This window comes from Pseudoduganella sp. R-32 (assembly GCF_049913245.1).
GTDB lineage: Bacteria > Pseudomonadota > Gammaproteobacteria > Burkholderiales > Burkholderiaceae_D > Rugamonas.
On record NZ_CP183987.1, the window covers coordinates 2147627 to 2203118 of the forward strand.

Annotated in this window: 56 protein-coding genes (2 of these 56 cut by a window edge); 37 read left to right on the plus strand and 19 right to left on the minus strand. The window is 61.0% G+C overall.

Translation table 11 applies throughout. The features are described 5' to 3' along the window. Positions 1-149 carry the 3' portion of a hypothetical protein gene (locus ACN9MU_RS09795; RefSeq protein ID WP_130315086.1) on the plus strand. It extends 94 nt beyond the left edge of the window, so 149 of the gene's 243 nt are visible here — the last part of the coding sequence; its start codon lies beyond the left edge, outside the window; it ends in the stop codon at positions 147-149. A gap of 79 nt (positions 150-228) precedes the next feature. Here ACN9MU_RS09795 and ACN9MU_RS09800 read toward each other — a convergent pair whose 3' ends face one another. The 3 genes from ACN9MU_RS09800 to ACN9MU_RS09810 all read right to left on the minus strand — a co-directional run bounded on the left by ACN9MU_RS09800 (position 229) and on the right by ACN9MU_RS09810 (position 5390). Continuing rightward, the gene (locus ACN9MU_RS09800; RefSeq protein WP_426322019.1) at positions 229-1398 is read right to left on the minus strand and encodes a glycine-rich domain-containing protein-like; all 1170 of its coding nucleotides are present in this window, start codon (positions 1396-1398) and stop codon (positions 229-231) included. A gap of 335 nt (positions 1399-1733) precedes the next feature. Continuing rightward, positions 1734-3518: a CHASE domain-containing protein gene (locus tag ACN9MU_RS09805; protein ID WP_426344501.1), complete on the minus strand. Its 1785-nt coding sequence runs from the start codon at positions 3516-3518 to the stop codon at positions 1734-1736. A 120-nt stretch (positions 3519-3638) separates the two neighbouring features. Then, entirely contained in the window at positions 3639-5390 is a 1752-nt protein-coding gene (locus ACN9MU_RS09810) for a glutamine--tRNA ligase/YqeY domain fusion protein (RefSeq protein ID WP_426170183.1), read from the minus strand. Positions 5391-5624: 234 nt separating this feature from the next. On the opposite strand from ACN9MU_RS09810, the gene ACN9MU_RS09815 reads away from it, so the two are divergent. From ACN9MU_RS09815 to ACN9MU_RS09830, 4 genes are read left to right on the plus strand one after another with little or no spacing between them, the layout of a single operon-like run. Beyond that, positions 5625-5918 carry a DnaJ domain-containing protein gene (locus ACN9MU_RS09815; RefSeq protein ID WP_426170185.1) on the plus strand — a complete coding sequence of 98 codons (294 nt, stop codon included), beginning with the start codon at positions 5625-5627 and terminating at the stop codon, positions 5916-5918. Between the two features lie 22 nt (positions 5919-5940). Next, positions 5941-6441, plus strand: a complete 501-nt coding sequence (locus tag ACN9MU_RS09820; protein WP_426170186.1) for a hypothetical protein — start codon at positions 5941-5943, stop codon at positions 6439-6441. A 2-nt stretch (positions 6442-6443) separates the two neighbouring features. Next, on the plus strand, positions 6444-7220 hold the full coding sequence (locus tag ACN9MU_RS09825) for a hypothetical protein (protein WP_426170189.1): 777 nt from the start codon (positions 6444-6446) through the stop codon (positions 7218-7220). Continuing rightward, positions 7220-8092, plus strand: a complete 873-nt coding sequence (locus tag ACN9MU_RS09830; protein WP_426344502.1) for a hypothetical protein — start codon at positions 7220-7222, stop codon at positions 8090-8092. The genes ACN9MU_RS09825 and ACN9MU_RS09830 overlap by 1 nt, the downstream gene beginning before the upstream one ends. 58 nt (positions 8093-8150) lie before the next feature. Here the strand turns inward: ACN9MU_RS09830 and ACN9MU_RS09835 are convergent, their stop codons facing one another. Then, positions 8151-9041 carry a LysR family transcriptional regulator gene (locus tag ACN9MU_RS09835; RefSeq protein ID WP_426344503.1) on the minus strand — a complete coding sequence of 297 codons (891 nt, stop codon included), beginning with the start codon at positions 9039-9041 and terminating at the stop codon, positions 8151-8153. A 76-nt stretch (positions 9042-9117) separates the two neighbouring features. Between ACN9MU_RS09835 and ACN9MU_RS09840 the strand changes: the two genes are divergently transcribed. Both ACN9MU_RS09840 and ACN9MU_RS09845 read left to right on the plus strand, forming a co-directional pair. Beyond that, on the plus strand, positions 9118-10317 hold the full coding sequence (locus ACN9MU_RS09840; protein ID WP_426344504.1) for an MFS transporter: 1200 nt from the start codon (positions 9118-9120) through the stop codon (positions 10315-10317). Positions 10318-10390: 73 nt separating this feature from the next. Next, complete coding sequence (locus ACN9MU_RS09845) at positions 10391-10720, plus strand: hypothetical protein (RefSeq protein ID WP_130315077.1); 330 nt, start codon at positions 10391-10393, stop codon at positions 10718-10720. Positions 10721-10856: 136 nt separating this feature from the next. Here ACN9MU_RS09845 and ACN9MU_RS09850 read toward each other — a convergent pair whose 3' ends face one another. After that, positions 10857-12083: a CaiB/BaiF CoA transferase family protein gene (locus tag ACN9MU_RS09850; protein ID WP_426170199.1), complete on the minus strand. Its 1227-nt coding sequence runs from the start codon at positions 12081-12083 to the stop codon at positions 10857-10859. 70 nt (positions 12084-12153) lie between these two features. On the opposite strand from ACN9MU_RS09850, the gene ugpQ reads away from it, so the two are divergent. The 6 genes from ugpQ (at position 12154) to ACN9MU_RS09880 (ending at position 19886) form a co-directional block, all read left to right on the plus strand. Continuing rightward, complete coding sequence (gene ugpQ / locus ACN9MU_RS09855; RefSeq protein WP_426170202.1) at positions 12154-12906, plus strand: glycerophosphodiester phosphodiesterase; 753 nt, start codon at positions 12154-12156, stop codon at positions 12904-12906. Positions 12907-13029: 123 nt separating this feature from the next. Next, on the plus strand, positions 13030-15642 hold the full coding sequence (gene alaS, locus ACN9MU_RS09860) for an alanine--tRNA ligase (RefSeq protein WP_426344505.1): 2613 nt from the start codon (positions 13030-13032) through the stop codon (positions 15640-15642). A 189-nt stretch (positions 15643-15831) separates the two neighbouring features. Next, entirely contained in the window at positions 15832-16059 is a 228-nt protein-coding gene (locus ACN9MU_RS09865) for a sulfurtransferase TusA family protein (RefSeq protein WP_426172164.1), read from the plus strand. 147 nt (positions 16060-16206) lie between these two features. After that, positions 16207-16956, plus strand: coding sequence for an electron transfer flavoprotein subunit beta/FixA family protein (locus tag ACN9MU_RS09870; protein ID WP_057261578.1), 750 nt, complete (start codon positions 16207-16209; stop codon positions 16954-16956). Between the two features lie 84 nt (positions 16957-17040). Next, positions 17041-17973 (plus strand): electron transfer flavoprotein subunit alpha/FixB family protein, encoded by a 933-nt coding sequence (locus ACN9MU_RS09875; RefSeq protein ID WP_426322032.1) that lies wholly within the window; start codon positions 17041-17043, stop codon positions 17971-17973. Between the two features lie 122 nt (positions 17974-18095). Then, entirely contained in the window at positions 18096-19886 is a 1791-nt protein-coding gene (locus tag ACN9MU_RS09880) for an acyl-CoA dehydrogenase (RefSeq protein ID WP_426322034.1), read from the plus strand. Positions 19887-19915: 29 nt separating this feature from the next. On the opposite strand, the gene ACN9MU_RS09885 is transcribed toward ACN9MU_RS09880, so the two are convergent. From ACN9MU_RS09885 to ACN9MU_RS09900, 4 genes are all read right to left on the minus strand, one after another. Beyond that, positions 19916-20974 carry a bifunctional transcriptional activator/DNA repair enzyme AdaA gene (locus ACN9MU_RS09885; RefSeq protein ID WP_426322036.1) on the minus strand — a complete coding sequence of 353 codons (1059 nt, stop codon included), beginning with the start codon at positions 20972-20974 and terminating at the stop codon, positions 19916-19918. Then, the gene (locus ACN9MU_RS09890; RefSeq protein ID WP_426170216.1) at positions 20961-21155 is read right to left on the minus strand and encodes a hypothetical protein; all 195 of its coding nucleotides are present in this window, start codon (positions 21153-21155) and stop codon (positions 20961-20963) included. The genes ACN9MU_RS09885 and ACN9MU_RS09890 overlap by 14 nt, the downstream gene beginning before the upstream one ends. A 93-nt stretch (positions 21156-21248) precedes the next feature. Continuing rightward, on the minus strand, positions 21249-22157 hold the full coding sequence (locus ACN9MU_RS09895) for a polysaccharide deacetylase family protein (protein ID WP_426170219.1): 909 nt from the start codon (positions 22155-22157) through the stop codon (positions 21249-21251). Continuing rightward, positions 22154-23143 carry a proline dehydrogenase family protein gene (locus tag ACN9MU_RS09900; protein ID WP_426322039.1) on the minus strand — a complete coding sequence of 330 codons (990 nt, stop codon included), beginning with the start codon at positions 23141-23143 and terminating at the stop codon, positions 22154-22156. Before ACN9MU_RS09900 ends, ACN9MU_RS09895 begins: the two co-directional genes overlap by 4 nt. Before the next feature lie 60 nt (positions 23144-23203). Between ACN9MU_RS09900 and ACN9MU_RS09905 the strand changes: the two genes are divergently transcribed. Next, positions 23204-23824: a LysE family translocator gene (locus tag ACN9MU_RS09905; protein ID WP_426170224.1), complete on the plus strand. Its 621-nt coding sequence runs from the start codon at positions 23204-23206 to the stop codon at positions 23822-23824. Here ACN9MU_RS09905 and ACN9MU_RS09910 read toward each other — a convergent pair. Continuing rightward, positions 23821-24234, minus strand: coding sequence for a glycine zipper 2TM domain-containing protein (locus tag ACN9MU_RS09910; protein WP_426322041.1), 414 nt, complete (start codon positions 24232-24234; stop codon positions 23821-23823). The genes ACN9MU_RS09905 and ACN9MU_RS09910 overlap by 4 nt on opposite strands. A 147-nt stretch (positions 24235-24381) precedes the next feature. Between ACN9MU_RS09910 and ACN9MU_RS09915 the strand changes: the two genes are divergently transcribed. Genes ACN9MU_RS09915 through ACN9MU_RS09925 form a run of 3 tightly spaced genes read left to right on the plus strand, consistent with a single transcriptional unit; the run spans position 24382 to position 27497 of the window. After that, the gene (locus ACN9MU_RS09915; protein ID WP_426322043.1) at positions 24382-25317 is read left to right on the plus strand and encodes a glycosyltransferase; all 936 of its coding nucleotides are present in this window, start codon (positions 24382-24384) and stop codon (positions 25315-25317) included. A 4-nt stretch (positions 25318-25321) separates the two neighbouring features. Beyond that, a complete protein-coding gene (locus ACN9MU_RS09920) occupies positions 25322-25705 on the plus strand; it encodes a GtrA family protein (RefSeq protein ID WP_426344506.1) in 384 nt (127 codons plus the stop codon). Then, on the plus strand, positions 25698-27497 hold the full coding sequence (locus tag ACN9MU_RS09925; RefSeq protein ID WP_426337228.1) for an ArnT family glycosyltransferase: 1800 nt from the start codon (positions 25698-25700) through the stop codon (positions 27495-27497). Before ACN9MU_RS09920 ends, ACN9MU_RS09925 begins: the two co-directional genes overlap by 8 nt. On the opposite strand, the gene ACN9MU_RS09930 is transcribed toward ACN9MU_RS09925, so the two are convergent. Further along, positions 27494-27910, minus strand: coding sequence for a hypothetical protein (locus ACN9MU_RS09930; RefSeq protein WP_426344507.1), 417 nt, complete (start codon positions 27908-27910; stop codon positions 27494-27496). The two genes, ACN9MU_RS09925 and ACN9MU_RS09930, sit on opposite strands and share 4 nt — an antisense overlap. 186 nt (positions 27911-28096) lie before the next feature. Here ACN9MU_RS09930 and rpsP point away from each other — a divergent pair, with 186 nt between their 5' ends. From rpsP to ACN9MU_RS09975, 9 genes are all read left to right on the plus strand, one after another. After that, positions 28097-28342 carry a 30S ribosomal protein S16 gene (gene rpsP / locus ACN9MU_RS09935; RefSeq protein WP_057261569.1) on the plus strand — a complete coding sequence of 82 codons (246 nt, stop codon included), beginning with the start codon at positions 28097-28099 and terminating at the stop codon, positions 28340-28342. Between the two features lie 15 nt (positions 28343-28357). Continuing rightward, on the plus strand, positions 28358-28900 hold the full coding sequence (gene rimM / locus ACN9MU_RS09940) for a ribosome maturation factor RimM (protein ID WP_426170238.1): 543 nt from the start codon (positions 28358-28360) through the stop codon (positions 28898-28900). Between the two features lie 14 nt (positions 28901-28914). Next, on the plus strand, positions 28915-29661 hold the full coding sequence (gene trmD / locus ACN9MU_RS09945) for a tRNA (guanosine(37)-N1)-methyltransferase TrmD (RefSeq protein ID WP_426322051.1): 747 nt from the start codon (positions 28915-28917) through the stop codon (positions 29659-29661). Positions 29662-29766: 105 nt separating this feature from the next. Beyond that, entirely contained in the window at positions 29767-30147 is a 381-nt protein-coding gene (gene rplS / locus ACN9MU_RS09950) for a 50S ribosomal protein L19 (protein WP_426170243.1), read from the plus strand. A gap of 74 nt (positions 30148-30221) precedes the next feature. Further along, positions 30222-30884: a CoA pyrophosphatase gene (locus ACN9MU_RS09955; protein ID WP_426322054.1), complete on the plus strand. Its 663-nt coding sequence runs from the start codon at positions 30222-30224 to the stop codon at positions 30882-30884. A gap of 44 nt (positions 30885-30928) precedes the next feature. Continuing rightward, entirely contained in the window at positions 30929-31888 is a 960-nt protein-coding gene (locus ACN9MU_RS09960; RefSeq protein WP_426322056.1) for a CobD/CbiB family protein, read from the plus strand. Positions 31889-31970: 82 nt separating this feature from the next. Next, complete coding sequence (locus tag ACN9MU_RS09965) at positions 31971-32276, plus strand: DUF3579 domain-containing protein (RefSeq protein ID WP_055936782.1); 306 nt, start codon at positions 31971-31973, stop codon at positions 32274-32276. 40 nt (positions 32277-32316) lie between these two features. Further along, positions 32317-35010, plus strand: a complete 2694-nt coding sequence (locus ACN9MU_RS09970) for a M16 family metallopeptidase (protein WP_426344508.1) — start codon at positions 32317-32319, stop codon at positions 35008-35010. Continuing rightward, positions 35007-35801: a hypothetical protein gene (locus ACN9MU_RS09975; protein ID WP_426344509.1), complete on the plus strand. Its 795-nt coding sequence runs from the start codon at positions 35007-35009 to the stop codon at positions 35799-35801. Before ACN9MU_RS09970 ends, ACN9MU_RS09975 begins: the two co-directional genes overlap by 4 nt. Positions 35802-35804: 3 nt before the next feature. On the opposite strand, the gene ACN9MU_RS09980 is transcribed toward ACN9MU_RS09975, so the two are convergent. Next, a complete protein-coding gene (locus tag ACN9MU_RS09980; protein ID WP_426322060.1) occupies positions 35805-36545 on the minus strand; it encodes a GntR family transcriptional regulator in 741 nt (246 codons plus the stop codon). A 280-nt stretch (positions 36546-36825) separates the two neighbouring features. Here ACN9MU_RS09980 and ACN9MU_RS09985 point away from each other — a divergent pair, with 280 nt between their 5' ends. The 3 genes from ACN9MU_RS09985 to ACN9MU_RS09995 all read left to right on the plus strand — a co-directional run bounded on the left by ACN9MU_RS09985 (position 36826) and on the right by ACN9MU_RS09995 (position 41547). Further along, on the plus strand, positions 36826-39474 hold the full coding sequence (locus tag ACN9MU_RS09985; RefSeq protein ID WP_426170258.1) for a TonB-dependent receptor: 2649 nt from the start codon (positions 36826-36828) through the stop codon (positions 39472-39474). A 70-nt stretch (positions 39475-39544) separates the two neighbouring features. After that, positions 39545-40483: a glycosyl hydrolase gene (locus tag ACN9MU_RS09990; RefSeq protein WP_426322062.1), complete on the plus strand. Its 939-nt coding sequence runs from the start codon at positions 39545-39547 to the stop codon at positions 40481-40483. Continuing rightward, on the plus strand, positions 40480-41547 hold the full coding sequence (locus ACN9MU_RS09995) for an acyltransferase family protein (protein ID WP_426322064.1): 1068 nt from the start codon (positions 40480-40482) through the stop codon (positions 41545-41547). Before ACN9MU_RS09990 ends, ACN9MU_RS09995 begins: the two co-directional genes overlap by 4 nt. Here the strand turns inward: ACN9MU_RS09995 and ACN9MU_RS10000 are convergent. The 7 genes from ACN9MU_RS10000 to tssK are packed head-to-tail and all read right to left on the minus strand — an operon-like array spanning position 41537 to position 47324. Further along, entirely contained in the window at positions 41537-42601 is a 1065-nt protein-coding gene (locus ACN9MU_RS10000) for a M949_RS01915 family surface polysaccharide biosynthesis protein (RefSeq protein WP_426344510.1), read from the minus strand. The genes ACN9MU_RS09995 and ACN9MU_RS10000 overlap by 11 nt on opposite strands. Beyond that, complete coding sequence (locus ACN9MU_RS10005) at positions 42594-43085, minus strand: hypothetical protein (RefSeq protein ID WP_426344511.1); 492 nt, start codon at positions 43083-43085, stop codon at positions 42594-42596. Before ACN9MU_RS10005 ends, ACN9MU_RS10000 begins: the two co-directional genes overlap by 8 nt. Before the next feature lie 18 nt (positions 43086-43103). Continuing rightward, positions 43104-43790 carry a hypothetical protein gene (locus tag ACN9MU_RS10010; protein WP_426344512.1) on the minus strand — a complete coding sequence of 229 codons (687 nt, stop codon included), beginning with the start codon at positions 43788-43790 and terminating at the stop codon, positions 43104-43106. Beyond that, positions 43787-44401, minus strand: coding sequence for a hypothetical protein (locus tag ACN9MU_RS10015; RefSeq protein ID WP_426344513.1), 615 nt, complete (start codon positions 44399-44401; stop codon positions 43787-43789). The genes ACN9MU_RS10010 and ACN9MU_RS10015 overlap by 4 nt, the downstream gene beginning before the upstream one ends. Before the next feature lie 16 nt (positions 44402-44417). Then, entirely contained in the window at positions 44418-45164 is a 747-nt protein-coding gene (locus ACN9MU_RS10020) for a hypothetical protein (RefSeq protein WP_426344514.1), read from the minus strand. Between the two features lie 47 nt (positions 45165-45211). Next, positions 45212-45970, minus strand: a complete 759-nt coding sequence (icmH, locus tag ACN9MU_RS10025; protein ID WP_426344515.1) for a type IVB secretion system protein IcmH/DotU — start codon at positions 45968-45970, stop codon at positions 45212-45214. A 13-nt stretch (positions 45971-45983) separates the two neighbouring features. Continuing rightward, the gene (gene tssK, locus ACN9MU_RS10030) at positions 45984-47324 is read right to left on the minus strand and encodes a type VI secretion system baseplate subunit TssK (protein ID WP_426344516.1); all 1341 of its coding nucleotides are present in this window, start codon (positions 47322-47324) and stop codon (positions 45984-45986) included. 204 nt (positions 47325-47528) lie between these two features. Between tssK and ACN9MU_RS10035 the strand changes: the two genes are divergently transcribed. The 8 genes in view from ACN9MU_RS10035 to tssH are tightly spaced (at most 41 nt apart) and all read left to right on the plus strand, a layout consistent with a single transcriptional unit that may run on beyond the window. After that, positions 47529-48143: a tetratricopeptide repeat protein gene (locus ACN9MU_RS10035; RefSeq protein ID WP_426170275.1), complete on the plus strand. Its 615-nt coding sequence runs from the start codon at positions 47529-47531 to the stop codon at positions 48141-48143. A 26-nt stretch (positions 48144-48169) separates the two neighbouring features. Beyond that, positions 48170-48673, plus strand: coding sequence for a type VI secretion system contractile sheath small subunit (gene tssB / locus ACN9MU_RS10040; RefSeq protein WP_426170277.1), 504 nt, complete (start codon positions 48170-48172; stop codon positions 48671-48673). Between the two features lies 1 nt (position 48674). Continuing rightward, positions 48675-50156, plus strand: a complete 1482-nt coding sequence (gene tssC, locus ACN9MU_RS10045) for a type VI secretion system contractile sheath large subunit (protein WP_426170279.1) — start codon at positions 48675-48677, stop codon at positions 50154-50156. Positions 50157-50186: 30 nt separating this feature from the next. Next, positions 50187-50678, plus strand: coding sequence for an Hcp family type VI secretion system effector (locus tag ACN9MU_RS10050; protein WP_426170281.1), 492 nt, complete (start codon positions 50187-50189; stop codon positions 50676-50678). 41 nt (positions 50679-50719) lie between these two features. Further along, a complete protein-coding gene (gene tssE, locus ACN9MU_RS10055; protein WP_426170283.1) occupies positions 50720-51181 on the plus strand; it encodes a type VI secretion system baseplate subunit TssE in 462 nt (153 codons plus the stop codon). A gap of 1 nt (position 51182) precedes the next feature. Beyond that, entirely contained in the window at positions 51183-53027 is a 1845-nt protein-coding gene (gene tssF, locus ACN9MU_RS10060; RefSeq protein ID WP_426322081.1) for a type VI secretion system baseplate subunit TssF, read from the plus strand. After that, on the plus strand, positions 52991-54082 hold the full coding sequence (tssG, locus tag ACN9MU_RS10065; RefSeq protein WP_426322083.1) for a type VI secretion system baseplate subunit TssG: 1092 nt from the start codon (positions 52991-52993) through the stop codon (positions 54080-54082). Before tssF ends, tssG begins: the two co-directional genes overlap by 37 nt. A gap of 10 nt (positions 54083-54092) precedes the next feature. Beyond that, positions 54093-55492, plus strand: the 5' portion of a protein-coding gene (gene tssH / locus ACN9MU_RS10070; RefSeq protein WP_426170289.1) for a type VI secretion system ATPase TssH. Its footprint extends 1285 nt past the window's final position; only the first 1400 of its 2685 coding nucleotides appear in the window; the start codon lies at positions 54093-54095; its stop codon lies beyond the right edge, outside the window.

Sequence of the window (55492 nt, forward strand, 5' to 3'; positions counted from 1 at the left end):
CAGCCCTGTCCCGCGCGCTGGAAGTTGCTCCACCAGTGATCAGCAAGATCCGCCACAACACGCTGCCAATCGGCGCGACGATCCTGATCCGCATGCATGAAATCAGCGATTTCAGCATTCGCGAACTGCGCGAACTGATGGCGCACTGAGCTTTCGCCAGGATGTAAAAAAAACGGCCGCACCTGCTTGGCAGGTGGCGGCCGTTTTCATTTGCGCGCTCGATCGGGCTCAGGCAGCTGCCAGGCGAGGACGGGCGGTGTAGAACAGCGATTGCGATGCGGCCTGGGCTTCGGCGCTGACGCGGCCGGAATAGGCGGTTTTCGCTTCGGCGGCGACACGGCCGGAGTAAGCGGTTTGCGCTTCAGCCGCCACGCGGCCTGAGTAGGCCGTCTTCGCTTCGGCTGCCACGCGGCCTGAGTAAGCGACTTGCGGCGCTGTCCCCGATGCGACGCGTCCGGAGTATGCCACTTGAGGCGCGGCTTCAGCTGCCACGCGGCCCGAGTAGGCCACCGCGACACGGCCGGAGTAGGCGACCTTCGGTGCAGCTTCGGCAGCGACACGGCCCGAGTAAGCCACTTGCGGCGCGGTTTCAGCAGCGACGCGGCCGGAGTAAGCGACCTTTGGCGCCGCTTCGGCGGCGATGCGTCCCGAATAGGCGACTTGCGGCGCGGCATTCGCGGCGACACGGCCCGAGTAAGCCACTTGCGGCGCGGTTTCAGCAGCGACGCGGCCGGAGTAAGCGACCTGCGGCGAAGCCTCGGCAGCGACACGGCCAGAATAGGCTACCTGCGGCGCGGCTTCAGCAGCCACACGGCCCGAATAGGCAACTTGCGGCGAAGCCTCGGCAGCGACGCGACCCGAGTAAGCGACTTGCGCGCCCGCTTCTTCGGCAGCCACGCGGCCGGAGTAGGCCACCTGCTGGCCAGCTTCATCTGCCACGCGGCCCGAGTACGCAAGCTGGGCGCCATCCGCTGCAGCCTCGGTTGCGACACGGCCCGAATAAGCAACCGCGCTGCGGAAATAGTCTTCGCCGAAGGTTTCTTCATACAGCTCCTTCATGCGGTTGCCCACGCGTTCATGCGCCTCTTCATCGTCTTCGCCGCGCAGGCCGATGTACGGGAAGTGGTGCAGGTAGTAGCCGAACACATTTTCGCAGTCGATGAAATACTTCATCGTGTCGAGGATGTGGTAGTGCCAGAAGATGTCCACGTCCATCAGCGGAGCGGTCTGCTCGTTGGGGAACATTTTCATCAGGTACAGGAAGCGACGGTATTCGAATTCGATTGCGTTAACCTTTTCCAGCGACCAGCCTTCGCCAGATTCCACATGCATCAGTTTCACCTTGATAGGTTCGAGGTCCAGGTCGGCAATAGCCTTGAAGCTTTCAGCAGAAATCATGAGTGACATCCCTTTATGGTGAGCGAATTTAAGACTGACTGAAGAGAGAGAAGACGCCGTTCTAGGGGGCTGGTGTTGTACTGCCTGGCATCTGAGGCGTTCGGAGTTGGGAACGCGTGTTGATGTAGATCAACTAGCTCAAGTATAGACATGGCCCCCGCTAATGCAAGTAACAATTCAAGCGTGCGCGGATTAAACAACACAGGAATGCTCCTTTCAAATCAATAGCTTGTCGCATCGCCAAATGTTACAAATGCATTTTTGCTGAGCTAGGGAAAGGGAGTTTGATTTGGATCAACGACGTCAGGCAAAATCCTACCGAGTGGTAAAAATGCCTAAGCGCTGAGGCGCATATCGTCGGCCGGCGCCACGCGGTAGCCGACGGGGACAGCAATGCTGACCGTGGTGCCGCCGTGTGCAAGGCTGGTGATCGAGCAGTTCCCGCCAAGCAGGCTGATGCGCTCCTCGATGCCGACCAGGCCGAACGAGCCGGCCTTGTGCCGGCTGGCCGTATTGATGCCGATGCCGTTGTCGCTGATGGTCATGCGCAGCATGCCATGCGACTGGTGCAGTTCAACGCGCACCATCGTGGCCGATGCATGCTGGTGGATATTGCTGAGCGATTCCTGCAGCACGCGGAAGAAGGCGGTTGCGCAATGATCGTCGACGCCATGATCGGCCACCGCGTCTTCAGTGAATTCGCACTTGATGCCGGAGCGCAGGCGGAACTGCGCGATCTGCCATTCCACGGCAGCCGACAGTCCGAGGTCCAGCACGTTTGGCCGCAAATCGTTGATGATCTGGCGCACGCTGCGGATGGTATTGTCGATCTGGTGCAGCGTGGCGCGCGCCCGCGCATGCAATCGCGGATGGGTTTTTTCAGTGCGCGTGGCGAGGATATCGGCTTCAATGCGCAGGGCCAGCAGGTTCTGGCCCAGGTCATCGTGGATCTCGCGCGCGATACGCTTGCGCTCTTCTTCCTTGATGTGGTCCGCGTGCGCGGCCAGGCGGCGCAGGCGATGGTGCGACAGCTGCAGGCGCGCCTGGCTGTCGCGCAACTCGCGCGTCATGGCGCGCGCCAGCTTGACGGCGCGGCGGCGCGAAGAGGCCAGCGTGACAAACAATGCATAAATCAACACGCTTGCACCGAAACCCATGCTGCCTGCCAGCGCGGGCAGGTATTGATCGAAAGTCGAATACAGTGCGCGCTTCGGCACGCTGAACTGGGCATGCCAGGTGCGGCCATGGAACTGTATCGGCAGCTCGGTGATGAAATGGCTGCTGTCCGCGCCAGGCATATTAGGCTGGCTGTCGAACAGCAGGGTGGCTGGCCTGCCGATGCTGCTGCTATCGCGCAAGACAACGCGCACGGTGCGCACCGGCATTTCACCGAGCGCCACATCGACCAGGCGCGGCACGCTGAAGCCCAGGCCTACCGACCCGATGCAGGCAAGGCGCCGTTCTGCGACCGTGGTGACCGGCATGCCGTTGCGGTAGATCGGGATGCGCATGGCCATGCCAACATGGCTTGGCGCGCTGCGCAAGGGGATGGGCTGGCCGGAGCTGCTCAAGGCGCCCTGGTCGCGCGCCGAGAACAGGGCGCCCGCGACGCCTGGCCGGGCCGCAATATCAAGCCCATAACGGTCGCCGAAGCCTTCGAGCGGTTCGATCAGCGTCAGCACCGCGTATTCGGGACGTTTTCCTTCAGGGTGGAGGCGGTAGGCGGGGTAGAGCTTGTCTGTGAGCTGGCGCTGGCGGGCTTCCGCTGCCGGACGATGCTCATCCGTGTAGTACTCGGCGAAGTTGATGTTGTCCATCGCCGGATAGTTGTGCTCCAGGTCCAGGCCCTGCACGTAGCGGTGGAAGGTCTCCCGCGTGACTTCGCCGCCGGCCTGGAAGTAGCTGGCCGCGGCACGCAAGACATCGGTATAGGCCTTGATGCTGGCGTTGATATTGAATTGCGTATTGCGGGCCTGGTTATGAAAGCGGGCACGCGCTTCGCTTTCGACGGAGCGGGTGGCAACCGTATTCAGCCCGAGGCCGACGCCCAGCGATAAAGCAACGCCCAGCCACCACAGGGGTTTGGACGGAGAAAACAGGCTGAGCTGTAGGCGGGTCATTGCGCGACTATAAGAATTCCCACCATTCAAGGTCAAGTTGCAAAAACGCCACTTTGATTGAAATCAAACTAACAATAAAAAACCGCCCGAAGGCGGCTTTTTTGTCACAGTTCGGGTCAGTTATTTTGCCCAGCTATCTTTCAGTGTGACGATGCGGTTGAACACCGGCTTGCCTGGCTGCGACAGCACGCGGTCGGCCACGAAATAGCCGTGGCGCTCGAACTGGAAACGCTGCTCGGCGGTGGCGTCCTTCAGGCCCGGCTCCAGGTAGGCTCTGACGATTTCCAGCGCTTTCGGGTTCAGGAACTCCTTGAAGTCCTTGCCGCCGGCGTCCGGTTTCTCTTCTGTGAACAGGCGGTCGTACAGGCGCACTTCCGCTTCCAGGGCCGCTTCGGCGCTGACCCAGGTGATATTGCCCTTCACCTTGTAGGTGTCGGCGCCCGGGGTGCCGGACTTGGAGTCTTCGAAGTACTTCACGCGCACGGCGGTGACCTTGCCGCTTTCATCCTTGTCGTAGCCTGTGCATTCGGCCACGAAGCCGTACTTCAGGCGCACGCGGGCGCCTGGCTGGTCGCCGACCGGAGGGGTGAAGCGGAAGTAGCCCTTGGTCGGCACTTCCATGAAGTCTTCTTCTTCGATCCACAGTTCGCGGGTGAACGGGAAGGTGCGGTGACCCAGCTCAGGGTGGTGCGGGTGGACCGGCGAGGTGCACTCGACCGACTGGCCTTCCGGGAAGTTCTCGACGATCAGCTTCAGCGGGCGCAGTACGGCGATGGCTCGCGGGGCTTTCGGGTCCAGGTCTTCACGCACGGCGCCTTCCAGCACGCCGAAGTCGATCCAGCCGTCGGACTTGGTCACGCCGGTGCGCTCGCACATCAGCTGGATGCCCTCCGGGGTGAAGCCGCGGCGGCGCATGCCGGCCATGGTCGGCAGGCGCGGGTCGTCCCAGCCGTCCACGATGCCTTCTTCCACCATCTGGCGCAGCTTGCGCTTGGAGGTGACGATGTAGGTCAGGTTCAGGCGTGCGAATTCGTACTGGTGCGGCACCGGCTTCTTGAAAAAGCCACCCTCGGACAGGGTTTCCAGCAGCCAGTCGTAGAACGGGCGGTGATCCTGGAATTCCAGGGTGCAGATCGAGTGCGTGATGTTTTCCAGCGCGTCCGAAATCGGGTGAGTGTAGTCGTACATCGGGTAGATACACCAGTCGTCGCCCGTGCGGTGGTGGTGGGCGTGGCGGATGCGGTAGATCGCCGGGTCGCGCATGTTCATGTTCGGCGAGGACATCGCGTCTTCGCTGATCTTGGCGCGCAGTGCGTGCTCACCGTCCTTGTATTTGCCCGCCTTCATGTCGCGGAACAGTTGCAGGTTTTCTTCCACCGAACGGTTGCGGAACGGGGAATTGGTGCCGGCGACGCCGAAACCGCCGCGGGTATTTTTCATTTCCTCGGCGCTCTGGCTGTCCACGTAAGCCTTGCCGACCTTGATCAGGTATTCGGCCATTTCGTACAGCTTGTCGAAATAGTCGGAGGCGTAATACAGGTGTTCGCCGGCGCCTACCGGGCCTTTGTAGTTCCAGTCGAAACCGAGCCAGCGCACGCTGTCGATGATGGAATCGACGTATTCCTGTTCTTCTTTTTCAGGATTGGTGTCGTCGAAGCGCAGGTGGCAGCGGCCGCCGAAATCGCGCGCCAGGCCGAAGTTTGTGTAGATGGACTTGGCGTGGCCGACGTGCAGGTAGCCGTTTGGCTCCGGCGGGAAGCGGGTGATGACCGGCGGCAGGCCTTCGCGGGTATGCGCGCCGGAGGCCAGGTCGGCTTCAACGATATTGCGCAGGAAATTGGGCGCTGGGGCGTGGGTTTTGTCGTTGCTCATGTATGTTTTAGTCTTTAAAACCGGTAAACCAGGGTCTGACCCGCAGGGTCAGACCCTGTCAGCTCCACCGCCTGGGGCTTGGATTGAAACCCAACCCCCAGCCGTTGAACAGACAGGGTCAGACCCTTGGGTCTGACCCAGGTTTACCGGTTTTAGGGTGATATTCAGCGTAAACAGGGCATTTTATAGGATAATTCGACATTACGCGTTTAAAAACCGGCCCGGAGTTGCAATATGGAAAATTTATATAATGTGCTCGGTGTCGCGCCCAATGCCTCTGACGAGGAAATCAAGAAGGTCTATCGTTCCCTGGCGATGCGTTTCCACCCGGACCGCAACCAGGAACCGGGCGCCGACGCCCGCTTCAAGGCCATCGTCAAAGCTTATGAAGTGTTGTCCGACCCCGAAAAACGGGAAGAATACAACCAGAGTGTGCACCACCGCATCATCATCGACCCGGAAGCGGAGGCCTACCAACAGTGGCGTTCCATCTTCAGCGTCAACGGCGTGACGATCCCCGCCGCCTGAATCAATAGAAAGACAGCAGCAAATGAGAAAAGTACACCCAGAGTTCGCCTACCAGGCGCGCGAACTGGAAGGGCAGATCGAGGGCATCCTCGGCGATCCGCCTGACCACAAGAATTACAAGAAGATGGTCGAAGCCCTGCGCACCGAATACGTGAACGGCGGCGGCATCGACGATTTGAACATGATGGCTTTCGCCCTGGTGGACGTGATCGAATTCCACGACCCGAAGGCAGCTTTTGCCGACGCCGAGGATTTCGAATACGGCGATCCGGCCCGCGTGTTCGGCGCCGCCACCTGCCCGAAGGCGCAAGGCCTGCTGGAAGCGCTGGAAGAGAACCACCCGGACCTGGCGCGCCAGGCCATCATCACCGCGCTGCTGCACAAGCATCCGCGCATGTGGGACGACGAGGACACTTCGCTCGACCGCCTGGCTGAAGGCGACGAGGGCGATGATGAAGACGATTACGCGGATGATGTCGCAACCGACGACTTCACCGGCATCTTTGACCAGCAGGAGGATTGAGCATGACCGACAAGAATCTGCCAGCCATTCGCAAGCAGGTCACCGAACTCGTTCTGGCGGGCTCCCTGGAGCACGCCGAGCGCGCCTTTGCCGAAGCAGCGGATACCCACGGCGACCTGGCCGTGGTCGAAGTGCTGCAGGAGCTGCCGCCGCACGTGACGGCGCTGCACATGTCCGGCTTCGACGGCGGCAAGATGTCGCTGGCGACCCTGCTGGTGCCGCCGAAGCAGTGGGCCGAAAGCCTGGCCTACATCGCCGCCACCTGGCCGGACGACATGATCGAAGACGATCCAGAGCGTATCGCCGAATCGCTGTTCGCCCACATGCACGGCGTGATCTTCGGCACCGAAGATGAAGAGCGCCGTGCCGAACTGCTGAAAGAAGCGTCGGCTACCGACTGGGGCTGCACCGCGTTCGCGATCCTGTTCTCGCTGGCGCCGAAGGAGGTGCTGGAGGTTGCGGGCGAAGTGATCTCGAAAGGTGCCTACCTGACCGGCCAGACTTCGTCCGACAACGACATCGTTCCCGTTGCCGTCGCCCTGGCGCAAGCCAATGAAGACGGCTGGGACCGTGCGCTGTTCGAATTGTTCCCGGAATTCCGCCACAGCGCCGACCTGGCCGATGCGGAATTCAGCGACGATCCGGACGAAGAGCCCGAGCACCTGCAGCGCTCCACCAAGGAGCTGCTGTACCGCCTGCGCAAGCAAGTGCCGACCACCCGCAGTGGCACCGGCCGCGAACGCGCACGCCGCTCGATCGGTACGGGGATCTTCGGCTGATGCTGCCCGCACTCGTCAAAGAAAGCCTGCCGCGACTGACCCGCGCCATCAAACTGCTGCCAGGCGACGATCGCGAAGATGCGGCCAGCATCCTGGCGGAAGAGTTGAGCGGCATCACAGCCATGGTCGCGGACAAGTTCACCAACAACCGCACTGCGGAAGGCATCCAGAAGGCAGTCAACCTGACGGTTGGCGGCGTGTCGCTCGGCCTGGAGCAGGTGCTGACCGTCGATTCCGACGAACTGGCGCTGGACTACCTGGTGGAGCAGGGCGCTGAGCTGGCCTTCCAGGCGGGCTTCCGCCAGTTGAAGGACCTGGCTGCGATGCCAGAAGATTCGCTGATTGGGGAGTACGACAACGACCCGATGTATGCACAGCGCCGCCTGCGCGACCTGTTCTTCGACATCTGCTTCACCGAGCCGGGCGCCAACTGGGATGGTCCGTCCAAGTACCAGACGCAGTTGAAGCAGCGCCAGGAAGTGCAAGCCGTGGTGCGCCTGGCGAACTGGCTGCGCCGCCACAACCTGGAAGGCGCAATCAAGGACCCGGACCTGAACGCGGAAGGCGTGATCGCGCTGGCGATCATCTTCGCGGTGGAAGGCGGTGGCCGCATCATCGCCCGCACCGGCCAGAAGGAGTTCGAACGCTTCGTGAAGGCTGTGCGCAAGGCCAAGCCGGATTACGAAGCGGGCTGGCAAGCGCTGGTCGCAGCGGTGCCCGAGCAGCATCACCCGGTCCTGTTGCATCGCATCGACCTGTACCGCCGCACCTGCACCGTGCTGCAAAAGTTGCCGGGCCGCTACGCAATGAAGACGCTGTGGACCGAGCTGGAAAACTACGCCGGCTCCGAGCTCGACGCCGACTACGATTGATAAACTGGACCAGCGCCAGACGAGCATGCGTGTCTGACCCTGTGGGTCAGACACCGGTTTACCGGTTCTCCTCCAGCGCCACCCGGACAAACGCCTCCACCAACGCCCCGCCATCCCCCCGCCGCTGCGCCAATTGCAGCGAAGTGACCGCCCCCGCATCATCCAGCGGCCGGAACACCACTCCCTCCAGATGCATCGACTGGAACGGCGAAGGCAGCACCGACACCCCGATCCCCGCCGCAACCAGCCCGATAATGGTCGCCGCCTCGCCCGCCTCCATGGCCACTTGCGGCACAAAGCCCGCAGTCCGGCACATGCCCAGAATGGCGTGATTGATCCCCACGCCAGACTCCTTCGGATACATTACCCACGGCAGCTCCGCCAGGTCCTCGACCTTGATCTTGCGCTTGCGCGCCAATGGCGAATCGCTCGCAAGCACCAGCAGCAGCGCATCGCGGCGCAGCGTCGTCAGCTCCAGGTGCTCCGGCAAAGCCACCTCCGGCGGGCGCACGAAACCAAGATCTATTTTGCGCGCCTCCAGGGCATCGATCTGGTGCAGCGTCGTCATTTCATGCAAAGTAAGCGCCACGTCCGGATAAAGCTGGCGATAGCGGCGGATCGCGCGCGCAAACAGCGGCGTGAACGGCGTAGAAAACGTGAACCCCACACGCAGTTCACCAGCCTCGCCGCGCTGCGCCCGGCGCGCACGCTCTGCCGCGCGCTCGGATTGCGCCAGGATGGCGCGCGCATCTTCGAGAAACAGCTTGCCGGCTTCGGTGAGCCGCACCCAGCGCTTGCTGCGATCGAAGAGACGCGCGCCCACTTCCGCTTCAAGGGCCTGGATTTGCTGGGACAGCGGCGGCTGGCCGATATGCAGCCGCTCAGCCGCGCGAGTGAAGCTCAGTTCCTCGGCCACAGCCACGAAATAGCGCAGATGACGCAATTCCATAATATGTTGAAGCGATTAATAACGCCTTAAATATATATTGGACAGTAATACAGGGCAATCCTAAGATGAATTCACGATGAAAGGCCTCCGCCACCCCACCAATCGCGCCATGTTCTTTGGCGGCTTTTCCTGTTTCGCGCTGTTGTACTGCGTGCAACCCTTGATGCCGCTGCTATCCAGCGAATTTGCGCTGACGCCCGCGCAGAGCAGCCTGTCCTTGTCGCTGGCCACGGCGGCGATGGCAGTCTCGCTGCTCGCGTCGAGCGCCATTTCCGACCGCTTCGGCCGCAAGCCCCTGATGGTGGGAGCGCTCGCGATCTCCGCGATCATGACTTTGCTGTGCGCTCTGGCCGATGGATACGGCCAACTGCTTGTCGCGCGGGTTTTGCTCGGTGTGGCGCTGGGCGGCATGCCAGCCGTCGCCATGGCATACCTGGCAGAGGAGATCGAACCCGAATCCTTGGGGCTATCGATGGGTCTTTACATCAGCGGCAGTGCGTTCGGCGGGATGGTCGGGCGCATGGTGACATCGATACTGAGCGACTTTTTCTCCTGGCGCGTGGCGCTGGTGGCGATGGGCGCGGCCGGAGTATTGGCTGCAGTCGAATTCTGGCGCAGTCTGCCGGAGTCGCGCCGTTTCCACCCGTCGCCCGGAGGCTGGCGCGCGCTGCCAGAGAATGCGCTCCGCCACCTGCGCGATGACGGCCTGCCTTGGCTGTTCACCCTGGCCTTCCTGTTAATGGGTTGTATGGTCAGCGCCTACAACTACATCAGTTACCGCCTGCTGGCCGTGCCGTTCGAGCTGCGTCAAAGTGTGGTGGGTGGAATTTCGTTTCTGTACCTGCTGGGGATTTTCAGTTCGGTCTGGGCAGGCAAGCTGGCGGACCGTTACGGCCGCAAGGGCGTGCTGTACCTGGTTCTCAGCTTAATGCTGACAGGCATTGTGTTGACCTTGTCGAGCTGCTTGCCGCTGGTAATCGCCGGGCTGGCCCTGTTCACCTTCGCTTTCTTTGCAGCGCATTCCATGACAAGCAGCTGGGTCGGCCGACGTGCTCGCGGGGCGGCATTGGCATCCGCGCTATACCTGTTCTTCTACTACCTCGGCTCCAGCGTGATTGGCTGGGCTGCAGGAATACTGTGGGGAAAGGCAGGATGGGCGGGCGTGGTGCTGTTGCTTGCAAGCTGCCTCGTCGCAGCTGTCGCGATCGCAATCCACCTGCGCCGGTTGACGCCAATCGCGCCAATGTTGAGCCAGATCAAAGCTGAGGCAGGGTGATTGAACCGCCGAGCGCGAACGGTCTCCAAGTCCCACCGGCACGCTGGGTGCCGTTTTGAGCGAGGAGATCATCATGATGCACGATCGAGAAATCCGTATCAGGCTCAGCAACATCCAAATGGCTGTCAGCCAGGCCGCGCAAGCCCTGTCGGCCGAGCGCCACCTGACCGGCGAGCTGCGCGATACGATCCAGAAGCTGGACCGCCGCTCCGACGACATCAGCGAAATGCTGGTGAGTGAGGACTACGCCAACGTACCCAAGTTGGTAGACGACATGGAAATGCTCGGCGCCCGGGCCCGGCGCGTCTGCGCCAGCGAGCGCATGCAAGTGACGCCCGAGATGAAGGCCGCAGTCAACTTCATGCATCGCGAATTATTCGACTTCAAGCAGCACCTGCACTAAAGGCGTACCAGCCGAGCCCGTGTCACACCATGGGGTCACACCCCAGGTGTGACACGGGCTCTTCCGCACTGCGGTTGGGCTCGTGTCACTCTCGGGGTGTGACCCCAAGGTGTGACACGGGCTCGGCCGTAACGCGTTACAGGATGCCTTTGGCGCGCAGGGAGGCGATGTCGGCCTCGCTGCGGCCGAGGACTTCGCGCAGCACTTCGTCGGTGTGCTGGCCAAGCAGGGGCGGGGCCATGTCGGTTTCTGCGGGACTGGCGCTCAGGCGCATTGGGTTGCGCACCAGTTTCACTTTGCCGGCGGTCGGGTGGGCTGTTTCAATCATCATGCCGCGCGCTTGCACTTGCGGGTTCTTGAATACGTCGTGCAGGTCGTTGATTGGGCCGCATGGCACGCCTACCGCTTCCAGCTGTTCGATCCACCAGTCGCGCGGTTGTGACTTCACCATGTCAGCCAGGATCGGCACCAGCTCGTCGCGGTTCTTCACGCGCAGTGGATTGGTGGCGTAGCGTTCGTGTGTGGCAAGGTCGGGGCGGCCGCCCACTTCCACGAATTTCTGGTACTGGCCGTCGTTGCCGGTGGCGACGATGATGTAGCCGTCGGCGCAGGCGAAGGTCTGGTACGGCACGATGTTGGCGTGGGCGTTGCCCCAGCGCTTGGGCGCTTTGCCGCTATTCAGGTAGTTGGAGCCCATATTGGCCAACATCGCGACCTGCACGTCCAGCAGCGCCATGTCGATATATTGACCTTCGCCGGTCCGGTCGCGGTGGGTCAGGGCGGCCAAAATTGCGATGGTGGAGTACATGCCGGTCATCAGGTCGGTCAGGGCCACGCCGGCTTTCTGCGGGCCGCCGCCCGGCAGGTCGTCGCGCTCGCCGGTGACGGACATCAAACCGCCCATGCCCTGGATCAGGAAGTCGTAGCCGGCGCGGTGTGCGTAGGGGCCGTCCTGGCCAAAGCCGGTTACGGAGCAGTAGACCAGGTCCGGCTTGACGGCCTTCAGCGATTCATAATCCAGGCCATATTTTTTCAGCTGGCCGACCTTGTAGTTTTCCAGCACCACGTCGGCGTGCCTGGCCAGTTCGCGGATCAGGGCCTGGCCCTCCGGCTTGGAGATGTCGCAGGTGACCGAGCGCTTGCCGCGGTTGGCGGACAGGTAGTAGGCGGCTTCGGTGGTGTCGGCGCCGGAGGCGTCCTTGGCGTAGGGTGGCCCCCAGGCGCGGGTGTCGTCACCGCTGCCCGGCCGCTCGATCTTGATCACGTCCGCGCCCAGGTCGGCGAGGTTCTGCGAGCACCAGGGGCCGGCCAGCACGCGGCTTAAATCCAGTACGCGAATGTGTCCAAGGGCCTTCGGGGTCATGTTGTCTTCTTCCTACTGTTTTCAGGGAGCGTTAGCTTAACGCATCCAACCGTGTTAGTGTCTTAATCCTATGTGGCCCTACCCAAAAATCGTTGCGCATCGCGGAGGCGGCACGCTGGCTCCGGAAAACACCATCGCCGGCTTGCGTGCCGGCCTGGCTTATGGTTTCCGCGCGGTGGAATTCGACGTCATGCTGTCATCCGATGGCATTGGCGTGGTGATGCATGATCCGCACTTTGGCCGCACGATCTATGGCGATGGCTATGTGCCGAACTTTTCGGCAGCCGAATTGGCGAAGATGGATGCCGGGCGATGGTTCGGCCCTGAGTTCCGCGGTGAGCCAGTGCCTTTATTCCTGGAGTGGGTCGACTACTGCAAAGAGCATAAGATCTGGATGAATATCGAGATCAAGCCGGCTGAAGGCCATGATGAGGCGACCGGCCGTTGGGTGGCGCAGACTGCGCGTGCCCGTTTCGCTGCCGAGGTGGCGGCCGGCGATCCGGCGTCAATGCCTTTGCTCTCGTCCTTCAGCATGCCGGCCTTGGCGGCGGCGCGCGATGCTGCGCCCGAACTACCGCGGGCTTGTCTGTTTGATAAAATTCCCCCCAATTGGCTGGAAACGGCGCGCGACCTTGGCGCGGTGGCGATCCATACCAACCACAAATACCTGACACCGGACCAGGCAAGAGCGGTGAAGGCAGCAGGCCTGGGCCTGTTTTGCTATACCGTCAATACGCCGGAACGAGCGCGGGAAATCCTCGCGCTCGGCGTAGACGCCTTCTGCACCGACCGCATCGACTTGATCGGGCCGGACTTCGCTTGATAAATGGGGACGCACCCCATTTAGAGGAAATTTCCCTCTAAATGGGATACGTCCCCATTTATCAGGCGAACTGTTCACGTATAATCAACCCTTTGCACCAGCCTGCAACCTACCTTTTACGACATGAAATCTGCTGAAATTCGCGAAAAGTTCCTGAAATTCTTCGAATCCAAGGGCCATACGATTGTCCGTTCCAGCCCGCTGGTGCCAGGCAACGACCCGACCCTGCTGTTGACCAACTCCGGCATGGTGCAGTTCAAGGATGTGTTCCTGGGTCAGGATGTGCGCCCGTATTCCCGTGCCACCACCGTGCAGCGCTGCGTGCGCGCCGGCGGCAAGCATAACGACCTGGAAAACGTCGGCTATACCGCGCGTCACCACACCTTCTTCGAAATGCTGGGCAATTTCAGCTTCGGCGACTATTTCAAGCGCGATGCGATCCAGTACGCATGGGAGCTGCTGACCAAGGTATACGGCCTGCCGCCTGAGAAGCTGACCGTCACCGTCTATATCGAAGACGACGAAGCCTACGACATCTGGGCCAACGAAATCGGCGTGCCGAAAGAGCGCATCATCCGCATCGGCGACAACAAGGGTTCGCGCTACGCGTCGGACAACTTCTGGCAGATGGCCGACACCGGCCCATGCGGTCCTTGCACCGAGATCTTCTACGACCACGGCGCCGACATCTGGGGCGGTCCTCCGGGCTCGGACCAGGAAGACGGCGACCGCTTCATCGAAATCTGGAACCTGGTGTTCATGCAGTTCAACCGCGACGAAGCGGGCGTGATGCACAAGCTGCCGAAGCCTTGCGTGGATACCGGCATGGGCATGGAGCGCCTGGCTGCTGTCTTGCAGCACGTGCACTCGAACTATGAGATCGATTCCTTCCAGGCCCTGATCAAGGCTGCCGCCCGCGAAACCGGCGCGACCGACCTGGAAAACAAATCGCTGCGCGTGATCGCCGACCACATCCGCGCTGCTGCTTTCATGATCGTCGACGGCATCATCCCTGGCCCTGAAGGCCACGGCTATGTCCTGCGCCGCATCATCCGCCGCGCACTGCGTCACGGCCACAAACTGGGCCAGACCAAAGCCTTCTTCTACAAGCTGGTAGCAGACCTGAACACCGAAATGGGCGTTGCCTATCCTGAGCTGGCGGAAGCCAAGGACCGCGTGGCCCAGGTGCTGAAGGCGGAAGAGGAGCGTTTCGGCGAGACCCTGGAAAACGGCATGAAGATCCTGGAAGCCCAACTGGCCAAGGATCCGAAGAACCTGGATGGTGCTACCGCCTTCACCCTGTACGACACCTACGGCTTCCCGCTGGACCTGACCGCCGACATTTGCCGCGAACGCGAAGTGACGCTGGACGAAGCAGGCTTCAACGTCGCCATGGAAGCACAGAAGCAGAAGGCGCGCGAAGGCGGCAAGTTCAAGAAGATGGCTGCCAACGTTGAATACTCCGGCGAGAAGAACAAGTTCGTCGGCTATGACCAGCTGCTGCATGACTCGAAAGTGATCGCCCTGTACGCCAACGGCGCGCCGGTGCAGGAACTGAAGACCGGCGAGCAGGGCATCGTCGTGCTGGATACCACCCCGTTCTACGCCGAATCCGGCGGCCAGGTGGGCGACCAGGGCCTGATCACCGGCGCCACCGGCCGCTTCGACGTGGAAGACACGCTGAAGATCCAGGCGGATGTGTTCGGCCACCACGGCGTGGTGACACAGGGTTCGCTGAAAGTGGGCGACGCTGTCGGCGCGGCAGTGGACCAGCATTCGCGCGGCCGCACCATCCGTAACCACTCGGCGACCCACCTGATGCACAAGGCCCTGCGTGAAGTGCTGGGTTCCCACGTGGCGCAGAAAGGCTCGCTGGTTGATCCGGACAAGGCGCGTTTCGACTTCTCCCACACCCAGCCGATGACCGCCGAGGAAATCGCCAAGGTGGAAGCCATCGTCAACGCCGAGATCCTGGCCAATGCTGCGACCCAGTCGCACCACATGTCCTTCGACGACGCTGTGAAGCATGGCGCCATGGCGCTGTTCGGCGAGAAGTACGGCGACGAAGTGCGCGTGATGGACATCGGTTCCTCGAAAGAGCTGTGCGGCGGCGTGCACGTGCACCGCACCGGCGATATCGGCCTGTTCAAGATCGTATCGGAAGGCGGCGTTGCTGCCGGTATCCGCCGCGTGGAAGCCGTGACCGGCGAAGGCGCCCTGGCGCTGGTGCAGGGCATGGCTCGCAAGCTGAACGAAGCTGCTGCCGCGCTGAAGTCGAACCCGGAAGAACTGACTTCCAAGATCGCCGCCGTGCAGGACCAGGTGAAGTCGCTGGAAAAAGAACTGGCTGCGTTGAAGTCCAAGCTGGCTTCCGGCCAGGGCGACGAACTGGTCAACAAGGCGGTCGACGTCAAGGGCCTGAAGGTGCTGGCTGCAACCATGGAAGGCGCCGACGTGACCGCGCTGCGCGAAACCATGGACAAGCTGAAAGACAAGCTGAAGTCCGCTGCCATCGTGCTGGCTTCCGTCAATGACGGCAAGGTCAGCCTGATCGCCGGCGTGACGGCGGACTCGATCGGCAAGGTCAAGGCCGGCGAGCTGGTCAACTTCGTTGCACAACAAGTGGGCGGCAAGGGCGGTGGACGTCCTGACATGGCGCAAGCCGGCGGCACCAATCCGGATGCACTGCCAGGTGCTCTCGGTGGCGTTGCAGCATGGGTGGAGTCGCATATCTAAGAGCTGCCAGGGGCCCGCGCTTCCTAGTGCGGGCCTTTCCGACATTGCAAGGTCGTTGTGATTTTGCAACGCAACATTAACTATTTTGGTGCAGTGCGTCAGACGCACAAAATTGGAGTAGTATGTCGGAACCAGTTGTACAGAAGCGAGATATTGATGAGCGAAACTCTTACTCTCGAGTCCGAGACCATGGAATTTCATAAGGACCTCGACGCCCGCGGCCTGAATTGCCCGCTGCCTATTCTGAAAGCCAAGAAAGCCTTGGCGGAATTGGAAAGCGGCCAGGTGTTGCGTATCGTGGCTACCGATCCAGGGTCAGTGCGTGACTTCCAGGCCTTTGCCAAGCAGACTGGCAATGCACTCTTGTCCTACGTCCAGCAGGGCACTGAATTTACGTTTTTGATGCGCCGCAAGTAAAAACTGCGGTATGCTACCGGTTGCTGATTTTCGGCGCCGGATTGTATTTAAAAAACGCACGACCGTGCTTTTATTCGATCAGTGATATCGAATTCCAATATAATCTAGCCCACTAATTTTACTTATCTCTTTTTCAAAGGCACACCTATGAAAGTCCTGGTACCTGTCAAGCGCGTCGTCGACTTCAACGTGAAAGTGCGCGTCAAATCCGACGGCACTGGCGTAGATATCGCCAACGTCAAAATGTCGATGAACCCGTTCGACGAGATCGCACTGGAAGAAGCGACCCGCCTGAAAGAAGCTGGCAAAGTAACCGAAGTGGTTGCCGTGTCCGCCGGCGTGACCCAATGCCAGGAAACCCTGCGCACCGGCATGGCGATCGGCGCCGACCGCGGCATCCTGATCGAAACCGGCGTTGAACTGGAGCCGCTGGCTGTAGCCAAGCTGCTGAAGGCCGTTGCCGACAAAGAGCAACCGCAACTGATCATCCTGGGCAAGCAGGCTATCGACGACGACTCCAACCAGGTTGGCCAGATGCTGGCAGCGCTGCTGGGCTGGCCGCAAGCGACCTTCGCGTCAAAGGTTGAGCTGGGCGACGGCAAAGTCACCGTGACCCGCGAAGTGGACGGCGGCCTGGAAACCCTGGCGCTGCAACTGCCAGCCATCGTGACCACCGACCTGCGCCTGAACGAGCCGCGCTATGTGACCCTGCCTAACATCATGAAGGCGAAGAAGAAGCCGCTGGATACCGTCAAGCCGGAAGACCTGGGCGTCGACGTGACCCCGCGCCTGAAAACCCTGAAAGTGGCCGAGCCTGCCAAGCGTTCCGCTGGTATCAAAGTGCCTGACGTAGCGACCCTGGTGTCCAAGCTGCGCACCGAAGCTAAAGTCATCTAATTATTTGCTAAAACCGGAACTGCAGGTGTCTGACCCATTGGGTCAGACACCGGTCTGCCGGTTTTCACTCAAGGAAAAAATATCATGGTCGCACTCGTAATCGCAGAACACGACAACGCATCCCTGAAGGGCAGCACCCTCCACACCGTTACCGCCGCCGCCAAATGCGCAGGCGAAGTGCACGTGCTGGTCGCTGGCTCGAATGCCGGCGCCGCTGCTGCCGCCGCTGCCAAGATCGCTGGCGTCACCAAGGTGCTGCACGCAGACGCAGCTTACTTCGCGGACGGCCTGGCCGAAAACGTCTCCGAGCAGATCCTGGCGATCGCTGGTGGCTACACCCACATCCTGGCTCCGGCAACCGCTTACGGCAAGAACATCCTGCCGCGCGTTGCCGCCAAGCTGGACGTGGCTCAGATCTCCGAAATCACCAAGGTTGACGCGCCTGATACCTTCGAGCGCCCAATCTACGCCGGCAATGCGATCGCGTACGTGCAATCGTCGGACAAGGTCAAGGTGATCACCGTACGTAGCACCGGCTTCGACGCTGCTGCTGCCGAAGGCGGTTCCGCTGCTGTGGAAAGCGTGGCTGCAGCCGCTGATTTCGGCAAGTCCGCTTTCGTTGGCCGCGAAGTGGCCAAGTCGGACCGTCCGGAACTGACCGCTGCCAAGATCATCGTTTCCGGTGGCCGCGGCATGGGCTCCGCTGACGCCTTCAAGATCCTGGAACCACTGGCCGACAAGCTGAACGCCGCCATGGGCGCATCGCGCGCTGCGGTGGACGCAGGTTTCGTGCCGAACGACTGGCAGGTTGGCCAGACCGGCAAGATCGTTGCTCCTTCCCTGTACATCGCCGTCGGTATCTCCGGCGCGATCCAGCACCTGGCCGGCATGAAGGACTCCAAGGTCATCGTGGCTGTGAACAAAGACCCTGAAGCTCCTATCTTCTCCGTTGCCGACTACGGCATCGTGGGCGACCTGTTCGAGGTTGTTCCTCAACTGGTCAAGGAACTGGGTTAAACCGGTAAAGCAGTGTCAGACCCTCAGGGTCTGACACTGGCCCGCGACGGCCGCCTGATTGGGGTCTGACCCTGCGGGTCAGACCCCGTTTTACTGGTTTCTGGAGAATTGTGGAGATATAAATGAGCTATCAAGCCCCAATGAAAGACATGCTGTTCGTGATGAACGAACTGGCAAACCTGGCTAGCGTGTCCGCGCTGCCAGGCTGTGAAGATGCAAACGCGGAAACCGCGGAAGCCGTACTGGAAGAAAACGCGAAGTTCGTGAGCGGCGTGATCGCCCCGCTGAACCACGCGGCAGACAAAGAGCCTAGCTCCTGGGCTGATGGCAAGGTCATCACCTCGAAGGGCTTCAAGGAAGCCTTCAAGCAGTTCGCGGAAGCCGGCTGGCAAGGCCTGCAGCACCCGACGGAATTCGGCGGCCAGGGCCTGCCGAAGCTGATCGGCACCCCGTGCGTGGAAATGCTGCACGGCTCGAACCTGTCGTTCGCGCTGGTGGCGCTGCTGTCCGACGGCGCGATCGAAGCGCTGCTGACCGCCGGTTCCGACGAGCAGAAGGCGACCTACCTGGAGCCGCTGGTGACCGGCAAGTGGACCGGCACCATGAACCTGACCGAGCCGCAGGCCGGCTCCGACCTGGCTGCCGTGCGCACCCGCGCCGTGCCGCAGGGCGACGGCACCTACAAAGTATTCGGCACCAAGATCTTCATCACCTACGGTGAGCACGACATGGCCGAGAACATCATTCACCTGGTGCTGGCGCGTACTCCTGATGCGCCTCCAGGCGTGAAGGGCATCTCGCTGTTCATCGTGCCGAAGTTCATGGTCAACGCCGACGGTTCGCTGGGCGAGCGCAACGACGCGCACTGCGTGTCGATCGAACACAAGCTGGGCATCAAGGCTTCCCCAACCGCCGTGCTGCAATTCGGCGACAATGGCGGCGCCGTTGGCTACCTGGTGGGCGAAGAGAACCGCGGCCTGGAATACATGTTCATCATGATGAACGCGGCCCGCTTCGGCGTCGGCATGCAGGGCGTGGGCCTGGCGGAACGCGCATACCAGCAGGCTGTGACTTTCGCCAAGGACCGCGTGCAATCCCGCGACCTGAACGGCTCTCCAGCCGGCGTGGCGATCATCAACCATCCGGACGTGCGCCGCATGCTGATGTCGATGCGCGCCCAGACCGAAGCGGCGCGTGCGCTGGCTTACGTGGCTGCCGGCATTCACGACGTGGCTCATCACCACGCCGATGCGGAAGTCCGCGCTGCGAACCAGGCTGTCTACGAATACCTGGTGCCGATCGTGAAGGGTTGGTCGACCGAGATGTCCGAGAACGTGACCCGCGACGGCGTGCAGGTGCACGGTGGCATGGGCTTCATCGAAGAAACCGGCGCGGCGCAGCACTACCGCGACGCCAAGATCCTGACCATCTATGAAGGCACCACCGCGATCCAGGCCAATGACCTGATCGGCCGCAAGACCGTGCGCGATGGCGGCGCTTTGGCCAAGTCGATCATTGCCCAGGTGCGCGCGACTGCCGAAGAACTGGCTGGCGTGAACAGTCCTGACTTCGCGGCGATCCGCAAGCACCTGGTGCAGGGCGCGGACGACCTGGAAGCGGTGGTGGACTTCGTCGTCAACCACGCCAAGTCGGATATCAAGGGCGTATTCTCCGGCTCCGTGCTGTACCTGAAGCTGGCCGGTATCGTGTTCGGCGGCTGGCAGATGGGCCGTGCTGCGCTGATCGCGCAGTCCAAGCTGTCGGCAGGGGAGGGCGACGCTTCGTTCTTCCACGCCAAGATCGTGACCGCGCGTTTCTTCGCGGACCACATCCTGTCCGGTTCCACCGGCATGCGCACCGCCATTGTTGATGGCAGCGCCGGTGTGCTGGGCCTGGACGTCGAGCAGTTCTAAGCCAGAACCATGGTGTCTGACCCAATGGGTCAGACACCGCTTTGCCGGTTCTGCAGTTCATGCGCAAGGAGCCACTTCTTGCGCGCCAATCCCCCTCCGTATCCCGTCAGCGAACCATCCTTGCCGATAATCCGGTGGCAGGGAATGATGATCGCAATCCGGTTCGCCCCATTCGCTCCAGCTACCGCCCGCACCGAGTTGGGTGCACCCAGGCGCGCTGCCAGGTCGGCATAATGCGTCACTTCCCCGAACTTCATTGCGCGCAAGGCATCCCAGACGCCGCGCTGGAAATCGCTGCCCGGTGCGTCCAGCGCCACGCTGAACTGCTGACGTTTGCCTTCGAAGTATTCCGCGGTCTGGGTCTCGGCTTCTCGCGTGTGTGCGTTTTCTCCGGCCAGGATGCGCGCCTTGAACAGGCGCTGCAAATCGCGGAACTCGGTTTCCAGCATGCGTCGGTCGGTGAATTCCAGTAAGCACACGCCGTTCTCGCTGGCGCAGACAAACATTGGCCCAAGCGGCGTCGCAAAGCGGTGCAGCACTAGTTGCTGTGCGCCCTGGCTGGGCGCATTGCCGGTCATCTTCTTGTAGGTATAGGCGAAGCCGCTGAGCGATTCGTAACCGCTGTCGAGCGCTACTTCGGTGGCGCTGCGACCCTCCTTCAGTTCCGTCATGGCCAGGTTGATGCGCAACATGCGCTGGTAGGCCTGGAAGCTGAAACCGTGGTGTTTCTTGAACCAGCGCCGCACCAGTTCCGGGCTGATGCCCAGTTCGCGCAGTTCGGCATCCTGGATGCGCCGCTTGGGATGTTCCCGCACCAGCGCGACTGCGCGGGCGACTTGCGGCGGCACGTCGGGTGCATTTTCGGTCGGGCGGCACACCTTGCAGGGGCGGAAGCCAAGCGCCAGCGGCTCCTTGATGTCGGAGAAAAAGTCGACATTTTCCGCCTTCGGTTTGCGCGCGCGGCAGGTCGGCAGGCAGAAGATGCCGGTGGTCTTGACCGCTGCATAAAAAGCGCCGACATGCTCGGGCGAGCGCGCGACCAGGGCCTGGTAGCAGCGCTGGATGTCGGCGGGATCAGTGAATTTCATCGGCGAACAGGGGCGAGAAGGATTGCTGGTGGCGGGTCGACTCAAGCATGGCCTGCAGTTGCCGCGTCATGGCGCCGTGCACGAAGTTGCCCATGCTGAAACGGGCGGCAGCATACGCGCGGCCACGGGCAACGGTTTCCTCAAGCGCCGCGGCGCGCCAGGCAAAGAAAAATAGAGGCATGAAATGGATTCCGGTTGCAGTGATGGCTGGAGCTTAGCGAGGCTCCAGCTTTGGCGACAACCGAAAAACAGACGACTATTTTTATGCCGGGCGTTACAGTCCTTTCTTTGCCAGTTCGGCGATTTCGTAATCGCCGTCATCGACCAGGCGCTCCCCTCCAGGCGTCAAACCCAATCCCAGGGTGCGCCCCAGCGACAGCAACTGGCTCTGTCCTGCGGCCTTGCGCACCGGCTCCAGCATGTAGACCGGATCGGCAAACGCTTCCGCCGGCGTGATGATCTTCCAGCCCATTTCCTTGAACTGTGCCAGCACGTCGTCCAGCCACAGCGCGTTGAGCAGGTTGTGGTGCAGCAGCAGGACTTGCGAAATATCGCGCCCCTGCAGTTGCTGCGACAGCTCGCGGTAAGCCAGCGCGCGTTGCCTGACGTGGGTCAGGTAAGCGGTCCGGATAGCGCTGATGTCGGCATTTGGATCCTTCTTCAGTACTTGCTCCAGCTTTTCGTTAAGGCGCCAATCGCTGGTGTCCAGGCTCACGCGAGCGTTGCGGTAACCATGGTCGCGCAGGAAGGTGCGCATGCCGTCGATCTTTTCAGGCGTGTTCCCCTCGCGCAGGTAAGTGAAGCGCAGCCATTTCTGGTAGCCGGGCTGGGTGCTGATCAAGCGGTCGCATTCCATCACCTGGCGCTGGTACTCGGCCAGTGGGATTCTTTCCAGGTCCGGATGGGTCACGGTGTGATTGCCGATGGCATGGCCCGCCTTGCTCCAGGCTTGCAGCAGCGGCAGGCCTTGCGGCGTGTTGGCGCCGAAGCCGGAGGTGACGAACAGCGCGGCCTGCACGCGGTGCTTGGCCAGCGCATCCAGAATGGCCTGGTTGCGTTCCGGGGCCGACATGCGGGGCGTGCTGCCTGCGTTCGGACCATCATCGATCGTGATGGCTACCGATTGCGCTTGCGCTGCGCTGGCAGCGGCCAGTGCAGCGGCGGCGAGAAGGCGGCGCATCATACGGCACCCAATGCGTCAATGACGGCCTGGTAGACGCGTACGGGTTCCTCAGAGATGCGGTTCAATACGTACAGGAAGTACTCCTTTCCAAAAACTGCGTATTCACGCGTCGGAAATCCGGCGTCGCGCAGGTGGGCGATGTTCTGCTCGCCCAAGCCTATCAGGGATTCGAATTCATAGGGGCCTGCGGCGATGCCTTCTGCGCGGATCATCGCCGTCAGCTCATCCTGGATCGCCCGGTCATGCGTGGCAATCGAACATTTGTGGCCGCTGCGCAGCAACAGTGCGGCATAGCGGCGATAGGCCGATGCCAGTTCGGGACTATTGCGGGGATAAGCAATTTCCACCGGTTCGAACATCGCGCCTTTGACCAGGCGGATGCGGCCGGGATGGCGCAGCAGCGCGGGGAGATCGTTGGCGGTGCGATGCAGCTTGGCCGGTACCGTGATGCCGACGTTCGACAGGCCATCCTTTTCGTGCAGGCGGCCGTAGATCTCGTAAATGCCGGACGTGCGGTCCGAGGCCTCCATCGAGATCATCACTTCCTGCCCGATTTCACTGGCGGCGCGCGCGATGCGGCGCGCGTTCTGGTAGCCCAGTTCGGGATCGACCAGCGAGCCGACGTGGGACAAGTCGAAGGAGATCGAGCAATCAAGACGCTGCTCGCCGATGGCCTGGACCAGCTGCAAGAAGACGCCAGTCTCCGCATTGGCGAAGGCTTCGTTACGCACGCTCTCGCCCATGTATTCGGCGGAAGCGCGGTGCCCGTTCTGGTTGATCATGGCAGCGCGCACGATCGCGTCCGACACGGTGCTGCCGGCAACGTAGCGCTGCGACACGCGGTCCATGTAAGGGCGCAGCAGCGGGTCTTCGAGGAATCGGGCCTTGGCATCTTCATTGACGGCCAGTTCGCGCAAGGCGCTGGCCGCCCGGTCGACCAGGGGTTGCCACTGGGGCGGGAAATGCGGCGTGGTATTGTCTGTCACAGTGTCTCCTTGCGCGTTTGGACGTTGTATATTAGCTAAAATTTCAATATGGAGCCGGCCATGGATGCTTCAACCCTCATGCTGTTCGTGCCTGCCTGTTTTGCGCTGAACATGGCGCCGGGGCCGAACAACCTGCTATCGGTCAGCAATGCCACGCGCTATGGCTTTCGGCGCTCCTGCCTGGCTGGTGCCGGGCGACTGGTGGCATTTGCGGGAATGATCGCCTTGGCATCGGCAGGGCTGGCAGCGGTGCTGCATACTTCGGAGCTGCTGTTCTACGGGATCAAGACCGTCGGCGCGATCTACTTGTTATACCTGGCCTGGCAATTGTGGCGCGCGCAGCCGGGCGTGCAGGTGGACAACGCTGCGTCGGCGCCAGGCTGGTGGCAGTTGGCGCGGCAGGAGTTTTTTGTCGCATCGGGCAATCCGAAAGCGATCCTGATCTTCACGGCGTTCTTGCCGCAGTTCGTCGATCCCGCCGGGCCGGTAGGCGCACAGTTCTTTGTGCTCGGGGTGTTGTTCCTGCTGCTGGAAGTGGTGGCGCTGGCAGCTTACGCCTGGATGGGCGCACGCCTGCAGAGGTGGTTTGCGCAACCGCGCGGGAAGAGGGTATTCAACCGGATTTGCGCCGGCCTGCTGGCCGGCGCGGGGATGGGCTTACTGCTGTCGCGAAGGACTTAGATGCGGTTCAGGCCGCCGTGCTCGCGCTTGACGTGGTCGCCGTTACGCAGGTTTGGATCGTTCTTCAGGACGACGGTGCCGACCTTGCCGGTTTCGTAGCGGACAGTCACGTGCCATTCCTTGACCTTGTTCATCTTGCCTTCGATCTTCTTGCCAGCGTAAGCGCCGCCTGCAGCGCCAGCAACGGTGGCCAGGGTCTTGCCGGTGCCGCCGCCAACCTGGTGGCCCAGCAGGCCGCCAGCAATACCGCCGGCAACGATGCCGGCTGCGCTGCCTTCGCCGTCTTTTTCGATCATTTTCACTGCGGTCACAGTGCCGCAATCAGCGCAAACAGCGCGCTTTGGCTGTGCGTAAGCGCCAGTCACCGTTACGGCCAGGATGGCTGGCAAGAGGAATTTAATTACTTTCATATGGGTTCTCCAAAAGCGTTGTGGTGTTGGTGAGTATAGGCCATTAGTTTCCTTCTGGAATGCTAATTTGTGACAAGGCGTTGCAGAGGGTGATATGTAAGAACGGCTATAATCGCGGATTGTTAATGCCTTAATTGATTTTTTACTATGATTGGCCAGTCATCCGCGCGCGTCGCAATTTTGGTGCCTTGTTACAATGAGGCGCTTACCATCGAAGCCATCGTGCACGATTTTCGCGCTAGTTTGCCGCAAGCGACAATCTACGTCTTCGACAATAATTCAACCGACGGCACCGCCGAGATTGCCCGTCGTGCAGGAGCCAGCGTGCGCCTGGTACCGCATCAGGGCAAGGGCAGCGTTGTACGCCGCATGTTCGCCGATATCGAGGCTGATGCCTACATTATGGTGGACGGTGACGACACTTATGATGCCGCGATTGCCCCACAATTGGTCGCTAAGCTGTTTGATGAAGGCCTGGACATGGTGGTTGGGAATCGTGTCACCGAGGAACAGGCTGCCTATCGCCTAGGACACCGCTTCGGTAACAACCTGCTGACCGGCTGTGTGTCCATGTTGTTCGGACGTACCTTTACCGACATCCTGTCCGGTTATCGCGTGTTTTCTCGCCGCTACGTAAAATCGTTTGCCGCCCATTCCACTGGTTTCGAAATCGAGACCGAGCTGACGGTGCATGCCCTCGAGTTGCGCATGCCGGTGGCAGAGGTCGAGACCGTATACAAGGCTCGGCCAGAGGGCTCCTTCAGCAAACTCAATACCTACCGGGACGGATGGCGCATCTTGATGACCATCTTGCGCCTGTTTAAGTCGGAGCGCCCGTTGGCATTCTTTGGCATCGGTTTTATGGCTTGCTTCCTGCTTTCGGTCGGCTTGGCCGTGCCACTACTAAGCGTCTATTGGGATACTGGGTTGGTACCGCGACAGCCTACCGCCGTATTGTGCTCGGCCATCATGCTGTTTGGCGTGGTGCTGCTGGTCTGCGGCATTGTCCTTGATGCAGTGACCAAGGCGCGTATTGAACAAAAGCGCTTTGCTTACCTGGCTTACCCGGCCCATGGAAACTAAGGGCGTGAGCCAGTTCCTGCGCTTTGGCATCAATGGAGTTGCCGGTGCGGGGGCCGACATGGGCGCTTTGTACCTGGCGCTGGCGTTGGGTTCGGGGCCGTACCTGGGGCGCCTGCTGTCTTTTCTGTTTGCGGTTTGGGTCACCTGGCGGCTGAACCGGCGGTTTACTTTCCGTGCCACGGCATCGGTCTGGCGTGAATGGTGGCGCTATTTGACGGTCATGCTTGGCGGCGGCGTGATCAACCTGGGCACCTATATGGTGCTGTTGCAGTTTTTGCCTGAAGCGCGCTGGGCACCAGCCGTTGGCGTGGTGGCTGGCTCGCTGGCCGGCATGACTTTCAACTTCATTTCCGCAAAATATTTCGTATTTCGTGAGCTCCATGATTAATAAACTCGTCTACACGCTATCGCATTATTTCGCCTTACTGATCTTCCTGGGGGCATGCTGGGGAGTTGGCCGCGCCATGCTTCGCCGCTGGGCGTCGGAGGTAATCCAGCAGGAACCCGAAGAAGCCCTGCTATGGCATGCCATTGCAGCCACGCTCGGCATGGGACTGTACATATGCGTACTGCAATGGCTGGCTATCGCCGGACAGTTGCGCATGATTCCACTGGTATTAGTGCTGGTGCTCGGCCTCGGTCTATGCCTGGCTGAATGGCGTGCGCTGCAGGGCCGCTGGTGGGCCGCCATGGTTCCGCAATGGCGTGAAGCAAACTGGCCTGCGCGCGGCACCGCCTTGCTGATTGCCTTGATGGTTTTCCCGACCCTCGTCGCTCCTTTGTGTCCGCCAATAGTATGGGATGAGGTGATGTACCACCTGCCGCACGCTCAGGAATGGGCTCGGAGCGGCAGGCTGACTGTCAATGACTGGCTGCGATATCCGTGGTTTCCCTATAATGCAAACCTGCTGTTTGCCGGAGCCATGATCGCCTATGACGATGTGATGACCCACCTGATCAGCGCACTGATGGCGTGGCTTACCACCGTTTTGGTATATGTCACCGGCAAACGTTACGCTGGCCAAGGTGTCGCCAGCATCGCCACCCTTATCTACCTGTATTTGACGCGCAGCCTGTACGATAACGCGATGGTCGATGCCGCCGTCACGCTATTCATTTTTGCGGGCTGCCTGGTCTTCTATCGTTGGCAGCAGCAACCTCAGCGGCGCGCATTGCTGGCGATGGCTTGCTTCTTGTTGGGCGTTGCCGTCGGCATCAAGTACCAGGCGTTGCAGTTACTCCCCGTGCCGGCGATCGTTTTGTTGGTGCGGACACGTTCCCCGCGAGACTGGCTCATCGCGGCGGTCGCGCTGCTCCTGCCTTGCGCATACTGGTACGCCCGGAATTATGTGCTGACCGGTGACCCAGTCAATCCAATCGGTGGCAAGCTATTTGGTTTTAGCGATTGGAACCTGGGGGATTTCCAGCATCAATTCGAAGATCTCAAACGCAACGAGGGGTGGCCGGTGTGGTTTATCTGGCCAGCATTGTTGGCGCCTGTGATCGCGAGCGTGCGCCGCTTGCCAGGCGTGCGTGCCGGAAGCATGCTGGCGGCTCTCAGCATTACGTTGTGGTTGCTGAGCTCGCATTACCCGCGCTACCTGATGCCGCTCTATCCTGTCCTGGCACTGTTGGCGGCGGCAGTCTGGTACTGGCTTTTTGTCGCCGTATGGAAGCTGCTGGCCCGTGGGGAAACGTCGAAGCTGCAAAGCAAGGCGGTCGCAGTTTGTGTCGCCTTGGGGCTCCTGGCCGTTCTGCCAGGTGCACTTAAAACCGTACACAGGACCTGGAAGCTTGTTTCGCCGACAACTGCTGCCCGCGAGGCGGTTTTGCAGCAGAGGATTACCGGCTATCCAATGCTGGTCTATCTGCGCGAGCATCCGATGGGCCGTACCTACCAGTTTGGTCTGGAGGACTCAATCTATTACGCTCCACCGCGAACGGGCGGTGACCATTTTGGCCCGGGGCGCTATCGCGATCACGCCGATCTGCCTCCTGCTGACCTGGCCAAAGCCTTGCGTCGTTCCGGTTATGCCAGCCTGTTGATCCATACGGTGCGTTGGCCGGGCATCGAGACCAAGCCGGGATTCGCGCAGTTCTTCACGCTGGTACATCGGGACGGCCCGGTTTCCTTGTACCGGATTGCAGAACCTGCGCCGAGCGCCGCGCCGGCCAATTAACCGTAGATGCCGCCGGTGTAGAGCAGGTCGAACAGGCGGGCGATGGCGGCGATCAGGCCGAAGGCGCCAAACATCAGGGCGGCGACCAGCACGATCGCCAGCGGCCAGCGCGAGCTGGTTTGCCTGGCGCTGCCAGCGTTGAAGGTGGCGTCCCACTTCTCGTCGGGCATCAGGCCCAGCACGAGGGCTTCGAGGACGCCGGCCAGGATCGACAGGATCAACGGCAGCAGCAGGAAGTAGGGATCGGCTTTCGGCCATAATGCAAACACGGCTGCGACGCCGAGCAGGCTGGCGGCGTGCAGCCAGCCCCATTTGTCAGCCAGGCCGCGCAGGTAGAAGCGGTGCAGGCCGATGCCGCCGGCAACAGCGGCGAGCAGGGTGGCGAATGTTTTGTTCTTGTGTAAAACAGACATGATTGCAGCCGAGAAGTCCGAAAAACCGGCAGTATCGCACAACAAAGCTGTTGCCGACGAGGCCAGTTCAGGGGATAATCCCGGATTGTCCAATTCCCCACCAATTTGATTAATCTTGCCGGTTGGAGTTAAAGCGCGCTATAATTTGCGGCTTTTTCCGACTCAGCACACTTTTTTGGAATTATTATGGTCGTTATTCGTTTAGCTCGTGGTGGCGCCAAGAAGCGTCCTTTCTACAACATCGTTGCAACCGATTCCCGCAATCGTCGTGACGGCCGTTTCGTAGAGCGTATCGGCTTCTTCAACCCAATGGCTACCGGCCAAGCAGAAACCTTCCGCGTTGCTGCTGACCGTCTGGCTTACTGGCAAGGCGTTGGCGCTCAGCTGTCCCCAGCTGTTGCCAAGCTGGTTGCTGGCCAGAAGGCTGCTTAATAGTAGCTTCAAGTTTTGAGCAGCAAGACCGCATCTGGGGCGCAAGCCCCGGCTGACCTGGTTCAGGTTGGCTTTGTTTCTGGTGCCTACGGCATCACCGGCGGGGTCCGTGTCCGACCCTTCTCCACCGAAGCAGATGCGCTGCTGCATGCCACCACCTGGTGGCTCGACAAGCCAAGCCTGCGTGACGTTGAAGTCAAGCGGGCTAAGCTGCATGGTGGCGACGTGGTCACCACGATCGTCGGGATGACGGACCGTAACGAAGCAGAAGCGCTGAAGGGTGCATCGGTGTTCGTGTCGCGCGCCGATTTCCCGCAGCTGGAAGACGATGAATACTACTGGGGCGACCTGATCGGCCTGGCAGTTCAGAATCAACAAGGCGAGAGCCTTGGCACGGTCGCGGACATGATGAGCAACGGACCTCAGTCCATCCTGCGCGTCGAGTACGAGGCCGAAGGTAAGGCGCAAGAGCGCCTGATCCCGTTTGTAAGCCAGTTTGTTATCAAGGTGGACAAGGACGCGAAGCAGATCATCGTGGACTGGGGCCTGGATTACTAATCCGGAACCGCACAATGCAATTCGACGTCATTACCCTGTTCCCTGAGATGTTCGCTGCCTTGACGCAGTCCGGCGTGACCCGCCGCGCGTTCGAGCAGAAGCGCTGGGGCCTGTCGCTGTGGAATCCGCGCGATTTCACCACCGACAACCACCGTACCGTGGATGACCGCCCGTATGGCGGTGGCCCGGGGATGGTGATGCTGGCCAAGCCGCTGGAGCAGACCATCGCGGCCGCGAAGCAGCGCCAGGTGGTTTCCGGCCTGCCGGCGCCGCGCGTGGTGTACATGTCGCCGCAAGGCAAGCAGCTGACCCACGAACGCGTGATGCAGCTGAAGCAGGAACCCGGCCTCGTGATCCTGTGCGGCCGTTACGAAGCGGTGGACCAGCGTTTGCTGGACCGCTGCGTCGATGAAGAAATCAGCCTCGGCGATTTTGTGCTGTCCGGCGGCGAGCTGCCTGCCATGGCCCTGATGGATGCCGTGGTGCGCCAGCTGCCAGGCGTGCTGAATACCGATGCCTCCGCAGTCGAAGACTCCTTCGTCAACGGCTTGCTGGATTCGCCGCACTATACGCGGCCAGAAGTTTACGAAGGCGAGGCCGTGCCGCCCGTGCTGTTGGGCGGTAACCACGCCGAGATCGAGAAGTGGCGCCGCGAGCGCATGCTGGAGGCGACGGCGCGCAAGCGTCCCGACCTGCTGGTAAAGGCCCGCGAAGCCGGCCTGCTCTCGAAGAAGGACGAAAAGTTTTTGACGGGTTTATAAAAACCCGTTGTAGTACCGTGGCAGGCATGTTGCCTGCCGTGTTTCAACCCCATCCTCTACCGGGCATCTTTTTGGCGCCGGCAAGATGGTAATAGGAGTTTTAAAATGAACCTGATCCAGCAACTGGAACAAGAAGAAATCGCTCGCCTGGGCAAGAACATCCCTGAGTTCGCCCCTGGCGATACCGTGGTTGTCAACGTGAACGTAGTCGAAGGCACCCGCAAGCGCGCCCAGGCTTACGAAGGCGTTGTTATCGCCCGTCGTAACCGTGGCCTGAACTCGAACTTCATCGTTCGTAAAATCTCGTCCGGCGAAGGCGTTGAGCGTACCTTCCAGCTGTACTCCCCACTGATCGCTTCGATCGAAGTGAAGCGTCGTGGTGACGTTCGCCGCGCCAAGTTGTACTACCTGCGTGAGCGTTCGGGCAAGTCCGCACGTATCAAGGAAAAACTGCCAAACCGCAAAGTTGCGGCAACCGCAGCGTAATCCATACCCCGGTATCGGATTCGGAAAGGACGCCTTCGGGCGTCCTTTTTTTTCAGCTTGGTACAATGCCGCCTATGCCAAAAACACCTTTCGACCCGACTCAGCTACCGATTGAAGCGATTGCCGGCGAAGCCGCGGTGCTGCTGGAGCATCTTGCGCCGGATTGGCTGCGCCAGCGTTTTGCGCAGCCGCCGGAATGGACGCCCGAACCATCCGAGCCGCCGCTTGGCCTGCATCGCGGCGAGCCGACACCGGCTTCCGTGCTGGTGCCCTTGGTGCTGCGCGAGGACGGCGTCTACCTGCTGCTGACGATGCGCACGGCGCATTTGAACGATCATGCAGGGCAGGTGGCGTTTCCCGGCGGCCGTGCCGAGCCTGCCGATGCGGATGCGATCGACACGGCGCTGCGCGAAACCGAGGAGGAGATTGGCCTGGATCGCCGCCATATCGACGTGATCGGCACGCTGCCCTTGTATTACACCGGCACCGGCTATGCCGTGACCCCGGTGGTGGGGCTGGTGACGCCGCCGTTCGAACTGAAGGCCGATCCGTTCGAGGTGGCGGAGATCTTCGAGGTGCCGTTCCAGTTCCTGATGGATGGCGCCAACCACCAGCGCCTGGCGGCCGAACTTCCGAATGGCTGCCGCACTTTTTACGCAATGCCATACCAGAACTATTTTATCTGGGGCGCAACGGCTGGCATGCTGCGCAACCTGTTTCATTTCTTGCGCGCATAAGCTATCGTAGCGGGCATTGTGGTACTGCTAATCAAAGGATTTAGATGACTTTTCTCTCCATTCTCGTGGCCTTGCTGTTTGAGCAACTGAAGCCCCTGCGAGCGGACAACCCGATCTGGGCTGAATTCAAGCGCCTGGCCGTACGCATGGAGCAGTGGTTCAATGCCGGGCATGCGAGCCACGGCCGCATGGGCTGGTTCCTGCTGGTTGGCGCGCTGACGCTGCCGGCCGGCCTGGTGTACTGGCTGTTGCTGCGCTATAACCTGATACTGGCTGCCTTTGCCTGGAATGTGCTGATTGTTTACCTGACACTGGGTTTTCGCCATTACAGCCATTACTTCACGTCGATCCAGCTCGCGCTGAACGCGGGCGACGAGAGCCAGGCGCGTGCGCTGCTCGCAGAGTGGTGCAAGATCGACACCGTCGGCATGGAGCTGACCGAGATTTCCCGCATCGCCGTGGAAAAAGCGCTGGTCACTACCCACCGCAATGTATTCGGCGTGTTCTTCTGGTTCCTGATGCCGCTCGGTCCTTGCGGCGCCATCCTGTACCGCGTATCGGAATACCTGGCGCGCGCCTGGAACGAGCCGGAACACATGCGCCAGGAAGCTTTCGGCATCTTTGCCGCCAAGGCCTTCTACTGGATCGACTGGGTCCCGGCGCGCCTGACTGCCGTCGCTTTCGCCGTGGTCGGCAATTTTGAAGACGCGATCTACGCCTGGCGCAATTTCGCCCACCGCTGGAAGGATGAGGCGATCGGCATCATCCTGTCGGCCGGCGGCGGCGCCATGGGGGTGCGCCTCGGTACCCCGAATGAAAATGCGGCCAAGATCATCCCGTCCGATGCGGCGACCGTGGATATCAGCGACATGGAAGTGGACCAGCTGCCGGGCGACGAGCCGGGCGTGCGCGCCCTGCAAAGCACGGTCGGCCTGGTATGGCGCGCCTTGTTGCTGTGGATGATGCTGCTGCTGTTGCTGTCCGGAGCGGTGTGGCTCGGCTAAAATGACCTGAACCCGGAGCCCCGTTCAAGTCTTCTATAAGATATAATACTGGGGTTCCTTACAGCAACCGGGTTTCAGGTATATGGCCAGCGAGTTCTTCATTCTTGGGCTTACGACCGACGGCAAACAATTCCGTCCAAGCGACTGGGCGGAACGACTGGCCGGCGTGCTGGCGTGCTTCCGCCCGGAAGGCTCTGGCGGCCGCCACGCCCACCTGCAGTTCTCGCCTTACGTCACGCCGACCGTCGTCAATGGCATCAAGGCCGTCGTCGTCAACGAAGGCCTGCGCGAAATCCAGCCGATGGCTTATAACTTCGTTAAGGAATTCGCCAAGGATAACAAGCTGCAGGTCGTCGAGGCTTGTCTGATACCTGACGAAAAAGCTTAAGTGTCGTAGGATAGGGTTTTGCCAACATGAGCAGAACCCCATGCAAATCAAATACGTCGCAGCGCTGCTGCTGACCGCTTCTTCAGCTTTCGCCCAGACCTTGCCCGCCGGTGTCGCCAAAGGCCCTTCGGTCGAAGGCATCACCGAATACCGCCTGCCCAACGGGCTCAAAGTCCTGCTGTTCCCCGATGCATCGAAACCGACGGTGACCGTCAACGTTACCTACCTGGTCGGCTCGCGCCATGAGAACTATGGCGAGACCGGCATGGCGCACTTGCTGGAGCACCTGATGTTCAAGGGCGCGCCTAACCATCGCAATATCCCGCAGCAGTTCTCCGAACGCGGCATGGAATTCAACGGCACCACTTCGCTGGACCGCACCAACTACTACGAAGTATTCCAGGCCAGCCCGGAAAACCTGAAGTGGGCGCTGGACATGGAAGCCGAGCGCATGACCAAATCCTTCATCGCCAAGAAGGACCTGGATTCGGAAATGACCGTGGTGCGCAACGAGTACGAGAGCGGCGAGAACAGCCCGTTCGAAGTGCTGTACAAGCGCCTGGAAAGCATTGCTTACGACTGGCATAGCTACGGTCGTTCCACCATCGGCAACCGCAGCGATATCGAGAACGTCAAGATCGAGAACCTGCAAGCCTTCTATCGCACCTACTACCAGCCGGACAACGCGGTGCTGCTGGTGGCAGGCAAGTTCGATCCTTCGCAAACGCTGGCCTGGATCAGCAAGACTTTCGGCGCGATCCCGAAGCCGAAGCGCAAGCTGCCGCAATTCTGGACCGTGGAGCCTACCCAGGACGGCGAGCGCCAGTACGCAGTGCACCGTAAGGGCGACGTGCAGATCGTCCTGGTGGGCTACAAGATTCCATCGGGCCTGCATAACGACGCCGATCCGCTGGCCTTCATGGGCCAGGTGCTGGGCGACACGCCAAACGGCCGCCTGCACAAGCAGCTGGTCGAAACCGGCAAGGCGGCACAGGTGTTTGCAATGACCCAGCCCGGCATTGCGCCAAGCCTGCAAGTGTTCGGCGCCGTGGTGAAGATGGGCCAGCCGATCGGGCCGGTGCGCGATGAGCTCATTGCTGCAGTGGAGGGCTTTGCCAAGGCGCCGCCGACCGAAGAGGAAATGGAGCGCACGCGCCGCGAATACAGCAACGCGATTGAAAAGGCGCTGAACAATCCGCAGCAGGTGGGCGTGGCCCTGAGCGACCATATTGCTCTGGGAGATTGGCGGCTGCTGTTCCAGGGCCGCGACGGACTCGCGTCCATCACTTCGGCGCAGGTCGCAGAAGCGGCAGGGCGCTACATGAAGCGCGATAACCGCACTGTCGGTACCTTCGTTCCAGACGACGCGCCTCAGCGCGCGGAAATCGGCGCGGCGCCGACGGCGGCCGAACTGCTCAAGGACTACAAGGGCAAGGCTAGCGCACTGACGTCCGAGAATTTCGATCCGAGCCAGGACAACATCATGGCGCGCACGGAGCTCAAGGAAATCGGCAATCTGAAACTGGCGCTGCTGCCGAAGAAGAATCGCGGCGAGACCGTGGCGGTGGACATGCGACTCCATTGGGGCGACGAAAAGAACCAGTTCGGCAAGCAGATGCTGTCGGCGGCAGCGGACCAGATGCTGGCGCGCGGCACCAGCAAATATTCGCGTGCGCAACTGGCCGATGCGATGTCGAAGCTGAAGATGAGCGGTTCGCTGTACCACTTTGAAACGACGCGCGAGCACCTGCTTGCCGCGCTGCGCCTGGTGGCGCATGTGCTGAAAGACGCTTCATTCCCCGAGACGGAGTTCGAGCAGATGCGCCAGCAATGGATCGTCGGCATCGAGGCTTCGCGCAACGACCCGCAGGCGATGGCCGGCAGGAAGCTGGCCGAATACTTCGACCATTGGCCGAAGGGCGATCCGCGCAGCGTGATGACGCTCGACGAACAGATCGAGGCGGTCAAGGCGATGAAGCTGGCCGATGTGAAGGCTTACCACGCCGAGTTCTACGGCACCTCGCGCGGCGAGCTGTCGGTGGTAGGGGATTTCGACAAGGCCGAACTGGTCAAGGTGGCGAGCGAGGAACTGGCGGGCTGGCAAAGCAAGGCCGCTTACGCGCCGATCCTGGACAAGCATGTCGAGAAGGCGCCGACCCGCATCACGCTGGATGCACCGGACAAGGAAAACGGCATGTTCGCGGCGCGCATCAACATCCCGCTGCGCACGGATGACCCGGACTACGCCGCACTGGAGGTGGCGAACTACATCTTCGGCAATGGCGGCCTGAAGTCGCGCCTGATGGACCGGATTCGCCAGAAGGAAGGCTTGTCCTACGGCGGCGGCTCGTCCCTCGATGCGGGCGACCGCGACGATGCGGGCGGCTTGACCATTGAAGCGATCGCAGCGCCGCAGAACATGGTCAAGCTGGAAGCTGCCGTTCGCCAGGAACTGGAGCGCGCCGTGAAGAGCGGCTTCACCGCTGCCGAAGTGGCAGGCGCCAAATCGGGCCTGATGCAGCAGCGCGTGCAGAACCGTTCGAAGGATGACGTGGTGGCTGGCGCCTGGTCGCACTTCCGCTACCTGGATCGCACTTTCGTGTGGAGCAAGGAGTATGAGGCGAAGCTGAAGGTGTTGACTGCGGAGCAGGTGAGCGCGGCCTTCCGCAAGCATATCGATCCTGCCAAGCTGTCGGTGGTGATCGCCAGCGACGCATCGAAAGCCAAGCGATGAAAAGGGCGCTTGCATTGATACTGGCGCTGGCGGCGGGCACTGCGCTGGCCGCTCCTTCGAACCAGTTGTACCTGATTAAGCCGGACGGAAACGCTGCGCCGCTTGCGCGCATCGTTTCCGGCGGTTTCGAGTCCCTGAGCCTGGGCGACGACGAAACGGGCAAGCCGCCGCGCTCACTGCATGTCTATCTCGGCGCCCGGCATGCGGGCAAGGTTAAGGTCGGGGCGGCAGCAAGCCCTGACGACAGCGGCTGCAGCGTTGGCGAAAGCCTGGCCCTCGCGCCACTGGCCGGCAGTGAGGTGCCGGGCAGCGGCCTGGCCACATCGCGGCCATTGACCTTGCGGCCGGCACGTCCTGAAATTGCCTTGACGCCGACAGACCTGCGAGGGCTTTCCCAGCTTGCCAGTGCGTGGATGGAAAAGCACGGCGTCAAGCGCAAAGATCGTATTGCCGCATTAAAGACACTGGAGGCGAACGACGCCGGCCAGGCCGTGGCGGTATCGATCAACTACGACAATATCGATGCGAACCAGATGGTGACCCTGTTCTTCCTGGCTGAAAAGCGGGCGGGCGGGGAATTTTCAATGGTGTATGAAGACTCTTACGTCGGTCCTCATGGCGAGGCGGAAAAGGCGAACAAGAAGTACCTGGAACACCTGGACCTTGATGCGGATGGCGTGGATGAAGTCGTGATTTCCGGCAGCGCTTATGAGTCCTGGTTCTACAGCATACTGAAACGGCAGGGCGGCAAATGGGTGGCGGTTCACTCCCAGGACGGCGGCGGTTGCTGAGCATCAGGGCGTGCTGAGCTCCGCCACGAAATCGTACATATCGCCGCGGAAGATCGAGCGGCAGAATTCCACTGCGCGGCCATCGCGCAGGAAGCCAAGGCGTTCGACGGCCAGGCCGGCGTCGCCTTCCTTGGCCTGCAGCAGCTTGGCCTGTTCGCCTGTCAGCAACAGGGCGGACAGGCGCTGCAGCGCGCGTACCGGCCTGTGGCCCGCCGCTTCCAGCGCCTCGTACATCGACACATCCACTGATTCCAGCGACGGCAGCGCATCGGCAACGATGGTCGCGTACTCGACGCACATCGGCACTTCGTCCGCAAAGCGGATGCGGTGATAGCGGTAGACCGGTGCGCCCGGGCTAAGCCGCAGGCGCAGGGCCTCTTCCGGCGTTACCGTGCCTTCCGATTTCTTCAGCCACACGCTGCGCGGGGTACGGCCGCGCGAACGCATATCCTCCGAGAAGGACGTCAGCTTGGCGAAGTTCTTTTCAATGCGGGTGTTGATGAAATTGCCGGAACCTGGCCGCCGCACGAGCAAGCCTTCTTCCACCAGGCCGTCGATGGCCTTGCGTACTGTGATGCGGGAGATATTCAGGTCGGCCGCCAGCACACGTTCGGCCGGCAGGGCCTCGTCGGGGCCGAACACATGCAGGTTGATCGCTTCACGCAAGGCGCGTTGCAGAAGCTGGTAAAGCGGCTGGCTACTGGTCTGCACCAGGTCTTGCATGATCTGCGCGAGCGATGCCATTTAGTCTCCCTTTGTGTGCGGCTGATAATACCAAAAAAAGACCTTATGACCAGCGGTATGCTGCCACCTGCATCCGGCTCCCTCCTTGGATAGCGCTAACAGCAGGGCTTTCTGGCCAAAGTGGTATGTCTTTTCAGTACAACATATGAAAAAAATATGCAAATTGGTAGTGTTCTGGTATTCAATCGGGGTATATTGGCGTCCAATTGGTTTGAACGTGGTTTTAGAAACTGGTAACAACAGACCGGGCTTTGAGACAGCCCATACTTAGGGGGAGTAAATGAACCGCAATATGACACCGATCGCGACTGCAGTCGCCATCCTGACCGCCACCACCGGCATGGCGCAAGCACAGCAGGCTGCTCCGGCCGAGCAGAACGTCGTGATCGTGACCGGCGTGCGTGCCGCACTGGCACAATCGATCAACCAGAAGCGCAACGCCGACTCGCTGGTTGAAGTGATTACCGCTGAAGACGTGGGCAAGATGCCGGACAAGAGCGTGGCCGACTCGCTGCAGCGCGTGCCGGGCGTATCGGTTGCCACGGCCGGCGGTTCGGAAGGCGGCTTCGGCGAGAACGACCGCGTCAGCCTGAAGGGCACTCCCTCCAACCTGGCGCTGACCACCCTGAATGGCCACACCGTGTCGAGCGGCGACTGGTACATCTCCAACATCACCAATGGTGGCCGCTCCGTCAGCTACTCGATGTTCCCATCGGAGCTGATCGGCCGCGTGACCGTGCACAAATCTTCGCAGGCCAACCTGATCGAAGGCGGCGCATCCGGCAACGTCGACATTGAAACCCGCAAGCCTCTGAGCTTCAAGGATCCGCTGACCCTGATGGGCGCCGTGACCGGCGTGTACAGCGAAGGCTCCAAGAAGACCGATGCGCAGTTCAGCGCTCTGGGCAACTGGAAAAATGAACAGAACAACGTGGGCGTGCTGGTCCAGCTGTTCGATGAAAAGCGTACCCTGCGCCGCATCGGCCAGGAATTCCTGTGGTGGGACAAGCTGAGCGCAGGCTATGCGCCGCAGTGGGTGGCCGCCAATCCTGAAGTGGAAGGCAAATACATCTCCCTGCTGACCGGTACCGCCATGTTCAACCAGGAGCGCGAGCGCAAGGGCGGCATGATCGACGTGCAGGTCAAGGTCAACAAGGAATTCGACTTCGACATCAACGGCTTCTACACCCGCCTGGATGCGGACAATATCAACGCCAACTTCATGCTGGCGCCATACCAGCCGCTGACCAACAACTGGTCCGGCGTGGGCGGCGTGATTCCTTCCAAGTGGACCGTCACCGGCGACACCATCACTTCGATCACCTTCCCAAGCACCTGCCCGGTGGCAGACTGCTCGAAGATGGGGCCATCGGTGCAAGACATCATTGCCCGTCCAGGCTCCTATAGCGATTCGAAATTTGTCAACTTCGACTTCAACTACCGTCCTACCCAGGACCTGAAATTCAAGGGCCAGATCGGCACCACCCGCGGTACCGGCTATGCCCGCGACTACGGCTACGAAGCCTGGCTGGCTTATTCGGGCAGCAGCCTGACCACCCATGGCCTGGATTCGCCAGCCACCGTGACCGTGGATAACGCAGGCACCTTCAACCCGCGTACCGGCGCCGACTTCTTCGGCGGCTGGGCTTCCGACGTGACCGCGAAAGACAAGGAAACCTACGGCCAGATCGACGGCCAGTACAAGACCCAGTGGAATGGCGTGCCAACCCTGCATTTCGGCGTGCGTAACGCGAACCATGAGCGTTCGCTGACCTGGCTGGGAGGCACAGTTGCTGCCGCCGGTTCGCAGCTGGCCAACCGTCCTACCGGCTTGACCAGCTTCCCGAGCAGCCCTCTGCCTAACTTGCTGAGCAATGCGTGGACCTTCGATGCCGAGTCGATGAAGGCCTGGGGCGACAAGTATGTCAGCTTCGCCAACCACGCCTATCAGAGCGAATTCCTGATCAAGGAAAAGGCCACGGCAGCCTACGTGATGGGTGACCTGGAGTTCGGCAACTTCGGCGGTAACGTCGGCGTGCGCTTCGTGAAGACCAAGATCGACGTCGACAACGGTTCGCCGAACAATGTGTGGAACCCGACCCACAGCTCCAACACCTATAACGACTTCCTGCCAAGCATCAACCTGTACACCAACCTGACGCCGGACCTGAAACTGCGCGGTGCCGCCAGCCGTACCCTGGCTCGTCCAGACTTCGGTTCGCTGGGTGCACTGAGCCTGAACGACCTGACCTTCTCCGGTTCCGGCGGCAACCCGAACCTGCGCCCGATCATGTCGAACAACGTCGATGTGGGCCTGGAATGGTACTTCATGCCGAAGTCCCTGCTGGGCATGAACATCTACAACATGAACATGGGTTCTTACGTGACCTTCGGTTCCTCGAAGGCTGACTTCTTCAACCAGTCGGTTGGCAAGATCACCACCTACAACATGAGCTCCGCAGTGAACACCAAGGCCCGTGTACGTGGCGTGGAACTGCAGTATGTACAGGACCTGGGCAACGGTTTCGGCCTGAACGCGAACTACACCTATGCCGACGGCAAGGAAACCGCCGCAGCGCCGAAATCGGCCTGTGCCGACCTGGGTGACTGCAGCATGATCGGCACTTCGAAGAACTCCTATAACCTGGGCGTGTTCTACGAGACCAGCAAGTTCAGCGCGCGCATCAACTACAGCTACCGTTCGGCTTTCCTGAATGGCCTGGACCGCAACAGCGCAATCTACCAGGATGACGTAGGCACCCTGTCCGCAGCCCTGAACTACAACCTGACCGACAACATCACGCTGTCGTTGGAAGGCAAGGACTTGAACGATCCGACCCTGAAGTCCTACGCAACGTCCCGTGACCAGCCACGCGCGTTCTACAAGAACGGCAAGCAGATCTTCTTCGGCGTGCGCGGCAAGATGTAAATGATCCCGATGTGAGAGTGTTATGGCAGGGTTCCTCCGGGGCCCTGCCTTTTTTGTATCCGGAGTTCGAATGCGTAAAGTAATGCTGGCGGTGCTCGCCGCCTTCTCGACTGTTGCCGTCGCGGCGCCGGCAGTCGTCCATAGCCCCTATAAATACCTGTCGCCGTGGGATCCTGCGCAGGGCGTCCAGACCTGGGCCTTCGCAAGCGGCGAATGCGGCGAAGAGCGTTGGGGCGAGGTTGACGGCGCCGCTGTCGCAGCCGCCAACGTGTCGCGCTTCGTCCAGGCTGGCGTTGGCTATATCGTTTCGACAGGAGGGCAGGGTAATATCTTCACCTGCGCCACTGACGAGGGCATCGAGCTGTTCGTGTCGCGCTATATGTCGCCACAGTTGATTGGCTTTGATTTCGATATCGAACATGGCCAGACGGCCGCGCAAATCGATTCGCTGGTGGCGCGCATCGCCCTGGCGCAGAGGGCGCATCCGCAACTGCGGTTCAGTTTCACCATTGCCACCCATGCCGCTTCGGACGGCAGCGCGCGCAGCCTGAATGAAACGGGAGAACAGGTGCTGGCCGCCTTGCGCACGCATGGCGTGCAGGATTACGTGCTGAACCTGATGGTGATGGATTTCGGGCCGGCCAGCCGTAGAGTATGCGTAGTGCGGCGTGCCCGCTGCGATATGGCCGCTTCCGCCATCCAGGCCGCGCAAAATGTACATCACAAGTACAAAGTGCCGTTCGCACAGATTGAACTGACACCCATGATTGGTGTGAACGATGTGGCGGAAAATGTCTACACCCTGGACGATGCGCGCGCCACAGTTACTGCCGTGCGCAAGATGGGCATGGCGGGAGTCCATTTCTGGTCGCTTGACCGCGACCAGCCTTGCGGCAAGCCGTCCAAGGGGGCGGAAGCGAATTGCAGCTCGATGGCGAACGTAGCGGCGGGCTCCTACCGGCGCATCCTGGCGCCGGCTGCGGCAATTCCGCGGGAGGCTTCACAATGACTGCCGCAGCCCGTTACCAGTCTCTGGACGTCCTGCGCGGCCTGACGGTCGCGTTGATGATTATCGTGAATACGCCGGGTGACTGGAGCCACGTCTACTCTCCCTTGTTGCATGCGCCCTGGCACGGGTTCACGATGACTGATTGGGTATTTCCGAGTTTCCTGTTCGTCGTTGGTAACGCGCTTGCGTTCACGCTTCCGCGCTATGAAGGCATGGGTGGCGCGGCCGTGCTGGCCAGGATTGCCAAGAGGACCATTACCATCGTTGCCCTCGGCCTGCTGCTATGCCTATTGCCCAAGCTGGGCGGGCCTTTAAGCGAGGTGCGCCTGCCGGGCGTGTTGCAGCGCATAGGCCTGTGCTTCGGCATCGCCGCGCTGGTGCTGCATTATCTCGGCGAACTCGGTGCAGTGGTGTTCAGTGTCCTCGCTTTGCTCGGCCACTGGCTGGTCATGGCGCTGTTTGGTGACTATAGCCTCGAAGGCAATGCTGGCCGGGCTATCGACCTTTGGGTATTTGGCGCAGGCCACCTGTACCAAGGGGAAGGCCTTCCCTTCGATCCGGAAGGCCTGCTCGGTACTTTGCCCGCCACGGTAAATGTCATCGGGGGATATTTCGCAGGCCGCTACCTGCGCGGGCATGGCGCGACCGTGCGAACGCTCGGTGTGCTGGCCGGCGCTGGCGTCGTGCTGTCGGTTTTGGCGCTGTGCTGGGCTCCGCTGCTGCCGATTAATAAGAAACTGTGGACTGGCAGTTACGTGCTGCTGTCGACCGGCACCGCACTGCTGGTGCTGGTGGCACTGGCGTGGATCATCGAAGTACGCGGCGCCCGGCGCTGGACCTACTTCTTCGAAGTGTTCGGTAAAAACACGCTGTTCATCTACATGCTGTCGCAAGTGGCTGTGGTAGTGCTGGACAAAACCCGCACTTACGCGCCCTTGGCCGCAGCGCTGGAGCCGGTCGGCAGCCCTAAAGCCGCCTCGCTGGCGTTTGCGCTGCTTTTCATGCTGGCCTGCTGGCTGGTGGGGTATTGGCTGGACAAACGGAAAATCTACATCAAGGTGTAGTTTTCACGAACTCGAGGCGATTGTTTTCATATTTCCATTCGTTGTACGGTCCAAAGACTCGCAAGTTTTCCGGACTAACGGAAATCTGCTGCGCGCGCTTCAGTCGCCTGAACAGCGTTCCATCGCTTGGCGGGCCACTGGCCGGCCTGAACGAATCAAGCTTATACAGGCGTTTTCCATCAACGCTCACCATGGCCAGGGCGATCTCGCGCGGCGCTGGACTGAAGTAAATGCGCCTGACAGTCGTGTTTCGGTCCTGCAGATAGACACCGTCGTTGTGCCACTTTGCAAAAAAATAGTCGTCACATGCAGCCTTCGGCGTGTGCTTCCATTCACAGGCGAGCAGGATTTTCACATGGCGGTCATCCAGCCTTTTGATGGAGATGTGCGCCTTGCTATAGCCCCATTTGTCTGGTGACGAATGAAGGCTGTATTCGCCTTCCAGCTCCTGCAATGGGGAGCGTGGCGCGTTCTCGCGTGCGACGCTGCCGGAAGTTTCGTTCCAGATGTTACGCAGGTGATCCAGGAAGGCCGCGTTTTCCGGCAGCAGCAATGCGGCATCCGGCTTTGGCGTTCCGCCGCTTACCGGCTGGGCGGACGTGAAAACAAGTGCCTGTCCCCGCATCGCGTACTTGTCGTCGCCCTGGCGCATGATGGCTTTGATTTCCGATGGCTCCGACTCTGTTCCACAAGTCAGGCTGTATGCGACGGTTACTTCTGCGGTGCCATCGTTATTAAGATCTGTCACCGGGGCGGCATTGGGGAAGAATGTCGGCTTTGCTCCGGAACCTGCGGGACACTCTGCGCCATCCCGGACGATCCATTCCCGCGCCCCGTTCTTGTTGAACGACATGGCGGCAAGGTTGAAGGCCTTTCCAGCACCGCTTTTGGACGCCAGTTCCCGTTCGGTCAGCAGGAGCGTATGGTCGCCATGGTGGTCGCTGTAGCGAACCAACGATACGACTTGCTCGTTTGGCTTCAAGCCTTCCTTGAGCATGGCAGGGATTTCGGATGTGCAGCAAGCGGCAATTAAAAGGCCCAGGAGATTATTCATGAACTTGAGGGTCCAAGGGCAGATACACCAATATCTTTCCAGAGGAGTTACAGGCAACGCCAACAAGCTCTCGGCCAGACTTCGTGACCGTCGTCACATATTTTCTGCAATTGGCGCGGCTGGAGAGAATTGCTGTCGAATTCCTGTTCCTGTTCAGGAGATCGCGAAATTCCCTGGTGAGCCAGGGACGCGCGGCTTCGGGAACAATGAAAATTTCCCGGGCCGGCTCTTTGAGGGAGCTGAAGCAGTCTTGTTCCTGCTCCAGCTCCGCGATTAAGGTCTGGAAGTCAGTGGGGCCAGGCACCCAGCCGGAGTCGTCGGGAGTCCCAAAGATCTCCCAGCGGGCGGATTTGGCCTCCATCGGGAGATTGACGATTGCGCGCAACGCGGCAATGTCTTCCGACTGCGGCTTCGGGTCTCCGAAGGAGCATCCGCAGAGGAGGAGAATGGTGGCGGCAACTAGAATTCGGTTCAGCGTTTTCAATTCTGGATTTCGATTCGGTTATTTTCGTATTTCCACTTGACGTAAGGGCCGAAGAATGTTTTTGGTTTCGGTGAATGGATTTCCCAAGTCCTGCGTGCGCACCCACGCAGTCGTGGTTCTGGCAGTGGCAGGGTGTACGTAGCGGATGCGCGTATAGGAATCGTCGCCTTCTAGGGCTGCGACCACGTCGCCTGCAACGAGCAAGCCCTTTCGTTCCTTAATGGCGCCGCCATCTTTGTCGTTAAATTTTGTCGTTCTCAGAACAACGCGAATACCGATGGCTGGCATCTTCTTCAAGATGGTGTAGCGTGTCGGATGGTCGTCGTCCGGGCCTTTGTCAAAAGTTCCAGCGGCGCTACCGCAACCGGCCTGCGGTTCGTCGGTCTGAATGATCCATTCTCCGTTCTTCTCCCAAACCCTGCCCGGGATGTCATCTTCCTTGCTTCCATCCCGAATGGGAAAAGAGTTGATGACGATAGGAGAATTGGCGTGGCGAGCGGTCTCCTTGAAGAGGAAGCTGCAAGAAAAATGCAGGATCTGGTGCGTCATGTTGAAGGCACCGCGAATGCCTTTGCTGGAAGTGGTGGCGACCAGGTGTGGATGGTCAAAGACCAGCAGCGTCTCGTTCGCGGTGGTGCTTGCGGCTGCGGTGCCCCCCGCCGCCAGGAATGCCAGCAGAATTGCCAAATGCGCCTGGATCTTCATTGTTCGGTTTGCGGGAATTCAAGCTGGCGAAAATCGTCGGACAGTATGCCGGTCGGCGTGCCCTCGACATCGGGGTAACTGCTGAACTTGACCGCCAGCCTGCCGTCCCGGATGGAATATGCGGAGAAAGCCGAGGCATTTTCCAAATGGTCGGGGAAAATCGATCGCCAGCAGCTCTCGATTTGTACCTTGCCGAGCATTTTGACTTTCGCATCGCTCATGCTCAGCGCATTGATAAATACCTCGGCTCCCGAGCCGCACTGGCCCATGCCTTCGCCGCCGCTGCTGCGAATGACAGAGTTGAACAGGACTACATTGCGTGACAGGTAGGGCTGCAATGCCATAGGCAGGAATCGGATGGATTTTTCCATGCCGATCAGTTCCGGGCCGTAGTTCATGTCGATTCGTTCTACCGTATGCGGGCGGCCGTTGACTGCGATGCTGACAGTGCGGGCTTTCGGCTGATAGTCCAGCGTCAGTGTCCTGCCAGGCAGGCAAAGGGAGGCTCCTGGCTGCTGTTGCTTGGCGCCGGCCGCGCAACCGAAGTCTTTTAACCCGGTCGCTTGCGCAGGAAAAGCTGCGAAGCAAGCGAGTACTGTGATCATGCGCATCAGGTTACTCGCTAGTTTATTCGTTGACATGTCTCGACGTGACGAGAGGCGGCCGCTCCCCCTCACAATAACCGGCCTCAGTGCCTTTGCCTTCAGTTGCGGCGTTATCGGTGCAGGTCAGATTGCCCGCGCCATTTCGCAAGTAGCTCGTGTGGATTTCCGCAGGTCCTTCCGAATTGTTGCCTATGCGTTCGGATTTCCAGTCAAATCGGTAACCGTTTGGAAGCGAGCGCAATACTGGAACCGGTTTTGCAACGGGCAGCGGCGCGCCCTGATTCGTGACCTCGTTATGCCAAATCGCACGCATCGAGGCCGTCTCTGCGTCGTAAATGAAGTAGTCGACGCTGGCTAAAAAGTGATTAGGACGATATTCGTATTCGTTGCAAACGCGTCGCAGCAGGGCATGTTTTGCCGATGCATCGATTGCACGTAAGTTGTACTTGGCGCAGACCGTGCGCCTCGCATTGCGCGCTGCAGCGATGGCGAAGACTTGGACGCTTCCTTTGGAGCTGAATTCAAGATGGCCGCGCGACGGATCAAGTTTCATCCACAATCCGACGTCCTTGACCAGCGGCATAGCCAAGTCTTCAGGGGCCTCCGAATCCGAATAAAGCGAGATACGTGCCCATCGCTGCTTATCGTTATCACCTTGCTTGATGCGTTCGCTCATCGCTTCGCTTTCGCGCTGAGATTTATCCGCGGGGTTGGCAATGGCGGCGCAGCAGGCGAATGGCAGGATGAGGGCGAACAGGATTCTCTTCATTGAAGCAGGCGGCCTTGCCGGGACAGGCCGTCCCGGCAGCAAGCGCATTACGGCAGGGTAATCGTGACGTGGGCTTGTCGCGGCGCCATGCGCACGACGTCGTTATAGGCGCTCACTTGCTGCGCCGTATGGCTGGACAGCGAAGTGCGCAGGCCGATATACGCCAGCGCGGAAATCAATGCGAACACGGAGCACAGCACCCACAGCGGCAGGTCGCTGCGCAGCTTGTGCATGACCTGGTCGGGACGTTCGGCGTGCGGCGCGAAGCCGGGACGGCGGCCCTTCATGTGGGCGATTTCGTCGCCCAGGCGGCTGGTCAGGTAGCCCAGTTTTTCCGAGCCTTCCAGGATGTAGCGGCCCTGGAAGCCAAGCAGCAGGCACATATGGAACACTTCCAGCGCTTCCACGTGCTCGCTGCTGCGGGTGCGCAGCGCATCCAGGCGGTTGAAGAAGTTCTCGCCGGCGAGCTGGTCGCCGAACAGGGTCAGTTGCAGCGGCTTCAGTTCCCACGCATCGCGGATGGAAAAGTGGGAGCGAAGGATGATCTCGTCGACCGCGGCGCAAAAGGCGTACTTGGCGGCGTCGATATCGTCGGCAGAGGCGTTCTTCTTGCGCGCATTGCGGCCGAAGTCGTCGAGGAAGCGCGTCATGCGCGACTGGAACTCGGCGTGGTCCTGCGGCGCGCTGCCGTTTTTCAGCATGAAGAGGGCGTAGAAGCCGTCGTACATCATGTCCAGCAAGGAGCCGCTGGCGGTCGGTGCGGCAACTGGTTCGGCGATAAGTGAAGGTGGGGCGATGGTGTTCATGTTCTGCTCTGATTCAGGAGTTCACGGCAATCAATTCAAGTCTCAATTCGCGCATGCCGGCCGGGGCATAGATTTCGATGGACTGGGCCTGCAGCATGCGCTCGTACAACGGGCCTTTGGAGTCCAGGGTGAAGTAGCAGGTGTCCGGGCGCACCGGCACCGCGGCCGGGACTTGCGGCGCATGTGCCAGCCGCACGCCAGGCATGGCGGACAGCACCAGCTTTTCGACGTCGTCCGGTGCGCCGACCTTGAAGCGCAACGGCACGACTTCCACCAGTTCGACGGCCGGCATCTCGGCGCCGACAGCCAGGTAGAAGGTGGTGTCTTCGCTGATCTTGCCGGAATCGAGCATGCCGCGGTGGTGAGCCGGCTTCGGCTGCGACAGGGCGATGGCAAAGTAGCGCGAGGAAATCACGGTATCCAGCAGTTCGCGCACGATCATGTAAAGCTGCGAAAACGCGGGCCCCGGATCGTCGTGGCGATAAGGCGGCAAGTCCGACAGCGACCAGCTGCGCGAGTACGTCATCAGCGCGCCCGCCAGCGACAGCAGCTGTTCATACAGGCGTTCCGGATGCAGCTCGGGGTTATGGTAGTAGTGCGACAGCGAAGCGAAGGCGGTGCTGGCGGTATGCAGCAGCCAGAAAGTGGACATGTCGCCGCTGCGGAATTCGATCACGTTGCGGCTAGGCTCACGATGGTGGCCGTACAGCGCATTGACCTTGGCCTGCAGCGCATCGAGCAGGCGGCGCAGTTGCAGGAACAAGGGCTGGGCGGTGCGAATGGTCAGGCTTGGCGGCACGAAGCTCGGATCGAGTTCGAAGCCGCCGGTGGACAGGCGGCGCAGGCGCAGCAGCGGCAGGCACACATAGCCTTCGCGCGGTTCGGCATCGGACACCAGGCGCAGGGATTTTTTCAGGTAGGCCAGTTCGGCTTGCGCAGCCTGGGTGTACAGGTCGGGCGTCTCGGCATTCGCTTGCGAGAAGCGGGCGCCATTCGAGGGCTGGCCGGCTTGCGCGAAATTGCCACCGAAATGCTTGAACACGGGCAGGGCGGCGTACCAGGTCACGCTGTGCTGCGATTGCGCGAGCTGGCCCAGGTCGATCGCCTCCGGCAGGTTGTCATGGCCCGGCGCTTCAATCAATTCGCCATCCGGCAATACCAGCGACAGTTCGAGCAGGCGCAGCGTGTTATGCGCCAGGGCTTCCATGTCGATCGACAGGCGATCGACGCCCCACGCATACGGATGCACGGCTTTTACGCTGCGATGCAATCGGTGCTCGTGATAGCGGTCCTGCTGCTGGAAATGCTGAGGGCGCAAAAACAAGCCTTCGCCCCATAACACCTTGCTGGCCATCTGTGATCCTTCTGATAATTGTTTTCTGGTAAGTGCCAGAACAATAACACTTCCTGAGAAAGCCTGTATTAAAAGGCTCAATCGTGCGCGGGGATGTGAAAATTGGTGAGATTCAATTGTGCGTAGGTAATATTTTTTTTCTGCTAACGTTCGTCCGACGCAATTATTGTAAAAAAGCTATTTGTCCGTTCGATGAGGTTAGTTATGAAGAAAATCACTGTTATCTCCCGTATTTTGTGCATCGCAGCAATCGCTGCTTCCCTGTCTGCCTGCCAGACCATGGATACCGCTAAAGTTGCCGTTCCGGTAAAACCGAAGCTGGAAGACATGCTGGCCCGGGCTACCGAAGCCAAAGTGGCCGGTAAACAAGAGCAGGCCATCACCCTGTGGAAGGAAACTGCCAACGCCTACCCTGCCGATAAGTCGCCATGGGTGAACATCGCCCAGTCCCGCTATGACGCAGGGCAATATGGCGAAGCGATCGTGAGCGCCCAGGAGATCCTGGTGCGCGATCCATCCGACCAGCTGGCCAACAGCATCATCGCCATTTCCGGCCTGCGCCTGTCCACCCGTGCCCTGGGTGACCTGAGCCGCCAGAACAACCTGTCCGGTTCGATCCGTACCGAATCCCAGGACCTGGCCAAGCTGCTGCGCGAGAGCCTGGGCGAAACCGTGCTGGTGCCAAATACCGATAAAAAGCCGCAGGCGCGCAGCAACAACACCGCCAATGCCGCTGCCAATGCCGTCCGGACCAGGGCCCAATCTGCCCGGACGCCTGCATCGACCCCTAGCGCCGACCCATTCGGCGCACTGAAATAACCACCAAGTCCAAAGAAGGAGAAGCCATGTCCAAGAACGAAAGCGTCCAGAAGCGCCTGCAGAAAATCCGTCCGCCACGGGTCCAGATGACCTATGACGTGGAAATCGGCGACGCAATCGAAAACAAGGAACTGCCCTTTGTGATGGGGGTTGTCGGCGATTTCGGCGGCAATTCCGAGGTGGAGAAGAAGCGCCTGAAGGATCGCAGCTTCGTCAACATCGACCGCGACAACTTCGACGAAGTGATGAAGGGCGTGGAACCGCGCGCTGCCTTCCGCGTGCCGAATGAGCTGGGCGGCGAAGGCCAGTTCGGCGTCGACCTGAAATTCAAGGCCATTTCCGACTTCCGTCCGGAGTCGGTGGTGGAGCAGGTGGAGCCGCTGCGCCAGTTGCTGGAAGCGCGCAACAAGCTGGCCGACCTGCGCAACAAGCTGGCCGGCAATGACAAGCTGGAAGACTTGCTGAACGACGTTTTGCGCAGCACCGAGAAACTGGCCGAGTTGGGCCAGAAGCCTGAACAAGGAGAATGAGATGTCGGCACAATTGAACGCCGCCGGTGCACTGGCCACCGCAGAAGTAAACCTGCTCGACCAGATCGTCGAGCAGAGCAAGGTCGCCAAGTCGACCAGCGAGCACGCACGTGCGAAAGACATCATCTCCGAACTAGCGCAGCAGGTCATGGCCGGCACCGTGGTGGTGTCGGATAACCTGGCCGCCACCATCGACGCCCGCGTGGCGGAACTCGATCGCCTGATCTCCTCGCAACTGTCGGTCATCATGCACGCACCGGAATTCCAGAAGCTGGAAAGCAGCTGGACCGGCCTGCATTACCTGGTCAAGAACACCGCGACCAGCACCGGCCTGAAGATCAAGATGCTGAACGCGACCAAGAAGGAGCTGGTCAAGGACTTCCAGGGCGCGCTGGAATTCGACCAGAGCTCCATGTTCAAGAAGGTCTACGAAGAGGAATTCGGCACCTTCGGCGGCGCCCCGTTCGGCGCCTTGCTGGGCGATTTCGAAATCACCCGCCAGCCGGAAGACATGTACTTCATCGAGCAGATGTCGCACGTGGCGGCTGCCGCGCACGCGCCTTTCATCAGCTCCGCTTCGCCCGAGCTGTTCGGCCTGGAGACCTACGCCGACCTGGGCAAGCCGCGCGACCTGTCGAAAGTCTTCGACACCGTGGAATACGCCAAGTGGAAGTCGTTCCGCGAATCCGAGGATTCGCGCTACGTCGGCCTGACCTTGCCGCGCTTCCTGGGCCGCCTGCCGTTCAACCCGGCCGATGGCGCCACGGTGGAAGGCTTCAACTACGTGGAAGACGTGGACGGCACCGACCACGAGAAATACCTGTGGTGTAACGCCGCCTACGCCTTCGGCGTGCGTCTGACCCGCGCTTTCGAGGACTTCGGCTGGTGCGCAGCCATCCGCGGCGTGGAAGGCGGCGGCCTGGTGGAAGACCTGCCAACCCACACCTTCAAGACCGACGAAGGCGAAGTCGCGCTGAAATGCCCGACCGAAATCGCCATTACCGACCGCCGCGAGAAAGAGCTGAGCGACCTTGGCTTCATCTCGCTGGTGCATTGCAAGAATACCGACTACGCGGCCTTCTTCGGCGCGCAGTCCGCGCAGAAAGCGCGCAAGTACAACACCGACGCTGCCAACGCCAACGCCGTGCTGTCGGCCCAGCTGCAGTACATCTTCGCCGTATCGCGCATCGCCCACTATATGAAGGCCATGATGCGCGACAAGATCGGCAGCTTCGCGGCTGCTTCGAACGTGGAGGATTACCTGAACCGCTGGCTGACCCAGTACGTGCTGTTGGACGACAACGCCAGCCAAGAGCAAAAAGCGCAGTTCCCACTGCGTGAAGCTAACGTGCAAGTGTCTGAAGTGCCTGGCCGTCCAGGCGTGTATCGCGCTGTGTCCTTCCTGCGTCCCCACTTCCAGCTCGACGAGCTGTCCGTTTCACTCCGTTTGGTCGCGGAGCTGCCGCAATCGACCAAGTCGTAATTTTTATCTTTAAACACAGAAAGGAATACCATGGCAATCGACGTTTACCTGCAAATCGACGGTATCAAAGGCGAGTCCACCGATACCGCCCACAAGGATTGGATCGAAGTCAAATCCGTCCAGTGGGAAGTCCTGCAGCCAAAGTCGGCCACCGCATCTACTGGCGGCGGCCATACCGCGGAACGCACCGAGCACCGCGATATCGTCATCAACAAGCTGGCCGACCTGGCTTCGCCACTGCTGCTGCAGAATTGCTCCTCGGGCAAAACCCTGCCAAAAGCGAAAATCGAATTCATGCGTGCTGACGGCCAGGGCGACCGCGTCAAGTACTTCGAAATCGAACTGGAAAACGTGCTGATCTCCAGCGTCGCTCCAGAAGTTCGCCAGGGCGACATCCTGGGCGAAGACGTTTCGCTGAAATACTCCAAAGTCAAGTGGAAGTACACCCAGCAGAAAGTCAACGGCGGCACCGGCGGCAACACCTCCGGCGGCTGGGACCTGTCGACCAATAAAGTAGCTTAAGCGGGGACTGAATGACGGTAAGGGGATTTGCGCCGGGGCTGATGGACCGGTTGCTCCAGCCTGGTGATGGCTCCGGCAGTGCGGCCGTCTACCGCATGTCGCTCGACGAGATGAAGGACTCCGTCGCGCGCGACCTGGAAGCATTGCTGAATACCCGAACCGTCATCCCTGAGCATCTGCTCAAACGCTTTCCGGAGTGCGGTCGTTCCATCGTCAGCTATGGGCTGAACGATTTCGCCGGCATGTCGCTGGCGAGCCCGGACGACCGCGCTGCCATTTGCCAGGGGCTGGAACGTGCCATTGCACGGCATGAGCCGCGCCTGCGCAATGTACGAGCCTCACTTGAAATGCAAGAGGGCGGCATCGACCGCCTGAATTTCGCCATTACGGCGCTGCTGGTGCTGCACGCGGCACAGGAGCCGGTCAACTTCGACGCGGTCCTGCAGCCATCCAGCCTGCAATACACGATTAGCAAGGCACGCCGCGCGCTGCCGGGAGCATGATTTGGAAGAGTTACTGCCGTATTACGAGCGCGAACTGGGTTTCCTGCGGCGCTATGCACGCGAATTCGCCGAGCGCTATCCCAAGATTGCTGGCCGCCTGCTGATTGGCGGCGAGGTATGCGAAGACCCGCATATCGAACGCATGATCCAGTCCTTCGCGCTGCTGAATTCGCGCGTGTCGAAGCGCCTGGACGACGATTACCCCGAATTTACCGAAGCACTGTTCGAGGTGCTTTATCCGCACTACCTGCGCCCATTCCCGTCCTGCTCGATCGCGCGCATGGACTATGCCACCACCGCCGCCCAGTTGACGGCGGCCAGCGAGATTGCGCGCGGAACGGTGCTCAACACGCGGCCCGTCAACGGCGTCGCGTGCACTTTCCGCACTTCCTATCCGGTGACGGTAGCGCCCCTTGTGCTGAGCCACGCCTCGTTCACCGCGGCGCTGGCCTCGCCGGAATCGGTGCAACTGCCTCCGGGCGCCGGCGCCGGCCTGGCGATCACGATCGATTCGGTGTCCGAGCAGATTGGCCTGCCTGCGATGGGCGTATCGAGCCTGCGCGTCTTCATCGACGGCGAACCCTCGTTCTGCGCCGCCCTGCGCGATGCGCTGTTCATGCGCAGCGCCAAAGCCTGGGTCGAGTGCGATGGCGACGGCCGCTGGCTGCCGCTGGCGCGCATTCCCGTCGCGGCCGCAGGCTTCGAGGAGGAAGATGCGCTGATTGATTTTTCGGCGCGCTCGCACCAGGCTTACCGCCTGCTGACCGAGTATTTCTGCTTCCCCGAGAAGTTCAATTTCTTCGATATCGACCTCGCTGCCCTGTGTGCGCTGCTGCCGATCGGCACCAAGCGCCTGACGCTGCACATCGCCATGAACGGCATCCGTCCCGATTCGCATGTGGCGCGCATGCTGGCGACGCTGTCGACCAACAACCTGCTGCTGGGCTGTACCCCTGTGGTCAACCTGTTCCACCAGCGCGGCGAGCCGATTCGCATTTCGCATACGGCTGCCAGCTATCCAGTGCTGGCCGATGCGCGCCGCGCCTATGCCTACGAGGTTTACTCCATCGACGCGGTGCGCATGGTGCGCCAGACCCCGCAGGGCGAATCGATCGTCGAGTTCCGGCCGTTCTACTCGCTGCGCCACGGCGAGACGCCGGAAAAGCATGGCCATTACTGGGTGATGCGGCGCGATGAACAGATGGCGCACAAGAGCCCCGGCTATGAGACCGAGATCACTGTTGTCGACATCGACTTCGATCCGGCGGAGGTGGAAACGGATACCCTGAGCCTTCAACTGACTTGCACCAACCGCGACTTGCCGGCATCGCTGGCCTATGGCCTGCGAGGCGGCGACTTGTTCCTGGAAGGCGGCTCCAGCGTACGCAGCATCAGCTTCCTGCGCAAGCCGACGCCTTCCCAGCGCTTCGAGCGCGGACATGGGGCGCACTGGCGCCTGGTGTCGCACCTGTCGCTGAACCACCTGTCGCTGTCGGGCGGCGGCCTGCAGGCTTTCCAGGAAATGCTGGGACTGTACGACTTGCCGCGCTCGGCGGCGACCCAGCGCCAGATTCGCGGGCTGGAATCGGTGGAATACAAGCCGGCCAACGCCTGGCTGGCGGGAAACCCGTTCGCCTGCGTGGTGCGCGGCATGGAAGTGCGGCTGACGATCGACGAAGAAGCTTTCGTCGGCAGCGGCATCCATGCCTTCGCCCAGGTGATTGAACGTTTCCTGGGCCTGTACGTGCATGCCAACAGCTTTACGCAACTGGTCGTCGTGGCCGAGAGGACTGGGGAGGAGCTGCTGCGATGCACACCGCGAAGCGGCGATTTGAGCCTGCTGTAATCGAGCGCCTGTTCGCCGAGCCGTTCCGCTTCCAGTTCTTCCAGGCGGTGCGGATGGTGGAGCTATGGCTGCGCCGCAACGGCGTGGCGCAGGAGGGCGCGATCGCCAACTTCATGCGCTTCCAGAACTCGGTGACGCTGCGCTTCCCGGCCAGCCAGCTCGAAACGCTGCATCCGGAGCCGCGCGAGATCCTGCCTACCGCGCCGGCGCTGGCGGATGCCTTGCAGAGCAAGCAGCTGCGCTACCTGCGCATGACGCCCAATTTCATGGGCTTCCTGGGCAGCTCGGGAGCGTTGCCGGCGCATTACACGGAATCCATTGCGGCGCACCAGCTGTACGCGAAGGACGAGGGGCCGCGCGCCTTCCTCGATGCGTTTTCGACCCGCTCGCTGTCGCTTTTCTACGAAGCCTGGTGCAAGTACCGGCTGGAGCTCAAATACCAGGTCGATGGGCAGGACAGGTTCCTGCCGCTGCTGCTGGCGCTGGGCGGGCTTGGCAACAAGGGGCTGACGCAAAGGCTGTCGGGCCGCGAAGCCCAGGCTTCCGGTGCGGTGCGCGACGAGTCGCTGGCTTACTTTGCCACGGCGCTGCGCCAACGTCCGGCTTCGGCATCGACCATGGCGCGCGTGCTGGGCGAATACTTCCGCGTCGATATCAAGGCAACGCAGTTTGTCGGCTGCTGGTGCGAGGTGCCGGCGCTGCAGCAGACCATGCTGGGCGGCGTGCAGGCGCAACTGGGCGCCACCGCCATGATCGGCTCGCGCGTCTGGCAGCGCGACTTGCGCATGCGCCTGACCATCGGCCCGCTGCGGCGCACAGATTTCGATGCTTTCCTGCCCGGTGGTACTGCTGCGCGTGCCCTGGAAAAGCTGCTGTCGATGTTTACCGGGGTCACGCTGGAATACGAAATCTGCCTGGTGCTGCGCGCCGAAGACGTCTCCGGGGCGTCGCTTGGCGCCGGCGCGCGGCTGGGCTGGGACAGTTTCATACCGGACGAGGGTGCAAGCGAAGACCGCACCGATGTCCGCTACTTCATCCATGGATTAACAATGTGAGGACCGCTCGATGAGCATCAACCTGAAAACCCTGATCGGGAAACTGAATGACACTTGCCGCAATGCGGCCACCCGCGCGGCCAGCATCTGCGTTGGCCTTGGCCAGTATGAAGTAGACCAGGAACACCTGCTGCTCGCATTGCTGGAGAACCCGCGCAGCGACATGGTGGCCCTGGCGCGCCATTTTGAAGTCGACACCAGCCGCCTGCAGGCCGACCTGCAGGCCGAGATCGCGCGCTTCCGCAGCGGCAATGCGCGCACCCCGGTGTTTTCGGCGCGCCTGCCGAAGCTGTTCGAGCACGCCTGGCTGATCGCCTCGCTCGACCTGCAGGCCGGCCAGCAAGTCTTCATCCGCAGCGGCCACCTGCTGCAGGCCATGCTGACGGATCCCGAACTGTCGCAGCTGGCTTACCGCAGCTCGGCCCTGTTCCATCGCTTTGAGGCCGACGATATCAAGCACCACCTGGACAAGCTGACCGCCAATTCGGAAGAAGCCGAGGCGGCGGCCGCCACGCGCGCCGCGGGCGCGGGCGGCGACGGCGACCTGGGCGGCGATCCGGTCGGCGAAATGCAGCAGCCCGCAGGCAAGACCCCGGCGCTGGACCAGTTCACCACCAACCTGACCGAACGCGCACGCGCCGGCAAGGTCGATCCTGTGATTGGCCGCGATGCGGAAATCCGCCAGGCCATCGACATCCTGATGCGCCGCCGCCAGAACAACCCGATCCTGACCGGCGAGGCCGGCGTCGGCAAGACTGCCGTGGTGGAAGGCCTGGCCCTGCGCATTGCCCAGGGCGACGTGCCGGACGTGCTGAAGGGCGTGGCGATCCACACCCTGGACATGGGCCTGCTGCAGGCCGGCGCCAGCGTCAAGGGCGAATTCGAGAACCGCCTGAAGAACGTGATCGACGAAGTGCGCAAGAGCCCGACGCCGATCATCCTCTTCATCGACGAGGCGCACACCATGATCGGTGCAGGCGGCCAGGCCGGCCAGAACGATGCGGCGAACCTGCTCAAGCCGGCGCTGGCGCGTGGCGAACTGCGCACCATCGCGGCGACCACCTGGGGCGAGTACAAGAAGTACTTCGAGAAGGATGCCGCGCTGGCACGCCGCTTCCAGGTGATCAAGGTCGAGGAGCCGAGCGAGGAACTGGCTTGCGCCATGCTGCGCGGCATGGCTCCGCTGATGGAGCAGCATTTCAATGTGCGCATCTTCGACGAAGCGATCACCGAGGCAGTGCGCCTGTCGCATCGCTACATCATGGGTCGCCAGCTGCCGGACAAGGCAATCAGCGTGCTCGATACCGCCTGCGCCAAAGTGGCGCTGGGCCAGAGCGCCACGCCGGCGCTGATCGAGTCGCTGCAGCGCCGCCTGGAGCGCATGGCAGCTGAGACGGGCGCGCTGGAGCG

What these genes read in the sequence shown, in the direction of transcription:
- ACN9MU_RS09800 (WP_426322019.1), bottom strand. Translation starts at nt 1,398, where the DNA reads ATGATTTCTGCTGAAAGCTTCAAGGCTATTGCCGACCTGGACCTCGAA.
- ACN9MU_RS09805 (WP_426344501.1), bottom strand. Translation starts at nt 3,518, where the DNA reads ATGACCCGCCTACAGCTCAGCCTGTTTTCTCCGTCCAAACCCCTGTGG.
- ACN9MU_RS09810 (WP_426170183.1), bottom strand. Translation starts at nt 5,390, where the DNA reads ATGAGCAACGACAAAACCCACGCCCCAGCGCCCAATTTCCTGCGCAAT.
- ACN9MU_RS09815 (WP_426170185.1), top strand. Translation starts at nt 5,625, where the DNA reads ATGGAAAATTTATATAATGTGCTCGGTGTCGCGCCCAATGCCTCTGAC.
- ACN9MU_RS09820 (WP_426170186.1), top strand. Translation starts at nt 5,941, where the DNA reads ATGAGAAAAGTACACCCAGAGTTCGCCTACCAGGCGCGCGAACTGGAA.
- ACN9MU_RS09825 (WP_426170189.1), top strand. Translation starts at nt 6,444, where the DNA reads ATGACCGACAAGAATCTGCCAGCCATTCGCAAGCAGGTCACCGAACTC.
- ACN9MU_RS09830 (WP_426344502.1), top strand. Translation starts at nt 7,220, where the DNA reads ATGCTGCCCGCACTCGTCAAAGAAAGCCTGCCGCGACTGACCCGCGCC.
- ACN9MU_RS09835 (WP_426344503.1), bottom strand. Translation starts at nt 9,041, where the DNA reads ATGGAATTGCGTCATCTGCGCTATTTCGTGGCTGTGGCCGAGGAACTG.
- ACN9MU_RS09840 (WP_426344504.1), top strand. Translation starts at nt 9,118, where the DNA reads ATGAAAGGCCTCCGCCACCCCACCAATCGCGCCATGTTCTTTGGCGGC.
- ACN9MU_RS09845 (WP_130315077.1), top strand. Translation starts at nt 10,391, where the DNA reads ATGATGCACGATCGAGAAATCCGTATCAGGCTCAGCAACATCCAAATG.
- ACN9MU_RS09850 (WP_426170199.1), bottom strand. Translation starts at nt 12,083, where the DNA reads ATGACCCCGAAGGCCCTTGGACACATTCGCGTACTGGATTTAAGCCGC.
- ugpQ (WP_426170202.1), top strand. Translation starts at nt 12,154, where the DNA reads ATGTGGCCCTACCCAAAAATCGTTGCGCATCGCGGAGGCGGCACGCTG.
- alaS (WP_426344505.1), top strand. Translation starts at nt 13,030, where the DNA reads ATGAAATCTGCTGAAATTCGCGAAAAGTTCCTGAAATTCTTCGAATCC.
- ACN9MU_RS09865 (WP_426172164.1), top strand. Translation starts at nt 15,832, where the DNA reads ATGGAATTTCATAAGGACCTCGACGCCCGCGGCCTGAATTGCCCGCTG.
- ACN9MU_RS09870 (WP_057261578.1), top strand. Translation starts at nt 16,207, where the DNA reads ATGAAAGTCCTGGTACCTGTCAAGCGCGTCGTCGACTTCAACGTGAAA.
- ACN9MU_RS09875 (WP_426322032.1), top strand. Translation starts at nt 17,041, where the DNA reads ATGGTCGCACTCGTAATCGCAGAACACGACAACGCATCCCTGAAGGGC.
- ACN9MU_RS09880 (WP_426322034.1), top strand. Translation starts at nt 18,096, where the DNA reads ATGAGCTATCAAGCCCCAATGAAAGACATGCTGTTCGTGATGAACGAA.
- ACN9MU_RS09885 (WP_426322036.1), bottom strand. Translation starts at nt 20,974, where the DNA reads ATGAAATTCACTGATCCCGCCGACATCCAGCGCTGCTACCAGGCCCTG.
- ACN9MU_RS09890 (WP_426170216.1), bottom strand. Translation starts at nt 21,155, where the DNA reads ATGCCTCTATTTTTCTTTGCCTGGCGCGCCGCGGCGCTTGAGGAAACC.
- ACN9MU_RS09895 (WP_426170219.1), bottom strand. Translation starts at nt 22,157, where the DNA reads ATGATGCGCCGCCTTCTCGCCGCCGCTGCACTGGCCGCTGCCAGCGCA.
- ACN9MU_RS09905 (WP_426170224.1), top strand. Translation starts at nt 23,204, where the DNA reads ATGGATGCTTCAACCCTCATGCTGTTCGTGCCTGCCTGTTTTGCGCTG.
- ACN9MU_RS09910 (WP_426322041.1), bottom strand. Translation starts at nt 24,234, where the DNA reads ATGAAAGTAATTAAATTCCTCTTGCCAGCCATCCTGGCCGTAACGGTG.
- ACN9MU_RS09915 (WP_426322043.1), top strand. Translation starts at nt 24,382, where the DNA reads ATGATTGGCCAGTCATCCGCGCGCGTCGCAATTTTGGTGCCTTGTTAC.
- ACN9MU_RS09925 (WP_426337228.1), top strand. Translation starts at nt 25,698, where the DNA reads ATGATTAATAAACTCGTCTACACGCTATCGCATTATTTCGCCTTACTG.
- ACN9MU_RS09930 (WP_426344507.1), bottom strand. Translation starts at nt 27,910, where the DNA reads ATGTCTGTTTTACACAAGAACAAAACATTCGCCACCCTGCTCGCCGCT.
- rpsP (WP_057261569.1), top strand. Translation starts at nt 28,097, where the DNA reads ATGGTCGTTATTCGTTTAGCTCGTGGTGGCGCCAAGAAGCGTCCTTTC.
- trmD (WP_426322051.1), top strand. Translation starts at nt 28,915, where the DNA reads ATGCAATTCGACGTCATTACCCTGTTCCCTGAGATGTTCGCTGCCTTG.
- rplS (WP_426170243.1), top strand. Translation starts at nt 29,767, where the DNA reads ATGAACCTGATCCAGCAACTGGAACAAGAAGAAATCGCTCGCCTGGGC.
- ACN9MU_RS09955 (WP_426322054.1), top strand. Translation starts at nt 30,222, where the DNA reads ATGCCAAAAACACCTTTCGACCCGACTCAGCTACCGATTGAAGCGATT.
- ACN9MU_RS09960 (WP_426322056.1), top strand. Translation starts at nt 30,929, where the DNA reads ATGACTTTTCTCTCCATTCTCGTGGCCTTGCTGTTTGAGCAACTGAAG.
- ACN9MU_RS09965 (WP_055936782.1), top strand. Translation starts at nt 31,971, where the DNA reads ATGGCCAGCGAGTTCTTCATTCTTGGGCTTACGACCGACGGCAAACAA.
- ACN9MU_RS09970 (WP_426344508.1), top strand. Translation starts at nt 32,317, where the DNA reads ATGCAAATCAAATACGTCGCAGCGCTGCTGCTGACCGCTTCTTCAGCT.
- ACN9MU_RS09975 (WP_426344509.1), top strand. Translation starts at nt 35,007, where the DNA reads ATGAAAAGGGCGCTTGCATTGATACTGGCGCTGGCGGCGGGCACTGCG.
- ACN9MU_RS09980 (WP_426322060.1), bottom strand. Translation starts at nt 36,545, where the DNA reads ATGGCATCGCTCGCGCAGATCATGCAAGACCTGGTGCAGACCAGTAGC.
- ACN9MU_RS09985 (WP_426170258.1), top strand. Translation starts at nt 36,826, where the DNA reads ATGAACCGCAATATGACACCGATCGCGACTGCAGTCGCCATCCTGACC.
- ACN9MU_RS09990 (WP_426322062.1), top strand. Translation starts at nt 39,545, where the DNA reads ATGCGTAAAGTAATGCTGGCGGTGCTCGCCGCCTTCTCGACTGTTGCC.
- ACN9MU_RS09995 (WP_426322064.1), top strand. Translation starts at nt 40,480, where the DNA reads ATGACTGCCGCAGCCCGTTACCAGTCTCTGGACGTCCTGCGCGGCCTG.
- ACN9MU_RS10000 (WP_426344510.1), bottom strand. Translation starts at nt 42,601, where the DNA reads ATGAATAATCTCCTGGGCCTTTTAATTGCCGCTTGCTGCACATCCGAA.
- ACN9MU_RS10010 (WP_426344512.1), bottom strand. Translation starts at nt 43,790, where the DNA reads ATGAAGATCCAGGCGCATTTGGCAATTCTGCTGGCATTCCTGGCGGCG.
- ACN9MU_RS10015 (WP_426344513.1), bottom strand. Translation starts at nt 44,401, where the DNA reads ATGCGCATGATCACAGTACTCGCTTGCTTCGCAGCTTTTCCTGCGCAA.
- ACN9MU_RS10020 (WP_426344514.1), bottom strand. Translation starts at nt 45,164, where the DNA reads ATGAAGAGAATCCTGTTCGCCCTCATCCTGCCATTCGCCTGCTGCGCC.
- icmH (WP_426344515.1), bottom strand. Translation starts at nt 45,970, where the DNA reads ATGAACACCATCGCCCCACCTTCACTTATCGCCGAACCAGTTGCCGCA.
- tssK (WP_426344516.1), bottom strand. Translation starts at nt 47,324, where the DNA reads ATGGCCAGCAAGGTGTTATGGGGCGAAGGCTTGTTTTTGCGCCCTCAG.
- ACN9MU_RS10035 (WP_426170275.1), top strand. Translation starts at nt 47,529, where the DNA reads ATGAAGAAAATCACTGTTATCTCCCGTATTTTGTGCATCGCAGCAATC.
- tssB (WP_426170277.1), top strand. Translation starts at nt 48,170, where the DNA reads ATGTCCAAGAACGAAAGCGTCCAGAAGCGCCTGCAGAAAATCCGTCCG.
- tssC (WP_426170279.1), top strand. Translation starts at nt 48,675, where the DNA reads ATGTCGGCACAATTGAACGCCGCCGGTGCACTGGCCACCGCAGAAGTA.
- ACN9MU_RS10050 (WP_426170281.1), top strand. Translation starts at nt 50,187, where the DNA reads ATGGCAATCGACGTTTACCTGCAAATCGACGGTATCAAAGGCGAGTCC.
- tssE (WP_426170283.1), top strand. Translation starts at nt 50,720, where the DNA reads ATGGACCGGTTGCTCCAGCCTGGTGATGGCTCCGGCAGTGCGGCCGTC.
- tssG (WP_426322083.1), top strand. Translation starts at nt 52,991, where the DNA reads ATGCACACCGCGAAGCGGCGATTTGAGCCTGCTGTAATCGAGCGCCTG.